Source organism: Bacteroides sp. 51 (assembly GCF_010500965.1).
Classification (GTDB): domain Bacteria; phylum Bacteroidota; class Bacteroidia; order Bacteroidales; family Bacteroidaceae; genus Bacteroides.
In genome coordinates, this window is the sequence record NZ_QVMI01000040.1 from 1 (window position 1) to 44,825 (window position 44,825).

A 44,825-nucleotide genomic window follows, 5' to 3' on the forward strand; every position below is an offset into this window, starting at 1 on the left:
AATGCACGTGTCCTCAGACTACTGCAAACGGAATTGCAGGTGTAATCAATAGTTTAAACTATAGTCACACAATCACTTACACGACTTTTCGTGTCACACATCGGGATCGAAATACGAAAGTCCGCTGACACCGCCAAAATAGAGTATATTATCATTTCCTCTGAAATAGGCTCCGTCGGCAAATTCATTGTTTTGTAAACCGTCGTTTACTGTATAGGACTTTATGGTATTGTTTTTCTGATTAATAGACGATATTCCGGCATTGGTGCTTATCCATATGGTCTGGTTTGTATCTTCCAACACCCCGTGTATGGTGTTGTTGGGCAAATACTCATTGTCGGTAAATTCTTTGATTTCGGCAGAATCTCCATTTAATATAATGTGGTTCAGGCCGTAACTTGTTCCTATCCATAAATTCTTGTGCGAATCCATTTGTATCGACAAAATATCATTGTTGGTAAGCGAAATATTATAAATATCATCCCAAGATGTAAATGAGTTTGTTTTTGTATTGAACTTATAGACGCCACCTCCACGCGTGCCTATCCAGAGATGTGTTTTATCATCATCAGGCATCATGGTGTATATAATGTTGTTATTCAATGCATTTTGTGTATTCTCTGATGTGAATTGCGTTACGTTCTTCATCGAATACGACTCCTTGTTTTTGTATAATTCAATTTTTATTAAACCGTATCCCGACGTTCCCAACCATAAAACAGAATCATTATTGGTAAAACAGATACTATAAATTGATTTGAAATATACACCACTCGTACCATTGAGCTTTTCTATTTTGTTTGTTTTACCTTTCAGAATGGTTATACCTTCGCCCTCACTGCCTATAAATATATCGCCCGCCTGGTTTTTCTTCACAACGTATATAGAATTGGATGTTAACCCGTTGGATATATTCAGGTAATCAATCATTTTAGAGGCATCTTTTTTCAGTAGTTTTATGCCATCACCTTTTGTTCCTATCAGTATATTCTTATCATCCGTTTCACAAAAGCTCCTGACCGGATGATTCGTTTTGATGCTTTTAAATGGTGAATTGTGCTCATATATCTCATATAACCCCTGTCCGTCAGTCCCAACCCACAAGATATTCTGACTGCCTATGTAGAGGGAGAATATAGACGTTTTGTTGAATAAATCGCCCGCTACGACAGACTGTGTACGCTCTCTAAGATCGTATTGCTCACAGCCTCCTTCATAATAACTTACGTACAACGAATTATCGTGGAATACGATTTGAGATACCTCTTTGTTCTTATCTACATCAATGGTGGTTGGATAACTATTCTCTTTATCTATAATCTTTATATGCCCACGATAATTCAAAATCAACTTGTTCTGCGTAAGGAAAATATTGGAAACGGGTACGGTTTGCTCAATAGCTTCCGGCTTTAAGTCAATCACAATACCATCACCCTCATGATTAATCTTCCCTTGCCAGACCTTTAGCGAGGCAGTCAGGAAAAAGATATTATTATCACTGTCAATCGCAAAGTCTTTCAGATCACTATCTAAATTCGGGATAGTCAACGGTTTGAATTCCTGCGTATCATTATTAAAATAGAAAAAACCTGCTTCGCGAACGTAGCAGACTATTTTTTGGCGAGAGGTTTTAGATAAAAGAAATGATTTCTCATGTTTGGGTATGGGATAATCATTCCCGCAAAAATAAGAGTCGAAATTCTGATTCTCTGCATTCCATCGGTTAATTCCGTAATCGGTTGCAAACCAAATGCGTTCTGCGCTTTCTTCTACAATCTGCCGGATAACGTTATTACTTATCGAGTACGGATTATTTTTATTGTAACGGTACGCTTTAAACTCTCGCCCATTATAAGCATTCAACCCATCCCAGGTGCCTATCCACAAGGTAGATCGTGAATCCTCAAAAATGCAGTTGATGGAATTGTTTGATAGCCCATCAATGTTCGAAAGCTGTTTATGAACAATTTGTGCATAAACCGGGGTTATTATTGTCGATGCCAATAATAAGAGAAGTATGCTGGTTCTATATAAAAATAAAAAAGCCGTTGAACTCATACCACAAAGATATTCCTTTTTAGTACAATTACTCTCGAAAAGAAACTCAAAAAGATGTTTTATAGCACGTGTATACCATTTTGGAAATATAGCATACTCTTTCCATACGTTTCTTATATAGGTTTGTTCCGGAAAAAGTTTCAATCAACAATTAAAAAGTCAAATATGGATATTGCAAGAAGATTTAAGCAAAACCCTTTATTAAGACCCTCAGATCTGAGACCCGGAATCGAAGGAATGGAAATAACCTGCCTTCTTAATCCCGGTGTTTTTCGTCACGATGGAAAAACATGGTTATTGTTGCGCGTAGCAGAACGCCCAACACAGAAAAAAGGTATAGTCAGTTTCCCGGTATATAACAAAGAAGGAAAAATAGAAGTTCTTTCTTTCGATGAAAATGATCCGAAACTTGATGCGTCTGACCCTCGCGTGATAGGATATAATGGTAAAAACTACCTGACCACCCTGTCGTATCTCCGTTTAGTATCGAGTCCGGACGGTATCAGTTTCAAAGAAGAGACAGCATATCCTCCCATTTTTGGAGAAGGAGAATTAGAATCGTTCGGAATAGAAGATTGTCGTGTTGCAACCACCGATGAGGGATTTTTCCTCACTTTTACAGAGGTATCACCCGTTGCTGTTGGAGTAGGTTTGATTCATACTAAAGACTGGAAAGACTACACACGTCATGGCATGATTTTCCCACCACATAATAAAGACTGTGCTTTGTTTGAAGAAAAAATCAATGGAAAATACTTTGCTTTGCATCGTCCAAGCAGTCCTGAACTGGGAGGAAATTACATCTGGATAGCGCAATCCCCTGATCGTTTGCATTGGGGTAATCATAAGTGTATTGCTACCACACGCGAAGATATGTGGGATTGTGCACGTGTAGGTGCTGGTGCTGCCCCGATCAAAACAGAAAAAGGCTGGCTTGAGATTTATCATGGAGCCGATTTCAATCATCGCTATTGCCTCGGAGCATTGCTCCTCGATTTGAACGATCCGACTAAAGTATTGGCACGCAGTGAACAACCTATCATGGAACCGGTTGCAGAATATGAACAGACAGGTTTCTTTGGAAATGTGGTCTTTACGAACGGTCATTTGATAGATGGCGATACAATTAAAATGTATTATGGCGCCAGTGATGAAGTGATATGCGGAGCAGAGTTTTCTATTACCGAAATATTGAATACCCTGAAATAAACAATCTGTAATGAACAAACTTAAAAAAGAATATTTATTCTTTAAGGGACAGGAACTCAATATGCAGACCTTGCTCAAGACTAACATGATCTATGCGCTGGTTCTGCCGGTGGTCGAGATTTTTGTTGGAGCATACATCATGCGCAACACAAGTGACCCTATATCTGTGGCTTTTTATCAATTATTTATGTATATCGGAATTGTGGTAACATCCCTGATTAACGGGTTTCTACTACGATCTATAAATGTAAAATATTTATATGCCGGAGGAATATTGGTAAGCGGTTTTTCAATGTTTGCCATGATGTCTATCCAGTCATTGGGATTTATGGAACTTGGTGTAGCCGGATTTGTAATGGGTGCTGCTGCCGGTTTCTTCTGGACAAACCGGTATTTACTTACCTTGAATAATACGACTGATGATAACCGGAATTATTTTTTCGGGCTTGAATCCTTTTTCTTTTCCATTGGCTCCATCACCGTTCCTCTGATCATCGGTGCATTTATTAGCCGGATTGATGGTAAAGAATTGTTTGGCTATGAAGTAAATATCAACCAGGCTTATCAAATAGTGACATGTATGGTTGTAGTGCTTACCGTTCTGGCCTGTGTAATACTTTGGAAGGGTAAATTTACGAACCCGGTACAGAAAGACTTTCTCTATTTTCGCTTCTGTAGCTTGTGGAGAAAGATGTTACTGCTTTCATCTTTAAAAGGGATGGTACAAGGTTTTTTGGTTACCGCTCCTGCAATACTGGTTCTGAAATTGGTAGGAGATGAAGGAGCGCTTGGACTCATTCAGGGAATTAGTGGAGCGTTGACAGCCGTTCTGGTTTACATATTAGGGCGTGTGGCAAAACCCAAAGACCGGACTAAAATTTTTGTTGTGGGATTATTAATCTTCTTCATTGGTACGCTATTCAATGGTATACTGTTCTCGGCAACAGGGGTTATCGTTTTTGTGCTTTGCAAAGTTGTTTTCCAACCTTTGTTTGATCTGGCTTATTTCCCGATTATGATGCAAACAATAGATGCCACATCTAAAATGGAAAAACGAAATGAATATGCTTATATCCTGAGTCATGAATTCGGGTTATTTTTGGGACGTGCATTCGGTCTGATATTATTTATCGCACTGGCCTATCTTATTTCGGAAGATTTCGCTCTTAAATATGCTTTGGTAATGGTTGGTGCATTACAACTACTGGCCTATCCTCTGGCTAAGAATATCATAAATGAAACCTCTAATACGAATAACACCGATGAGTAAAATTTTGCAATTATTGACTGGCTCAGCATTATTGCTGACCTTCTCCTGCTCTGAGAAGCAGGCTGATTTTGGTTCTAAGGTCGAACAAGTATCAATCAACAGAGTTGATTTGATGCCTGATATGCCTGAAACGATTAAAATTCTGGATTGGAAGGCTAAGGCTCTTTCTTTTGATAGTTTTGTTTTCGACTGGAATAATAAAAGTGAAGTAGGTCCTTTGATCTGGCTTGATGATAATCGTCGTAATATTGATCAAACTACATTCGGATTGTACACAGCCGTTAAAGATATTCGTCAGGGCAAGAATCACAACGGAGAATTTCACGAAAGTCTGAATACGCTCGCGGCATTGCTTGGAGCCGGTTTGGTTGGGGTAGATAAAACCAATCAGGATGGATACAATTATGTAAAAATGTCGCAGAACTACTTCAATAAAGACAGCGGCTGGAATATAGTTATGAACAATACCTATTCTACCGTTGCCGGTTTGGGTGGAGGCTATGGCCGCGACTGGTGGTATGATGTATTTCCAAATGCATTGTATTATGCCCTTTGTGATGTATTCCCCGGAATTGAAGGTGCCGATGAAATTCAACGAACAGTAGCCGAACAGTTTGTGAAGGCCGATTCGGTTTTGAATGGTAATTACGACTATTCTTTCTTTGACTATGGACAAATGAAAGGAATAGTCAACCATATTCCTTTGCAGCAGGATGCCGCAGGTGGACATGCTTATGTGCTACTGAATGCTTATCATAAGTTTGGAGATCCCCGTTATCTGAAACATGCCAAAAGCGCTACAGAAGCACTCCTGTCTCAGAAAGAAAGCCCTTTCTATGAAATATTATTGCCTTTGGGGGTATATGTTGCAGCGTATTTGAACGCAACAGAGAATACCAATTACGATGTACAGAAACTACTGGACTGGACTTTCGACGGATGCCAAAACCCGGAAGGTCGTAATGGTTGGGGAATTATTGTCGGAAAGTGGGGCGATTATGAAGTAAACGGATTGCAGGGGAGTATTACAGATGGAGGCGGTTATGGCTTCCTGATGAACAGCATCAAACCTGCATGGCCTTTTGTGCCGATGGTTAAATATCAGCCTCAATATGCCCGTGCCATCGGGAAATGGATGTTGAACAATGTAAATGCATGTCGCTTATATTTCCCATTAGAAATAGATGATGCCCACCAATGGGCACCGGAATTGAAAAATATTACGAACAATAATATCTCATACGAAGGTTTGCGCTATGCCGATGATTACGGTAAAGAATCATTGAAAGGAGTAACTCCTGTGGCCATAGGTGATGGTCCCAAATGGATAAAAGGCAATCCGACCGAAAGTATGTTCAGTGTATACAGCTCCTCTCCAATGGGTATTTTCGGAGCAATTGTAAGAGAAACAAATGTAAAAGGTATCCTTCAACTCAATTGCAATGCTACAGATTTCTACGCACAGAAGCCATACCCTACTTATTTGTATTATAACCCTTATAAGGAAAGCAAATCCGTAGACTTTGAGGCAGTAGGCGATGTGGATTTATTTGATGTGGTAAGCAAAACCTATACAGCCAGAAATGTTTCCGGTAATGTAGAATTTGAGATACCTGCCGATGAAGCTTCTCTGATTGTAGTACTTCCCGCAAGGACTAAATTAACTCTGGATAACGGGAAAATTATAGCTGCCGGACAGCATATAATTGCATATAAATAATTATTAATTATACAATTTCATACTATGTTAAAACGTTTATTGATTTACTGTTTTATGTTCACGATGTGCATTCATTTGTTCGCACAAGAAGTAAAAACAATCTCCGGGGTGGTCAGGGACGCATCCAGTGGAGAAACACTAATGGGAGCCATCGTCATGGAACCGGGTACCACAAACGGAGTCTCTACCGATCTTGACGGTAAGTTTACACTGAATGTCAAAGGCAATAAAGTTGTATGTTCTTACGTGGGTTACGTTGAGCAATCTCTTACTGTAGATAAATCGGCAGTATTGAATATTCAACTGCAATCCAACAATGAACTCGATGAAATAGTCGTGGTGGGTTATGGTGTGCAGAAAAAAAGCGACCTGACGGGCTCTATCTCTTCCGTCTCAAGTAAGGAGATCAAAAACTATGCGGTATCCAATGCCTCAAACCTGTTAGCAGGAAAAGCGGCAGGTGTATATGTTGCCGCAAGTTCAGGACAACCGGGTGCAAATTCCATTGTCCGTGTCAGGGGAATTGGTACTGTTAATGATAATAATCCTTTGTATGTGGTTGATGGTCAGTTTCTGGACAATATCAACACATTGAATCCTGCGGATATTGAGCGTATGGAAGTGTTGAAAGATGCTTCAGCCTGTGCCATCTATGGTTCGCGTGGTTCGAATGGGGTCATACTCATAACGACCAAACAGGGAAGCAAGGGAGAAACAACGGTCACTTTAGATGCTTATATTGGAATAAAGAATAGCTATAAAGCACTAAAGATGATGAATAGCGACCAGTACTACGATTTTATAACCACCTCTTACGGTGATGCTATTGATCCTTTATTCAAGCATCAGTACGAAAACGGATATAACACCAACTGGTGGGATGAAGTTACACAGACAGGGTTTACGCAGAACTATAATCTAAGTATACGCAAAGGTTCCGAAAAATCCCGTTCGTCGTTGAGCGCTGGTTATCTGAGCGATGAAGGAAGTATTATTACGACCAAATTCGATCGTTTATCCCTCCGGTTTACGCAAGAATATGATCTTAGCGACCGTATTACCGTAGGAGCCAATGTCAACCTGGCCAAGATGGAATCGAAGGATATCAATCATTTATCTTCATTCGATTATATTCAGAAAGCCGACCCATTTACTCCGGTTATTAACCCCTTGGTCGACCCTAATTCAGAAAACTACCAATATAACAAATATGCACCTACAGGCTGGTCGTTCAACAGCAATCCGGTAGAACTTATTCGGGCAAGAGACCGGAACGTGGAAAACTTCAATGTTTTAGGAAATGCATATGCCAGCGTAAAGTTGCTGAAAGGTTTAACTTACCGGTTCCAGTTTAGTTTTGAAAGAAACAACACTCAATCGAAAGATTTTCAGCCGACGGTATACCCAACCTTCTCAGCCGATCATATAACGAATTCTGTTGGTAAAATAAATACGGATGCCAAACTGTACAATGAGAGCAGAGTGATGCTTAATACAATAGTAGAGAATCGTTTGAATTACTATTTTACTTCCGGGAAACACAGTTTTGATGTAATGGGAGCTTTCACTTACGAAAGAAACAGGGAGAATTATTTCTCGGCAGAGAAATGGACATCCATTTCTAATGATGAGTCTTCTCAGGTACTGGATTCTTTTACAAAAGTAAACGACGCAAACGGAAAAAAGATCCATTCATCTATGGCTTCCTATCTCGGACGCATCAACTATTCGTTCGATGATCGCTATCTGGCAACTGCTAGTTTTCGTGCCGATGGTTCATCTAAGTTTGCCAAAGGAAACCGGTGGGGATATTTCCCATCATTCTCTTTAGGCTGGAAGCTATCAAACGAGGAATTTTTCAGAAACCTAGATATTGAGAATACGGTTTCCCAGATCAAGTTGCGCTTGGGTTGGGGGCAAATCGGTAACCAGCGTATCGACAGAGATGCCAGATTTACATTGGTTGGAACAGGAAATACTGATAAATGGTGGTTTGGTGACGGAGGATTTACCCAGGGATACGTTCCTACATACACAGGCAATGTTGATCTGAAATGGGAAACCAGCGAACAAATTAATGTAGGTGCGGATTTCGTATTGTTTGGAAATAAACTGGACGTGAGTGCCGATTTCTTTGTGAAGAAAACAAAAGATATGCTTTTACAACAGCCTATGCCTTCATTGGCAAGCTACTCCAATTCTCCCTGGTTCAACGCCGGAGATGTAAAGAATACAGGATTCGAGCTGGTCGTTAACCATCGCAACACCATCGGTGATTTTGGATATACCATTGGCGCAAATGTGTCGACGTATAAAACAGAAGTAGAGAAACTTAATACCGAATATCTCACAGGAAGCGCAGGCCGGACTGAGGTTGGCGGACCTATCGGACGATTTTACGGCTACAAACAAATAGGAATATTCCAGAATCAGGCAGAGATTGATAACTATAAAAGCGCTTCGGGAGACTTACTTCAACCCAATGCAAAACCGGGCGATTTCAAGTTTGCAAAACTCAAAGGTGATGGACCTATAAATGATAATGACGACCGTACATATATCGGAGATCCCAATCCCGATCTTATCTATGGGTTCAACTTAGGCTTCGACTATAAAGGCTTTGATTTGACTATGGCCTTTCAAGGAACCCTTGGCAATGATATCTGGAATGTAAGCAGAGGTAGTCTGGCTACAGCCGGACAACAAAATGCATTGGAAGAAGCGTATACCAAAGCCTGGCGGAAAGAGGGCGATAAAGCTACATACCCTCGTATGACTAAAACAGGAACGAATGATAATTTCCGGGCATCTTCGTTCTATGTGGAAGACGGATCTTTCCTTCGTATGCAGAATATTCAATTAGGATACAATCTGCCTCCGGGCTTGTGTGCTAAAACGAAATTATTCTCTACCTGCCGTGTCTATGTCAGCGGACAAAATTTGTTCACTTTAACTAAATATTCAGGTCTTGATCCTGAACTGGGAGTAGACAATCCGTTGAATATGGGAGTAGACCAAACGCGCTACCCGTCGGCTCGCACAATAACTTTTGGTGTTAATTTACAATTCTAATCTGATAAACATTATTATAATATGAAAAGAATATCAATTATAGTCTGTACTATCACTCTTTTATTCGTTTCGGGATGTTCGCTGGACGAATCTAACTATGGGAGTGTGGACAATACAAACTTTTATGAAAAGCAAAGCGACATTGATTATGCACTTACCGGAGCATACCTCCAATTGCGCCAGACCTGGAATGAATGGGCGCTGAATCATTATTTTATAGGCGATTGCAATACGGATGATGCCATAAACGGAGGAAAGGGAGAAACCGATAAAAAGGAATTATACGATCTTTCGACGTTCAATGTTTATAGTACAAATAGTTATGTAAGTAAGCGGTGGGACATTCTTTATGCCCTCATCAACCGTTGCAATGACGTTACTTATTATGCTCCCAATGCTACCGGTGATCCGGCAATTCTGGAAAGATACATCAATGAAGCAAAACTCTTGCGGGCTTTTGGGTATTACATGTTGGTTACGTCGTTTGGAGGGGTGCCCTTGTTTACAGAACCGCTCACTCCCGAACAGGCGGTGTATATAACCCGGGCAACTGAAGAAGAAGTCTATACACAAATTATTGCTGATCTTACCGATGCTTCGGATTTGCCGGCCAAAGGAGAATATCCTTCCAGTGATCAATACAGAGCTACCAGCGGATTGGCAAAGGTGTTGTTAGGCAAAACCTATATGTTCAGACGTGATTATCCAAACGCAGAGAAATACCTGAAAGAAGTGGTAGACTCTCGTAAATACGATCTGCTTCCGGATTATGGACTGAACTGGACCAAAGAGAACGAAAATAGTATCGAATCTGTTTTTGAAATCCCCAATAAGGTTGAAAATAAAGCGGTTGAGACAGGAACAAATGTGCCCCACTATTTCATTAGCCGTAATAATGTGCCTGGTTATCAGGGTTATGGTTACCATGCACCATCACAAGACCTCTATGATGCTTTTTCTCCTGACGACCCTCGTATTACGTATGTATTTACACAAACGGGCGACCGCTATGTTGGCGATACGCAAACCCAAAGTAACAGCGCTGAAAGTGGTTATCAGGATTATAAACTGACTGTCCCTGCTATAGACAAAATCGGATTCGATGTTTGGATGATCAGTTACAACATCCGTTTGATTCGTTATTCAGATATTCTTCTGCTTTATGCAGAAGCGCTGAATGAAAACGGTAAATCCGGTGAAGCTTTAACTTATTTGAATAAAGTGAGACAAAGGGCACGGAATACTAATCCCGAAGATCCACGAAGAGATATGCAAGTGTATATTCCGGCGACTAATCCTGCTACATCATTGCCTGATGTGACTACCACAGATAAAGTTGAGTTGAGAAATGCTATCTGGTATGAACGTCGTTGTGAACTGGCGATGGAAGGATGGAGACGCGAAGATTTGTTGCGGCAAAAACGATTCGGTGAAGTAATGAAAGCATATGCTGCCAAATATAATACCGAAAAAGGTGCTAATTTCAATGATGCCAGAGACTATTTATTGCCAATTCCTCTGGCGGAAATTGATAAGACGAATGGGCGTTTGGTTCAGAATCCACATTATTAGTCTTAATGAGTGTGTGTCATAAGTCGGTTAAATCCCTTCGTCATTGGTAACGGAGTGAAGCAATCCAGGTTCTACCCTTTGTGGCCTGGATTGCTTCGGGTAAACCCTCGCAATGACGTGACGAAATAGGCTTATGACACACACGTTTTGTCTTTGAACAGAGTATCAACTTAGATTATATAATCTATATTTCCTGACAATAATGAAGAAATTTAATTTTACTTTCTTGCTCCTGCTCATATTTGTTTCTTCCGTTTGCGGACAGCAACAATACCGCAGGTCTGTACAACCAACAAAGAATCTAATAGTAATGATCCCGGATGGTACCTCAATCGGTGTGGTATCTGCCGCCCGTTGGTATAAAACCTACAATAATCAGGGAAATACGTTAGCCATAGACCCCTATCTTTGCGGAACAGTAAAAACACATTCTTCAAATGCTCCTATAGGTGATTCTGCTCCTACAACGGCGTGTTATATGACCGGACAGCCCCAACAAACAGGAAATGTATCCATTTATCCTGTAGCAGACCCCGGAAATGACCTTGTTCCGATAGATGCATCAAAAGCATATCAACCGTTGGCCACATTATTAGAGGCAGCGAAAATAGAGCAGGGAAAAGCTACCGGTTTGGTTGTAACTGTCGAATTTCCTCATGCTACTTCTGCCGATTGTTCTGCTCATTATTACAACAGGGGTAAGTACGAGTATATCGCCTCTCAAATGGCTTACCAGAATTTAGATGTTATGTTCGGAGGAGGTAATTCTATCCTTACCGAAGACATAAAGCAATATTTCAATAATACAGGGGCAAGATTGATACAGAATAATGTTTTGGAATTTAGGAATTTCAATGGAAAAGAGAAAATATGGGCTTTATTTGAAGATATGGCCCTGCCTTACGACTTAGATAGGGATGCTGAACAAATACCCTCTCTAGCCGAGATGACGGATAAAGCCATTAAAAGATTATCTCAAAACGAAAAAGGTTTTTTTCTTATGGTCGAAGGTAGTAAGATTGACTGGGCTGCACATGGCAACGATGCTATCGGTTGTATTACAGAGTTTCTGGCTTTTGACGATGCTGTGAAGGTTGCAATGGATTTTGCTGCAAAAAACGAAGAAACGACTGTCATCGTACTACCAGATCATGGAAACAGTGGATTTAGCATTGGCCGGTATGGCCTGCCCAGTTACGACCGGGCTACTATTCACGATTTATTTGGCAATATATCCAGATACAAAATAACAACTGAAGGGCTTGAGAAAATGTTACTGGTAGCCAAATCTGAGGACATGAAAGGAATATTCAAAAAGCATTTGGATATAGACTTGACGGATGAAGAATATGAACTTTTGCTTCGTTCTAAAAACAACCAGGAAAGTAATTACATGGAAAAAAGTAACAGTATAAATCTCTGGTCGGCTATAACCAGTATAAAGAACTCACGAACTTATTTTGGTTTTACATCAGGGGGGCATACAGGTGAGGAGGTTTTTCTTGCAGCCTATCATCCTGAAGGAAATATTCCTATCGGTATGAATACCAATATTGAGATTAACCAATATCTTCAGGCTGCTATGGGACTGGAAAAACCTTTAAGTAAACTTACAGAGGAAATTTTTGCAAAACATACTCATGTTTTTGATGGGTGGGAATGCATGATCAATAAATCAAGCGGTATGCCTGTTTTAACAGCAAAGAAAGGAATGGTCGAAATCGTAATTCCTGCATTTAAATCTGTGGTTTATGTAAGTGGTAAGCCAGTTCATTTAAAATCGGTAATAGTTTATATTGATAAAAATGAAACCTTCTATCTTCCCGCAAATTTACTTTCGATTGAAAAACATTCTCCGGTTGAAAATTAATAAGAAGTTGCAGGAAAGTATGATTGTATATTCATATCAATAATCATTTTGCGTGAGATAAAGATTGTGTAATATTATCAACTCCAATTTACATCTGTTAAAATAGAATTTTGTTAATTAACTTTGTGGTATAAAACCGAATAAAAATCTTATTTGTTATATAATTGATTCTCTATATGTGTTTTGTAGAGTGTTAATATTCAATGTTTTAAAAGTGTGTATTATGGATTTATATTCAGGGCTACCATATTGGGTCGCTAAAAACTCTTTATATAATTATTTTAATCCGTTGGAGCGGGATCATTCAACTGATGTTTTGATAATTGGCTCTGGTATTACTGGTGCCCTTGTTGCTCATGAACTTTGTCGGTCGGGAATAAAATGTACTGTAATTGATAAACGTACTCCATCAACTGGAAGTTCCTCAGCCAGTACAGCCTTGCTGCAATATGAGATAGATGTTCCTTTATATAAAATGGCCGGAATGATAGGTGGAGAAAAAGCTCTTTTAGCTTACCAATGTTGTTTACAGGCAATTTCTGATGTTCGAGATGTCTTTGAAAGTATAGGAGTGAATCCTGACTACGAGCGTGTTCCCAGTCTTTTTTATGCAAGCAATAAGAAGGGGGCTGGAATCATAGAAAAAGAGTATGAGATACGGAGAAAAAACGGTTTACCTACAACCTTGCTTTCGGCAAAGGATATAAAAGAAATGTATGGCTTTGATGCTCCTGCTGGTTTATTGAATGATGCATCTGCACAGATAGATGCTTACCTGGCTGCCACTGTACTTCTTGATTTCCATATGACCAAATCTGGTTTGACGCTTTTCACTCATTCTCAGATTGTGGAGTGGAATAAAAAGAAGTCGGAATATGAACTACTCTCTGATAATGGACATAAAATAAAATGTAAATACGTGGTTGTAGCTGCCGGATTTGAGGCAGGTACATTCCTGCCGGAGAAGGTGATGCAGTTGACATCAACATATGCTTTAGTTTCAGAACCTGTCTTTCCGGAATTAATATGGCAGGGGAGGAGCTTATTGTGGGAAACTAAAGAGCCTTATATTTATATCAGAACAACGAAAGATAACCGGATAATTGTTGGCGGTGAAGATGAAGAGTTTCGTGATCCTGTAAAGAGAGATAAGTTGTTGAGAAAGAAAACTGAAAAGTTGGAAAAGAAAATTCAGGCATTGTTTCCACATATACCTTTTAAAACAAGTATGGCGTGGTGTGGTACGTTTAGTTCTACAAAAGATGGCTTGCCTTATATTGGAGAATGGCCTGGTAGGGAGGGAATGTTTTTTGCTTTGGGATATGGTGGTAATGGTATTACATTTAGTATGAATGCTGCGCAAATGATCCGTAACCGGATTTTAGAAAAAGCAGATAAAAGGTATCAGGTTTTTGGTTTTGAGAGGTATCAGAAATAGATATGGCTGCAAAAGAAAAGAATTATGATGGATTGAGAAATATTTTTCAGTCAGACATTTGTTAGTTTAAAAAATATACCTATCTTTGCATCGCTTTAAGAGAAAAGCATACGGGCGTTTAGCTCAGCTGGTTCAGAGCATCTGCCTTACAAGCAGAGGGTCGGCGGTTCGAATCCGTCAACGCCCACTTAAAAAAAGCAGTTACATAATGTAACTGCTTTTTTTGTATGACGGGTATATCAAACTTGCCTCTATCGGCAACATATTGTACTCAAGCACCCATCAAAATGGAATGAGCAACAACAGGTCCGAGCTCAAGTCCTATTTGAAGCCTATCCTAAGCTCAAACAAGCCTATGAACTCTCCCTAAAACTGACCGAAATATTCAACAAGAAAACTTCGCCTGACGCCGCAAGGCTGCTATTAGCTAAATGGTATATGATACGGGGGCAAGCAAAAGCGACACCCTGCCGGAAAAGAAAAAAAGAGAATCAAAACTTTGATTCTCTTTTTCTTGAGAGCGGAAGACGGGGCTCAAACCCGCGACCCTCAGCTTGGAAGGCTAATGCTCTATCAACTGAGCTACTTCCGCAACATTAAAGTGGGCAAAGATGGATTCGAACCACCGAAGTCGAAAGACAGCAGATTTACAGTCTGCCCCATTTGGCCACTCTGGTATTTGCCCTTTTTTCTAATGCGGTACAAAGATAGTGCTATTTATTTAAACTCCAAGCAAAATCTATCATTTTTATTGCAGTAATTGCACATTCATCCCCCTTGTTACCGAGCTTTCCACCGCTTCTGTCCTCAGCTTGCTCCATAGTCAGGGTGGTAATTAAACCGTAAATCACTGGTACATCGCTAGTTGTATTCAGTTGGGCTATTCCCTGGGTAACTCCCATGCATACATAATCAAAATGTGGGGTGTCTCCTTTAATTACACAACCTAAAATAATAACAGCGTCCAGGTCGCAGTTTTCCAACATCTGGTTTGCACCATAAGTCAGTTCAAAACTTCCGGGTACCGTTTTAACCAGAATATTTTCGGGTTTGGCACCGTGCTTTTTCAGTGTTTCTACTGCTCCTTCAAGAAGCTTACCGGTAATGTTAATGTTCCATTCGGAAACAACGATACCGAATTTCATTTGCTCTGCGCTGGGCACGGAGTTCAAGTCGTAGTCCGACAAGTTATGATAAGCTGTTGCCATAGAGGTGGGTTTTTGAAGTAAAAAAAGCTATCCCATATGCTACAGGATAGCTTTTTTAATATTAAATGAAGTACTAAATTACTTTTGAAGGTTGGCTTTCTCGATATATTTATCAATATCCATAGCCTGATAAGAGTTGAAGTATTTGTCTTTAACCTTAGTATATACTTTCACTGCGTCGGCATATTTGCCTTGCTTTTCGTAAATGTTACCTGCCTGCATAAGGAAGATAGGACTTAACGAACCATTATCGGCCTGGTCGGCAGCTTTTACAAGGTAAGATGTAGCTTTATCCAGTTGCTCAAGTTTAGCATAGCTATTACCGATAGCACCTAGAATGGATGGAGCAACCATCATATCAGCACCGCTGAATTTATCCAGTTCTTTAATGGCTTTTTCGTACTCACCAAGATTTGCGTAGCAGATACCTGCATAAGCTCTGGCCAGATTAGCGGCTTTAGTACCACTGAACTCATCTGCAACTTTCAGGAATCCTTTGTAACCAATGCTATCGCCATTCAAAGCCATTTCAAAAGCGTCCTGTTCAAACAGTTGCTGACCTTTGAATAAAGCGGCCTGTGCTTTCTCTTCACGTGGCTCGGCATATAAGTTCTTATACATCAGAACACCAGCTACAATAAGGATGATAGCAGCCACGACACCAATAATAATATTCTTATACTTAATAATAAATGCTTCCGACTGTGTGAGTGCATCTTCTACATTCAATTCTTCTTTGTGGTTTTTCTGATTTGCCATTTTATATCGTTTCTTTTTGTTATTCTTTAAGACTTGGATATTTCGGTCAGCAAAATTAGCTTATTTATATATACAAAAGAAATTTAGCACCATCTTTTTTTCTTTTCCGGCCCCTAAACCCCGAAATTCTTTCTACTTTTGTAGACTAACGCTTAGGATGTTATATGATATTAAAACGTATATCCATACTCAACTATAAGAACCTGGAGGAAGTTGAACTGAACTTCTCCGGCAAACTGAATTGTTTTTTCGGGCAGAATGGTATGGGCAAGACCAATCTGCTGGATGCTATTTACTTTTTATCCTTCTGCAAGAGTGCCGGAAATCCGATTGATTCGCAGAATATTCGCCACGATCAGGAGTTTTTCGTGATACAGGGTTTCTACGAAACAGCCGACGGAACGCCCGAGGAGATTTACTGCGGAATGAAGCGCCGGCAGAAGAAGCAATTCAAAAGAAACAAGAAAGAATATACCCGTTTGTCGGATCATATCGGATTCATCCCGCTGGTTATGGTTTCGCCTGCCGATTCGGAGTTGATACTGGGTGGGAGTGAGGAACGCCGCAAGTTTATGGATGTTGTTATCTCCCAATATGATAAGGAGTATCTTGATGCGTTGATTCGTTACAACAAGGCTTTGCAACAGCGAAATACACTTCTGAAGAGTGAACTACCGGTCGAAGAAGAACTGTTTCTGGTTTGGGAGGAGATGATGGCGCAGGCCGGCGAAGTGGTGTACCGTAAACGAGAGGAGTTTATCCGCGAATTTATTCCGATATTCCAGAACTTCTATTCCTTTATTTCCCAGGATAAAGAGCATGTAGGGTTATCGTACGAGTCACATGCCCGCGACGCTTCATTGCTGGAAGTGATAAAGGAGAGCCGTGTGCGCGACAAGATTATGGGCTACTCTCTTCGGGGAATTCATAAAGATGAACTGAACATGCTTTTAGGAGACTTCCCCATAAAGAAAGAAGGTTCGCAAGGGCAGAATAAAACATACCTGGTTGCACTGAAACTGGCACAGTTCGACTTTTTAAAACGTACAGGACTGGCAGTGCCGTTGCTTTTATTAGACGATATCTTCGATAAACTGGATGCTTCGCGGGTGGAACAGATCGTTAAACTTGTTGCGGGCGATGGCTTTGGGCAGATCTTTATCACAGATACCAACCGTGAGCATCTGGACCGGATATTGTTTAAAATAGGAAGTGACCATAAGATATTTGAAGTGGTGCAGGGGCAGATTGGTGAGATGAAGGAGGAAAGCAATGAAACGGCGTGAAGCGGAATCTATAGGGCAACTTATTCATAAGTATCTTCGTCAGGAGAGTCTGGAAGGCCCACTGAACGAACGACGGTTGTTGGATTCCTGGCCGCAGCTTATGGGGCCACATATTGCTTCATATACCAAAGAATTATATATCCGTAACCAAACGCTGTATGTGCACCTTTCTTCTGCTGTGCTCCGGCAGGAGTTATTGATGGGCAAGGACTTGATTATCCGTAAGTTGAATGAGAATGTCAGGGCAATGGTGATTACGAACATCATATTTAGTTGAAAGTTGAAAGTTGAAAATTGAAAGTTACCATGCGGCATCGCAACTTTCAATTTTCAACTTTCAACTAAATAAAACCTCATCCATCCGTATATCAAGCTCTTCTGCGGGAACTTCATCTACAAATTGAAAAGGAAAGCAAACACCGATTTTGTGGGCGGTAAGTTTAGGCAACAGCCGGTCATAATATCCTTTTCCGCGTCCAAGGCGACAACCGGCAGTATCGAATGCAACTCCCGGGATAATAGCTAAATCAATACTGTCATAATCATGGAAAGGAGTCCCGGTTGGTTCCAGAATTCCATATGCTCCAATAGCCAGATCATTGGGTGAGGAGTAAGATCGCAACTCCAGTTCATCTTCTATAACTACCGGAAGAACAATCCGTTTAGATTTGCTCCATTTTTCAATGAAGTCGTGAGTATGGACCTCATCTTGCAGAGAATGGTATAGTAATATGGTATGGGCAGATTGAAACACCGGATGTTGCTCCAGTGTTTCAAGTATGCCGGTTGATAGTGCCTTAAGCGTAGAGCCAGATTGTTCGGTCTTCTGCCTTTTTATCTGACTGCGCAGTTCTTTTTTCCTTTCCTTCATCTTTCTTGTCCGTAGCAGACTCTTCAACAACTTCATTTACGGGAGCTTTAGGGAAAGCTTCACCTTTCTCCAATAGTTCCAATGCTGTGTTGACAGTGGCATCGCTCTTATTGAAGAATTTGATGTATTTTTCTTTGCCTAGCATATTATAAATAATATGTCCGTAAATGTTCTTTTCGAGTAACTTGTACGACTTCTGGATAAGGATATTTCGTCTCTTAACGTCTTTGGTTTCTGCGTATTTAACGAATTGCTCTATTATTCCCTGGCGACGTAAGTACTTCAAAAGCGACTCTTCATCTTCATAATCACTCAATTTACTGCGGTTTTTGTCGGTGTAATCGAAAGTAAACTGGTACATCAGACCTTTACTTAATACGGTACTCAGATAAGAAGAAACTCCGGTTGTATCTTGTGGAACGAAAATGTCGGGCATTATGCCCCCTCCACCGTAAACCGGACGGCCAAGACTGGTGTAGTAACGAAGGTTTTCGTCCATTTTAATGCTGTCTTTGGAGAAGAATTCACCGTGCTCGTAGCGGGTATAGACATCCATTTCGTAGTTGCTGTCTTTCCCGTTCTGGTATGGCTTCTGGATGGAACGTCCGGAGGGAGTATAGTATCTGGCCACAGTGAGGCGGATGGCCGAGCCATCGCTGAAATCTATCGGCTGCTGAACTAATCCTTTACCGTATGAACGACGACCGACAATCATTCCGCGGTCATTGTCCTGAATGGCTCCCGCAAAAATCTCACTCGATGAGGCGGAGGCTTCATCTACCAATACGACGATAGGAAGTTTCTGACAGCTTCCCGTACCGTTTGCGTAGTCATCTGTACGCGGATAGTTGCGTCCCTGGGCATACACAATCAGCTTGCCTTCGGGCAGAAATTCATTGACCATGCGCACTGCTGCTTCCATATATCCACCTGTGTTTCCACGTAAGTCGATAATGATTCCTTTGCAGTTTTTATGATGCAATACTGCCAGCGCGTTTAGTAACTCTATATGCGTACTACGTCCGAATTTGGATATCTGAATGTAGCCAAACTCATCTGTAATCATATATGCAGCATCTACTGTATTCTGTGGAATATCACCACGGACAATGGTAAAGAAGATAATTTCCTTTTCTGTTGCTCTTTTAACCCCGAGTTTTACTTGTGTACCTTTTGGTCCTTTCAGGGTTTTCATGGCGTATTGGTTGTTCAGCTTCTTGCCGACAAATGTACTGTCGTCAACAGTTACGATACGGTCGCCCGCCATGAGCCCGACTTTTTCGGATGGTCCTCCTTCGATTACGCTATTGATATAGACTGTATCTTCCTGGATAGTAAATTGTACGCCAATGCCACTGAAACTACTTTCCAACTCTGAGTTGATCGCTTCCAGATCTTTGGCCGGGATATATGTGGAATGTGGGTCAAGCTCTCCCAATATCTGCGGCATGGCTTCTTCAACAAGGTCGATCATGTTGACTGTATCTACGTACTGATCGTCTATAATGCGTAATAACGCATTGAGCTTGTTGGTAGAACCGTTAATGATTCCGAGCCGGTTGCCGGCAAAATGTTTGGCATAAAAGGTTCCGATAAGAATCCCAATCACTACACTCACTGCAATGACGATCGGGGTAAAACGGAATGTTTTTTTGGTACTCATATTTACATTTACAATTAGACAATTTACAATTTACGATTTACCGTGCGGCATCGTGATTTTCAACTTTCAGGTGAAATATATAATACTTCAATTCCGGCACGTTCCAATAGCCTTATTCCATCTTCGAGGCGATACTTCTCCGAATAAACTACCCGTTTGATGCCGGCCTGAATGATAAGCTTGGCACATTCTATACAAGGTGCGGCGGTAACATACATGGTTGCACCGTCGCTGCTGTTATTGGACCGAGCTATTTTAGTAATGGCATTAGCCTCTGCATGAAGCACATAAGGCTTGGTTATATTGTTCTCATCTTCACAAACATTCTCAAAACCGGAAGGTGTGCCGTTATATCCGTCGGATATAATCATTTTGTCCTTAACAATCAGTGCGCCCACCTTACGGCGTTCGCAGTAGGAGTTGTCGGCCCAGATCATAGCCATGCGGATGTATCGTTTGTCCAGTTCGGTTTGTTTTTGAAGTGTATTCATTACTGTTATTATTTAGGGGAGTAAAGAAGGAGGTATTTATCCGTACTACCTTCTTTAAAATAGATCGTCAGATTGCCGGCTGTGTCTCCCTCATATTTATATGCAGTCTTTATTGCCCGGATAAAAACCTGGCCTAAAAGATCTTCGTTTCCGGCCGGATCGCCTTGATTGGTTGAGAAAGCATTGTTACTTCCATTGGCATTCCATTTACCTGAGATGGTAGTATGAGCACCTCGTCCGGCATATTCGCCAGTGACACCATCATCTACTTCGGCGCCGGTGAAACTAATGGTGAAGTTATCTTTCATAGCCCATAACCTCATGGATTCTTTTTTAACTTCCGGACTTACGCCTGTAAAGTAGTCGTCAATGCAGACTTTTCCTTTAGAGGTGTATATATTGGTAAGCTTCCAGGTCTTCCCTGTGAAGATATCTAATACATCATCCGTTTGGTCGCATGCACTAAGTGCCGGCAATAACAAAAGCAGAAGTAAAGCGTATTTCAGTCTCATATTTTTTTTGTTTAGGTTTATTTTATTCCGTTACGAATAAGTAAAGCATCTGCTGTAGGCTCCTGTCCACGGAAGCGTTTGTAGAGTGTCATTGGATGAACGGTTCCACCTTTCGAAAGAATGTTATCCCTGAATGATTGAGCTACCTCCTGATTGAAGATTCCTTTTTCCTGGAACAAAGCAAAGGCATCTGCATCCAGTACTTCCGACCATTTGTAACTATAATATCCTGCACTATAGCCTCCGGCAAAGATATGCGAGAATTGGGTGCTCATACATGTACCATCAATCGGGAGCAGGTATTGTGCTTTTTTCCATGCTTCTCTTTCATATGCTTTCACGTCTTCTGTGAATGGGGTGTTGCGTGTGTACCAGGCCATGTCAAGCAAGCCGAAGCTAAGTTGCCTCAGGCAAAGGGTAGCTACATTGAAATTGGATGTATCTTTGATCCGCTGGATCAGGTCTGCTGGTATAAGTTCACCGGTTTCGTAGTGTCTGGCAAACGTATTGAGGAATTCAGCTTCGATTGCAAAGTTCTCCATGAGTTGTGATGGAAGCTCTACGAAATCGCGGTATACGCTTGTTCCGCTGAGACTTTCGTATACTGTATTGGCAAACATACCATGAAGCCCATGTCCGAATTCGTGTAGAAATGTCTCTACTTCATAGAAGGTAAGCAGTGCCGGTTTATCGGCTGTGGGTTTCGTGAAATTCATCACCAGAGTAACATGCGGACGGCTGTTCTCGCCTGTGTTTTCGTCTATCCACTGACTTTTGAATGTGCTCATCCATGCACCGGCGCGTTTTCCTGCGCGTGGGTGGAAGTCGGTGTAAAGCACGGCAAGGAATGAGCCGTCTTTGTCGAATACTTCGTATGCATCTACATCTTCGTGGTAAACAGAGATCTCGGGGTTCTTCTTGAATGTGATTCCGTATAACCTGGTGGCTAATCCGAACACGCCTTTCTTTACGTTTTCCAACTCAAAGTATGGACGCAGGATTTCTTCATTCAGGTTAAATTCCTTTTCCATCAGTTTGTTGGAGTAGTACGACCAGTCCCAAGGCATGATTTCGAAGTTTGGGCGTTCGATAAGTCGGGCCAGAGCTTTAACTTCCTCAACTTCTTGTTTTGCCTTAGGCGTGTATGCTTCCAGCAATTCGTTGAGTAATCCGTAGACCGCTTCATTGCTTTCTGCCATACTTCTTTTCAATGAATATTCTGCGTAGTTGTTGTAACCCAGTAACTGCGCAATTTCCATGCGGGTATTGGCTATCTGGCGTACAATGTCTTCGGTATTATATTCATTGTCGTGGGTACATTTGGTGTTGTATGCCATATACAGTTCCCTACGCAACTCTCTGTCGTTGGCATATTTAATGAAAGGGCCATAGCTGGGGGCATCCATTGTAAATACCCAGCCTTCAACTCCTTTTTCTTTAGCTGTATGTGCTGCTGCCTCGATTGCACTTTCCGGTAATCCGGCAAGTTGTTTCTTGTCTGTGATAACCAGCTTGTATTCATTGTTCTCCTTCAGGTTCTTTTCGCTGAACTGAAGAGATAGTGTGCTGAGTTTAGTGCTCAGTGCTTTATATTTTTCTTTCGCTTCTCCTTCAAGATTTGCTCCGCGACGAATGAAACTTTCATACGTGTTGTTTAATAGCATTTCCTGTTCTGGAGTAAGCGTTAGTTTGTCTTTTTGATCGTATACGGTTTTTATACGGGCAAAGAGTTGCTCGTTGAGATTGATGCTGTTTTCATGCTGGGTAAGTAACGGCATGATTTTTTGTGCCAAAGCCTGCATTTCATCATTTGTCTCGGCGCCGTTCAGGTTATAGAATACACTTGCAACGCGTTCCAGAAAACTTCCGGATGTTTCCAGTGCAACAATTGTATTCTTGAATGTCGGCGCTTCCGTATTATTTATGATATCATCTATTTCGGCTTGCTGGCGTTTCATTCCTTCAGTGAAAGCCGGTTCGTAGTGCTCCAACTTGATTTTCTCGAAAGGAGCAGTTTCGTGGAGGGTATTATATTTACCAAAGAATGGGTTTTGAGCTGATAGAGTACTCATCATGTAAATTGAAATCAGTGTTAAGTTTAATCTTCTCATATATAAAAGGATGTGATGTGATTATCCGTTTATTTGGGTGAATGGCAAAATTAGCAATTTTGTTTATTACTTTGATAAATAGGGGGTGGTTTTTAGTGATTATTCACCTCATATGATATAAAAAAAGACTGCGCCGGAAAGTACCGGGCAGTCTTTTGATATATTATGGTTAATCGAATTATCCGTTAACTTTTGCCATGTAAGCGATAAGCTCAAGACATTTGTTAGAATAACCCCATTCGTTGTCATACCAAGATACAACTTTAACGAATGATGGAGACAATTGGATACCAGCTTTTGCGTCGAAGATTGAAGTACGAGCATCACCGATGAAGTCAGAAGAAACAACTTCGTCTTCAGTGTAGCCAAGGATACCTTTCAATTCGTTTTCTGAAGCAGCTTTCATAGCAGCACAGATTTCAGCATAAGTAGTTTCTTTAGCCAGGTTAACTGTCAGGTCAACTACAGATACGTCCAAAGTAGGAACGCGGAAAGCCATACCAGTTAATTTACCGTTAAGCTCAGGAATTACTTTACCTACAGCTTTAGCAGCACCGGTTGAAGATGGGATGATGTTACCGGCAGCAGCACGTCCACCTCTCCAGTCTTTAGCAGAAGGACCGTCAACTGTTTTTTGAGTTGCAGTAGTAGCGTGAACTGTAGTCATCAAACCTTCAGCGATACCGAACTTGTCGTTCAATACTTTAGCGATAGGAGCCAAACAGTTAGTAGTACAAGAAGCGTTAGAAACGAACTGAGTACCTTTAACGTAAGAATCCAGGTTAACGCCACATACGAACATTGGAGTGTCGTCTTTTGAAGGAGCTGACATTACAACATATTTTGCACCGGCTTCGATGTGAGCCTGAGCTTTATCTTTAGAAAGGAAAAGACCAGTTGATTCAACTACATATTCTGCACCAACTTCGTTCCATTTCAAATCAGCAGGGTTTCTTTCAGCAGTAACACGGATTGCTTTACCGTTTACGATTAATTTTCCGTCTTTTGCTTCAGCAGTACCGTTGAAACGTCCGTGAACTGTATCATACTTCAACATGTATACCATGTATTCCACGTCGATAAGGTCATTGATACCTACGATTTCGATGTCATTTCTTGTTTGAGCAGCACGGAAAACCAAACGTCCGATACGGCCAAATCCATTAATACCTACTTTAATCATTTTGTTTAAACTTTTAAGGGTTTTATAATGTTTAGTTATTAAAATATGTAGAAGTACTGCATATTCTTTTTTCAAATTGCGCTGCAAAATTACAAAATAGTTTTTATATTCACACTTCAAATCATATTAAAATAAAAAAAAGATGGGAAAAAGTAACTTATTACAAGAATTTAAAACTTTTGCCATGAAAGGCAACGTAGTAGATATGGCCGTCGGGGTGATCATTGGCGGTGCCTTTGGTAAAATTGTATCGTCTGTTGTTGCCGATATTATCATGCCACCGCTGGGTTTGCTTATTGGCGGTGTTAATTTTACTGATCTTAAATGGGTCATGAAACCTGCCGAAATAGCGGCGGATGGAAAAGAGGTAGCAGCGGCAGTTGCACTGAATTATGGAAATTTCCTACAGGCTACTTTTGATTTTCTGATTATCGCCTTTTCTATTTTCCTTTTTATCAAGTTAATTAATAGATTAACGCATAAGAAGGAAGAAGAACCTGCTGCTCCGGCTGCACCTCCTGCACCAACGAAAGAGGAAGTGCTGTTGACGGAAATTCGGGATATACTTAAAAAGAGTTGAAAATTGAAAGTTGAAAGTTGAAAGTTATACGATGCCGCATGGCAACTTTCAACTTTCAACTTTCAATTTTCAACTCTACAGGTATTTACTTATCATTCCCAATAGCTCCTTTGGCTTGATCGGCTTGGCTATATAATCTGTACAGCCTGCTTCCAATGCTTTTTGGCGATCTCCATCGAATGCGTATGCTGTTGCGGCAATGATGGGGAGTTTGCTGTCTTTCTTTCTGATTTCCTTTGTGGCCGTTATGCCATCCATTTTGGGCATATTGATATCCATAAGGATTAAGTCTACGTGGTTATTCTTCCATGTTTCAAGAGCTTCCACTCCATTTACGGCATGTATCAGTGTATATCTGTCTCTTATGATATTCTTTATCAGCAGATAATTGCTATCGGTATCTTCGGCTACCAATATAATAGCTTTTCCTTCTTCCGTATTTATGTCTTCTTCTATATTCGCTATGCTTTCAGTCTCAATTTCTACGGCTTGAATAATCTCTTCTTCATTTCCTGCCGCGGTATATGGATGAGTGAACCAGAAACAGGCACCGCTTCCTTCGGTAGATGTAACTCCGATTTCTCCTCCCATTTGTTCAACGATGCTGCTACAGATAGACAAGCCGAGTCCGGTTCCCTGTACAAAGTTGTTCAACTTCACGAAACGTTGGAAAATACTATCTTGTTTGTCTTCGGCTATGCCGCATCCGGTATCTTCTACAAAGAATTTAATTTTATCCTTTCCTACCATTTCATACCCTACGGTTATGCTTCCTTCGGGGGTAAACTTCATGGCGTTGTTCATGAAATTACCGATCACTTGCATCAGGCGGTTCTTGTCGCTGTTTATATAACATGACGCCATGTGCTTGCCATACAGGATTTTAACCGGGGTATTTTCGGCCTTCATTTTATATGTGTTGATGATTTCGGTGCATAACGCATTGACATCAACTTCGCCATAAGTAAAGTCGAGCGTTCCGGCTTCGATTTTCGAGAGGTCGAGAATGTCCGATATGAGTTGTAGAAGCATATCATTATTTTCTTGTATGATATTCACATATGCTTTCTTTTCTTCCTCTTCCTCTGTGTCGGCCAATAGTCCGGAGAATCCGACAATTGCATTCAGAGGGGTGCGTATCTCATGGCTCATATTGGCAACGAAGGCAGATTTTAGTCTGTCGCTGACTTCTGCTTTTTCTTTAGCTTCGATGAGTTTTTTCTCTGTTTCTTTCAGGTTCGTGATATCATAGTTTACACAGAGCATTTCTAGCTTTGACGGATCGGTGTTGTCAGGGTTTTTGAGTACGTTTACCTGTGTCCAACTTTGTGTGCCGTCTTTATGGTATACACGAAGGTCTTCGGTAAATCCATTGATTTCATCTGCTTTTACTCTGCGTATATGGGCAAATAGTTTCTCCCGGTCTTCGTCGTGGAGATGATTGTAGACGCCAATGATCTGGTTGAGTGGCGTATTGGGCTCTTCTCCTAAATTATAGTACCATTGCGGTACTCCTCCTCCGTTTCGGGTAAGCAGATCGAATTTGCAATAACCTATCTTTCCGTATTTGCTTATGATGGAGAATGAACTTTCGAATTCCGCAATCCGGCTATACGCCTGGTTAATCTCGGTGTTATCAATGTTTATAAACAGATAATTGATAAGATTTCCTTTATTGTCATATAATGGATTTGCTTTGGTGTAAATCTCTATGATTCCACTTTTGCCGGAAGTGTAATAACTGCCAAGAATATCGAATGAATAGCTTATTCGGAATGATGTCGGTTGTTGATTTTGTAACAGGTCGATGGTTTGTTTCGGAATGTTGGGGTTGTCGAAGAGGTTTAGCCCTAAAGCTTCTTCCTTTTGAGTTAGCCCAAACATCTTAACATCACTATTATTCATATCGACCAGGACGCCATTTTTGTCATATAGTTCTATACCTACGGGTAGATTGTCATATATGTTGCGAAGGATTTTCTCGCTGCGGTCCAGTTCCTCATGCATCTTTTGCGATAGTTCTTTGTCTTGAAGTGCATTCTTTTCCGAGCGGTGCAGTTCAACAAAAATGCTGATAATATTGGCGATTGAATGAAACCAGAGTTTATCGTCTTCGCTCCAATCATAGTATCCATCTACAACGTCTATTCCTACATATCCCCAAACTCCGTTCTTGGATACTAAAGGGATGACAAACAGTGACTTGATGTCCTGCACACGAAGTAATTCCTTGGCTTCGAGCGCTACATCGGGCAGGTCTTCTATATCCGATAGAATGATTGAATTGCCGGAAAGTAGCTGGTCGGTCCACCAGTTGTTGTGTGCAATCGGAAGATCAGTCAGAATATCAATTTCCGGATTAATGTTTTCATCTACAATCTCGTATGTGCAGGATTGGGTGTCGTTTTCCCAGTTATACTCAAAAATGTATGCGCGTCCGGCTTTAAACTGCTTTAAGATATCGGTCAGGATCTGGTTGATTACAGCTTCTGTGCTATCGGTTTTCAGGAATGATAGCAGTATCTGAGATACACTGTTGAGTTGGTAAAGCAGATTGTTCAGTCGCAGGGAGGCACCTTTCTCGGGAGATGCGGTTTCCGGGTTGGGAATTACCTGAAAATATCCTGTGGCGATTTCTTCTTGTTGATTATTATACTTCTGGCCAATATATTTCGAACTGACCCAAATTTCTTCATTGCCGGGCGACGACAAAGGAAAAGTCCTTGTTGTACCTACGTTATCTTCGGTTCTTTTTTTCTGCAGAAGGCTTTGGCGATAGTCATTTCTAACCATCTTAATAAAGTCATCCAGGAAAAGATCATTGGATTGTAATTTTAGCAGGTCTTTGGTGAGGTCGGAAACATACATTTGTTGAGTTGTATAGTTTATTTTCCACCATCCTACGTTGAGATCGACCAGTATCTGGCTTAAGATCTCGTTATTTTCTGAATTCATGCTATTAAGCATTAAGTATGTTTTGTTGCAACTAAAGTGATTGGGTGGTATTGTTTTCCCAATAAGGCACAAAGATAATTCATTTGCTTCGTCAAAATGACACAATTTATTCTTTTAATGGCATAATTTAGCGTTATTCAACACATTTTTATTGAAAATAACCGGTTGTAGGGGTGTGATTTTGTCGGGAGTGTATTTTTCCTCGCTTTAATTTCGCAATAAAGCATTCCGAATTAGAATAAATTCCTGATAAAAGTTGTATTTTTGTGAGCAAATTAAAACTCACCTTTATTTTATGCAAGAAAAAATAATAATACTTGATTTTGGCTCGCAAACAACGCAGCTTATTGGACGCAGGGTTCGTGAATTGGATACCTATTGTGAGATTGTGCCTTACAATAAGTTTCCATTTGGTGATCAGTCGGTTAAAGGAGTAATTCTTTCCGGTAGCCCATTCTCTGTATATGACGATAAAGCGTTTAAGGTTGACTTGAGCGAGATCCGCGGAAAATACCCGATCCTGGGAATTTGTTATGGTGCGCAATACATTGCCTATACCAACGGAGGAAAAGTAGAATCTGCCGGAACCCGCGAATATGGCCGTGCTCATTTGGCGTCTTTCGAGGCCGATAATGTATTGTTTAAAGGTGTGAGAGGAAATTCGCAGGTATGGATGAGCCACGGTGATACGATCACAGCTATTCCGGAGAACTTTAAAACGATTGCTTCGACGGATAAGGTGGCTATTGCTGCTTATCAGATTGAAAACGAAAACGTTTGGGGCGTACAGTTCCATCCGGAGGTATTCCATAGTGAAGATGGTACTCAGATTCTGAGAAACTTTATAGCAGATATTTGTAAGTGCAGGCAAGACTGGTCGCCAGCCTCATTTATTGAAAGTACTGTGGCTGAATTGAAAGCGCAGTTGGGCGATGATAAAGTGGTGCTGGCATTGAGCGGTGGGGTAGACTCATCGGTGGTGGCTGTACTGTTGAACAAAGCAATTGGCAAGAATCTGACTTGTGTTTTTGTAGATCATGGTTTGTTGCGTAAGAATGAGTTCAATAACGTATTGAATGATTACGAATGTCTTGGACTTAACGTGATCGGGGTAGACGCTAAAGAAAAGTTCTATAAAGAACTGGAAGGCGTTTCCGAACCTGAAAAGAAACGTAAAGTTATTGGTAAGGGCTTTATTGATGTATTCGATGTAGAGGCTCATAAGCTGAAAGATGTAAAATGGTTGGCGCAAGGTACCATTTATCCGGATATCATTGAATCGCTTTCTATTACAGGAACAGTGATTAAGAGCCACCACAATGTGGGAGGTTTGCCCGAGAAGATGAACCTGAAACTTTGTGAGCCATTGCGCTTGTTGTTTAAAGATGAGGTTCGCCGCGTAGGGCGCGAGTTGGGTATGCCGGAACATCTGATTACCCGTCACCCATTCCCAGGTCCGGGACTTGGTGTGCGTATTCTGGGTGATATCACGCCCGAGAAAGTTCGTGTATTGCAAGATGCCGATGATATCTTTATTCAGGGTTTGCGCGAATGGGGGCTGTATGATAAGGTATGGCAGGCGGGTGTAATTCTGCTTCCTGTACAATCTGTAGGTGTTATGGGTGATGAACGTACGTACGAAAATGCTGTTGCTCTTCGTGCGGTTACTTCTACCGATGCCATGACGGCCGACTGGGCGCATTTACCTTATGACTTCTTGGGTAAGGTTTCCAATGATATCATTAATAAAGTAAAAGGTGTAAACCGCGTAACTTATGATATAAGTTCCAAACCCCCAGCGACCATAGAATGGGAGTGAGAAAAAACCTTTTCTAAGTAATATAGAAGTAGCCTCAACCGTAAAAAGTTGGGGCTATTTCATTTCTATAATTTTGCCGTCTTCTAAAATGGTGTATCTTCTTGTTCCACCGCTTCCTGTGGTGTCTTTTTTATCCCAGGTTGTTGTTACTATAATATTATAATCTGCATCTATGTCAAAAGAGGTGGACTCACGGTTGTTGAAATCCTCATACCATTCTCCTGCTACATATAAGTTTGATACTATTTTGTTGTTCTTTATACTTAAAAGATAGTATCTCTCCGGGAAATCTCCACAGCCCATGTTTACCAACATAAGTTGTACGTCTTTTGAGGTGGATAGTGGGGTGTATTGTATAAAGTAATCGTTGCAACCCCAGTTTTCAAGCCCTTCTATAAATGGGTTATTGTCTAATTCTATTTCTGCACATCCCCTGTATGTTTTATCATCTTTGCATAGGTAAACGTTGTACAAGCTGAGCGACTCCACTAGTCCATAGTTTTGTTCCAGGTTGTTCAGGCCCAGGTAGCTTATTGTTCCAAAAACGCGGCTGTCGGGACTTTTAAACATCATGTAGAATGTAGGGTTTATGTCGGATTCGCTGATGTAAATATCTATACTAAACATCTCTTTTGTGTCGCTTCCCATGTCGTTGAAAATCAACTTCTTGTCGTTTATGAATGCTTGCCAGAAGGGTTCGTAGCCTTCCATGTTAAAGTATAGATTATTTTTGAATAAAGACGAAAGAAAGTCTTTTCCCAGTAGTAGGTCTACTTGTTCTATATCTTTTATTGATTTCCACTTCAGATGATTGTCTTCGAGAACCTTCAAACTACTCTTGCTGTCGTTTAAAGCTCCTACGGAAATGCTTATTTTCTGGCTGTTGGTGTCAATGAATATTTCTTGCGCATTTATCACTACCAATGGTGATGTCATTGCGAGCAGGAGTAAAATGGTTACCGCAGTTTTCATGTTCTAATGTGTGTTGTTTGGGCATGGCTGTCAATGCAATAATAGGAATCTCTGCGCAAAAATACTAAATATCAGGAAAATGAGCACCATGGTTTGCTGAAATTGTCTTTTCTAAAAACATCATGAGTTATGTGGGATGATACTGACGAGAGAATGAAACCCTATAAAAGTGAAGCGCTCCAAACACTTGAGCCGTGTACTGTTTACAGTCAAACGTTCGGGTGTTTACACTTGAGTCGTGTGCTGTTTCCAACGAGCGGCTCAAGTGTAGATATCCGAACGCTAAAGCGCTTTCAACATCAGTGATATACTACAAAAATATGCCTAAAACCGATTTTTAACATCTTATTGAAGACTTTTATAAAATACGCGTGTAAGTAAAATCGGCGAAATGCAATCTTTTTGTACGGTTCCTGAGTTATTTTCTTAATTGGCGCTAAACCAGTCTATCTTCTTAGAGAAATACATAAGTATGGCCAGGATAACGAACAATCCCAGACTGCCGGCCAGCAATGCCAGTGTTTCCAGTTGGATGAGCACGTATATATAAGTATAGAGTGCCAGCAGCAATCCACTCATAATGAGTGCCGGTTTGGTCTTTTTCATGATGCCGCGCATGTATAAACCAATCAATCCTACGGTCAATGCCGCTGCTATAATATATGCCAGTGTAAAACTCATCTGCTCCGACATGGAAAGCAGCAAGCTGTAGAACAGGCAGAGTCCTAGTCCTATAAGCAGATATTGAAGGACGTGGATACGTTTTTTGTCTATCGTTTCTACAAAGAAAATAACCACGAAAGTCAATAAAATAATTAATACCGCATACTTGGCAGTCCGCATGGATTGTTGGTACTGTTCCACCGGCATCCGGAGGTTAACCCCGAACCGGGACTCCTTGATGTCACTGGCGTTACTGAAATTCATAGCTGTTTGCGGATAACTGCGATTCAGGTTCAATACCTGCCATTTGGCCGTGAAACCTTCTTCTGTAACATCGTGCGATTCGGGGAGATAACTGCCATCGAAACTCGGTGTTCCCCAATCTGCCTGCAAATTGATCTTGGTCGTTTTTCCTACCGGGATGAAGAACATAGATTGTGACCCTTTTAACTTGAGGTTGATTTCGTAAGGTATCGTTTGTTCTTTCAGTTCGGGAACGTCAATGATTTTGCTGACACCCGAATAGCCTATTTCTTTGCCGTTCATGCCCGACTCAAAGTCGTAAATCGAGTCGCCTAGCTTAATCTGTATCTGTTCGCTTATTCCTCTCATATCGGCCACTCCCAGGCAGAGCGTTACGTTTTCAAAGCAAATCTTTTCCATGTCGATGCCCCTCTTATTCAGTTCCTCGGGACTGAATGTTCCCTTAAGCGTCAGCGCCGATTGGTAAACATTTACCTCATAGATGCCTCTTCTTCGAATTTCGGTGAAGAGGTTTCCGTCAATCGTTAGCTCATCGGGTAGGAGCGTTAGGTTCTTGGTTTCGGTAGAAATGTTTTTCTTGCCATCAACCATTGATTCATGGGTTATTATGTAGTCAAAGTTAAGGTAAGGTCCGATAATTGTTTGCCGGCCACTCCATTTCTGGCTCACTTCGCCCACTGCTTCATTTTCCGTGTAATCTCTTTCACGGATCAGGTCTTCTATCATATTCATGGGGATGAGTAACAATAGAACTAAAAAACCGATAGTAACCGCTTTAAGCGTTTTTGCGTTGCGCTGAAAGAAACCGGGTTTCTTCTCATTAGGGTAATTGTTTGAGTAATCGCTTAGATTTTCCATACGTTTGAATTATAAGAGTTGATGAATAATTGTGTCGCATTAAAAATCGGATTTCAGAAAGCTTTCCAGGGCAAGTATATGCTCTTTGAATGCTTCTTTCCCTTTTTTAGTAGCTTTATAGATTGTTTTAGGCTTGCGCCCCACGAAGGTTTTCTTACATGAAATGTATCTCAATTCTTCCAATGCACGCGAGTGGCTGGCCAGATTCCCGTCTGTCAATGATAGTTGCTCTTTCAGTGTGTTGAAGTCGACTTCGTCATTAACCACAAGAATAGCCATGATGCCCAGGCGTACTTTGTTTTCGAATGCCCTGTTGATATGGTGAAAGTCTTCCAGCATCTATTTATTCCTTTCATACAAAAAATAAAATAAAATACCGTAAATGATGTGCAATACGCCAAATCCTAAGGTCCAGAACAGCAAGCCGTGCCCTTCAAAGAAGCAATCTAAAAGACCTAAAACAACGAAGGCATAGCCTAGCCATCCGATATTGGAGAATGTGTATTTGGAAACATTTACTAAAGTCATACCATAAAATAACAGCATGACACTTGATGTTAATCCGTAATGACCATGATACAGTAAAGCTATACAGAATAATCCGCCGGTTAACAATGGAATAGAAAAGTTCCAAATTAATCTGTAAGTAAGTTTATTGAATAGTTTCTGCTTTGATTTTCTGGCTTTGTAATATGAAATAGTAAAGGCGGTAATGATCGATGCTATTAATACCCCTGTTGCCAGAATTACGATAACTCTTAATCTTATAGGAGTTGTTACGTTTAAAACCTGAGAGTAATTGTTTGTGGTAATGTCTTGCAGGCCAAGTATATGTACTGCCAGCCAAGAGCCGATTAATGAATATGCCCCGACAAGAACTCCTGTCAAACCACTGAGAGATACGAATTTGGAAGAACGTTCCATTAATTCTTTGATCTCATTTACTGATTGTATTGCTTTTGTTTTATCCATATTAAAAGTACTTTGTATTGCAAAGTTAATTAAGGAAATCTAATAACAAATAGTAGGTGCTGATATTTAAGTATTTTTGGGAATTTCAGTTTGCTGTTTCATTCTTATACTAAAGTATGGTAGGAGGTCCGGAATAGTGTTTTCTTCTCTGTTTAATAGAGTTATGTTATCGTTATCACTAAGAGATCTATTGATTATCTCTTAATGATAATAACAACTAGATGTACAACTAGTAGTTGACTAGATGTACATGTGGTTACTAACTAGATGTACATCTGGTTATTTGCAGGATTAAGACTTATGCTTATAATGTATCAGGATGTAATGTAAAAGGTCTAATCTAACAACGTGTTAGACTAGACCTTCAATTGTGTTTCTTTCTAATGAAAGAGTGTTATTCTGGAATGAGCTTGCTAATTTCGGGTATATAAATGATTTTGCGTCTTAATTCAATTAATCCTTGCTCCTGAAGATCATTGAGTACCCTTGAAACATTCAGGCGCGTATCATCAAGAATCTCGGCCAGATCCTCCATTTTGATGACAATCGTTTTTTCCCCTTCCAGTCTTTCGGCATACATAAGTATGAAATGTATCACTTTGTTTTGGGTACCGCTTGACGGAGTTTTCCATAAACGGCTATAGATAGATTGTGCACGGTTGCTTACGCTGTTTACATAGTTCAGACGGAAAACATCATATTTGAGTAGTTCCTTTAGTACGAGCATTTTGTCTACCGTCATAACGCTAACCTCTGTTTTAGCTACGTAGGTTGATTTAAAATGGGGATTCATGCCAAATAAAGCCTCCGGCTCTATCAGGTAGGGAGTCTTAATCGTTTCGATATATGTAAAGAGCTGGCTGGCTGGAGTTGTCTGTGCGTCAACTTCACCCTTCAAAAGAAAGATGAGTTCTTTGCATGCTGTATCACTTTTTGCGATGATGTCTTCTGCTTTATACTTGATAAAATGTAGCTTTACTCTTCCCAATATATTGGTGAAATCTTCCTGCGAAAGTCCTTGAAATAGCGGAAGTTTGAGTAAAGTGTTGAACATGGTGCTCATAAATGTATCCCTTGTTGGTTTAATAACAAATTTACGAACAATAACACAGGAGTGTTGTAATAATCTCTTTCTTTTTGTTTTTTTTATTATTTCTTAAATTAGTGATGGAGTTTTAGGGGACTATTTAAATAAAATGCATAAAAATGAACTATATTTGCAGAAGTAATTTTAGAACAGAAAGGAGGAACCATGTTTTCGAGCTTTAATTTTCAGGAAATGATCAGTGCGTTTATCGTACTTTTTGCTGTGATAGATATTATTGGTTCTATTCCAATTATCATAAACCTGAAAGAACGGGGACAAAGCGTAAATGCACTGAAAGCAACGCTTATCTCTTTTGCCTTAATGCTGGGCTTCTTCTATGCAGGAGATATGATGTTGAAGCTGTTTCATGTAGATATCGAGTCTTTTGCTGTAGCCGGTGCTATTGTCATTTTCCTGATGGCATTGGAAATGCTGCTCGACGTTGAGATATTTAAGAACCAGGGACCCATAAAATCTGCAACTTTGGTTCCTCTCGTATTCCCTTTGCTGGCTGGTGCCGGCTCTTTTACTACGCTATTATCGCTGCGTGCGGAATATGCCAGCATAAACATACTCATTGCCCTTACGCTCAATATGATCTGGGTGTATTTCGTGGTAAGCATGACCGATAAAGTAGAACGTTTCCTCGGTCGGGGAGGAATCTATCTGATCCGTAAGTTCTTTGGGATCATCCTTATCGCGATTGCAGTTAAACTCTTTATGTCGAATATAACGCTGATGATTGATGCTTTGCAGAAGCAATGACTTGTCTATTATAAGGATGTGAGTTGAAGGTTTTTTAAACCGCAGAGTTACGCGGAGTTACGCAAAGGAACAAATTGTAGTTTAAAACTCTGCGTTAATCTGCGTAACTCTGCGGTTTATCATCATTGTTATCTTTGCTTTCCTCATCCTCCATCTCTTCTTCTGTCTCTTCTTCCTCTTCATCCACAAAAGCTTCAGGTTTCTGCGGACCATATTCCCGGAAAGCAAAAGCACACAGCACACCTGTTATTGCTCCGCTGAGATGCCCTTCCCATGAAGTTGTTTCTTTTGCAAAGAAAGGTAGCATATTCCAGATTAAGCCCCCGTATACAAAGGTGACGAGCAGAGATATGGCAATAAGAGGGATATGCTTTCTTAATAATCCACTGAAAAAGAGGAAAAAGGCCAGGCCATAGATCACTCCGCTTGCTCCGATATGCCATCCGGGTTTTCCGATGGCAAAAGTCAACGCGCCACATCCTATCCAGATGATGAAGAAGATATATGGAGCAATGCTCCTGTAGAAGTAAAACAGGCACCAGGAGAGGAAGAATAACGGTATGGTGTTGGCGAATAAATGGCGGAACCCACTATGTACCAAAGGATGGGCAAATATGCCGAATACTCCTTTCTGTTGGAGTGGGTATACTCCCAGGTGAGTAAAGTCCCAATCCATTCCGATTTCCAGTATTTTTATCATGTATAGAACGAAAATCAGGAACAAAGGAATAACCATTGCAACCAGAATTCGTCGGATATCATGCTTCATATTTCTCTATTATTTCGTTTATTTTGGCGTATTCTACGCATTTTTCTGATTTGTTTTGCAATGCTACAAAGAAAAGGAATAAAAAAGAAAAATAAAGTATCTTTTTATTTTGCTTTCCTGTCATATTTCGTATTTTTGGGAATCCCATAAACAGTTATGGGGACATTTAGATATAAATTAACCTTTAATGAAAGCACAACTATGAGTTATTTACGATTTGACAGGACTCTTATGATTAATTTGGAAGAATCCCTTACCCGGGAAATTCTTCGTACAAATAAATCGGGAGCTTATCATTGTACAACGGTTGTAGATTGTAACACTAGAAAATATCATGGGTTGCTGGTTATTCCGGTACCCAACATTGACGATGAAAATCATGTGTTGCTATCTTCGTTGGATGAAACGGTAATTCAACACGGTGCGGAGTTTAACCTGGGTTTACATAAATATCAAGGAAATAATTTTAGTCCGAAAGGACATAAATATATCCGTGAGTTTGATTGTGAAAAAATCCCGGTGACAACCTATCGTGTGGGAGGCGTTATTCTGACGAAAGAAAAGATCTTTGTACACCACGAAAACCGAATCCTTATTCGCTATACATTAGTCGAAGCACATTCGGCAACTACATTGCGGTTCCGGCCTTTTCTGGCTTTTCGCAGTGTGAGGCAATATACAAACGAGAACCCGACAGCAAGCAGAGAATATCAGGGAGTGGAGAATGGAATTAAAACCTGCATGTATGCCGGTTATCCTGAGTTGTTTATGCAATTCAACAAAAAGAACGAATTCCATTTTATGCCCGACTGGTATCGTGGCATAGAATACCCGAAGGAGCAGGAGCGCGGATACGATTTCCGTGAAGATCTCTACGTTCCGGGTTATTTTGAAGTAGATATAAAGAAAGGCGAGAGCATTGTTTTCTCTGCTGGGATATCCGAAACTTCCCCCCGCCAACTGAAGCGTATGTTCGACGAAGCAGTGGCCGACCGTACCCCACGCGACAGTTTTTTCCATTGTTTGAAAAACTCAGCTCATCAGTTCCATAATAAACAAGAAGGTGAGCATTATATTCTGGCCGGCTATCCCTGGTTTAAATGCCGTGCACGCGATTTATTCGTTTCACTTCCCGGTTTAACTCTGGCTATAGATGAAACGGAAGAGTTTGAGAGTATCATGGCAACTGCTCAAAAAGCCATTTATGACTATATTGCAGAGCAACCATCCGAGTATAAAATATACGAAATGGATGATCCGGATGTGCTGCTCTGGGCTGTCTGGGCGTTACAACAATATGCTAAAGAAACAAACCGGGAAAACTGCCGTACGAAGTATGGTCAGCTTCTTGAAGATATCATGGACTTCTTCCGTAAGCGTAAACATAACAATCTCTTCTTGCACGAAAACGGATTGTTGTATACAAACGGAACAGATAAACCGGTCACCTGGATGAACTCTACAGCAAACGGTCGTCCAGTGATTCCCCGTACGGGCTATATCGTAGAGATCAATGCACTTTGGTATAATGCCATGCGTTTTATAGCCGATTTATTCCGTGAACATAATGAACCGCTGGCTCGTTCTTTAGATGCTCAGGCTGAGGTTACCGGAGTCTCTTTTGTAGAAGTGTTCCGCAATGAGTTTGGTTATCTGCTGGATTATGTAGATGGAAATATGATGGATTGGAGTGTACGTCCTAATATGATCTTCGCAGTGGCGCTCGATTATTCTCCTCTTGACCGTGCACAAAAGAAACAGGTATTGGATATCATAACCAAAGAATTGCTCACTCCTAAAGGAATACGCTCGTTGAGTCCTAAGAGTGGGGGGTATAATCCAAATTATGTAGGCCCTCAGATTCAGCGGGATTATGCTTACCATCAAGGTACTGCGTGGCCCTGGCTGATGGGATTCTATCTGGAAGCTTACCTACGTATCTATAAAATGAGTGGTATCTCCTTTGTAGAACGTCAGTTAATTGGTTTTGAAGAAGAAATTACGGCTCACTGCATTGGCACCATATCCGAGTTATTCGATGGAAATCCGCCTTTCAAAGGACGGGGGGCAATTTCATTTGCAATGAATGTGGCCGAGATCCTGCGTATTCTGAAGCTATTGTCTAAGTTTAATTAATAGGAGGAACGAAAATGAAAGTTTTAATGTTTGGATGGGAGTTTCCTCCGCATATTTTAGGTGGTTTAGGTACTGCCAGCTACGGCCTAACAAAAGGAATGTCTCTCCAAGACGATATGGAAATTACATTCTGTATTCCTAAACCCTGGGGCGATGAAGACCAGAGCTTTTTAAGGATATTGGGAATGAATAGTACGCCAATTGTTTGGCGTAATGTAAGTTGGGACTATGTTAACTCCCGGGTAGGATCGTATATGGACCCACAGTGGTATTATGATTTGAGAGATCATATCTATGCCGATTTTAATTACCTGCATACCAACGACCTGGGCTGTATGGAGTTCTCCGGTCGTTATCCGGATAACTTGCATGAAGAGATAAACAATTATTCTATTGTTGCCGGTGTAGTTGCCCGTCAGCAAGAGTTTGAAATCATTCATTCCCATGACTGGCTGACTTATCCGGCGGGTATTCATGCTAAACAGGTTTCGGGTAAGCCATTGGTTATCCATGTGCACGCAACGGATTTTGACCGTAGCCGGGGTAGCGTAAACCCAACCGTTTATGCGATCGAGAAGAATGGAATGGATCACGCCGATCACATCATGTGTGTTAGCGAACTGACGCGTCAGACGGTGATCCATAAATATTTCCAGGACCCTCGTAAAGTATCTACCGTACATAATGCCGTATCTCCGCTTTCGCAAGAGATTATGGATATAGTTCCACGAAAGAATCCAAAAGAGAAAATCGTGACTTTCCTCGGACGTATTACCATGCAAAAAGGGCCGGAATACTTCGTTGAAGCTGCTGCTATGGTACTGAAACGGACCAAGAACGTTCGCTTTGTCATGGCTGGTAGCGGTGATATGATGGATCAGATGATCCGCCTGGTGGCCGAACGTGGCATAGCCGACCGTTTCCACTTCCCCGGATTCATGAAAGGAAAACAGGTGTATGAGGTGCTCAAAGCCAGTGATGTATATATTATGCCTTCCGTATCGGAACCGTTTGGTATTTCTCCGTTAGAGGCTATGCAGGTGAGTGTTCCGACGATCATCTCCAAGCAATCGGGCTGTGCCGAGATTTTAGAGAAATGTATTAAAACCGATTATTGGGATATTCATGCCATGGCAGATGCCATATACTCCATTTGTACTTACCCTGCTTTATACGAATACCTGCGCGACGAAGGTAAGATCGAAGTCGATCAGATTAAGTGGGAAAACGTGGGCTATAAAGTACGCGGCATTTACGAAGAGGTTTTGAAAAATTATAGATAACAATAAAAAACTTAGATATGAGAACAATCTGTCTTTATTTTGAGATACATCAAATTATTCATTTGAAGCGGTACCGCTTCTTTGAAATCGGCACAGATCACTATTACTATGATGATTATGCTAACGAAACAACGATAACGGAAGTTGCCGAACGTTCTTACATTCCTGCGCTTACTACATTGGTTGGGATGGCAAAGAATCCGGAATTTCCCTTTAAGGTGGCTTTCTCTATTTCAGGCGTAGCCCTGGAACAATTGGAAATCTATGCCCCCGATGTCATTGATTTACTACATCAACTAAACGATACCGGATGCTGTGAGTTCCTGGCCGAGCCTTACTCGCATGGGCTGTCTTCGCTGGGCAATGAAGATTGCTTCAAAGAAGAAGTTATGCGCCAGAGTGAAAAGATGAGGCAGCTATTTGGTAAAACGCCTAAAGTATTCCGTAACTCAAGCCTTGTTTACTCCGATGAAATCGGTGCATTGGTGGCCAGTCTTGGTTTTAAAGGTATGTTGACCGAAGGAGCTAAACATGTTTTGGGATGGAAGAGTCCGCATTACCTGTATCATTGTGCTATGGCGCCAAATCTTAAACTTCTGCTGAGAGATTTTAAACTATCGGATGATATCAGCTTGCGTTTCTCTAACTCGGACTGGAGTGATTATCCTTTATTTGCCGATAAATATATTAGCTGGATTGATGCTTTGCCTCCTGAAGAACAAGTAATCAATATCTTTATGGAGCTTTCGGCTATTGGTATGGCTCAAAGTTTGTCCTCAAATATACTGGAATTCCTTAAGGCGCTGCCGGCGTGTGCTAAAGCAAAGGGTATTACTTTCTCCACTCCGACAGAACTTGTTACGAAATTGAAGTCTGTATCGTCAATTGAGGTTTCTTATCCGATCTCATGGGTGGATGAAGAAAGAGATCTTAGTACCTGGTTGGGTAATGTGATGCAGCGTGAAGCATTTAATAAACTATACAGTATAGCCGAAAGAGTTTATTTGAGCAATGACCGTCGTATTAAGCAAGACTGGGATTATTTGCAGGCAAGTAATAACTTCCGCTTTATGACAACAAAAAACTCGGCTATTGCCCTTTACAGAGGAATATACGATTCGCCTTATGATGCTTTTACCAACTACATGAATATTTTGGGCGACTTTATTAAACGTGTAAATGCCCTTTATCCGGAAGATGTTGACAACGAAGAATTAAACTCTTTATTGACCACGATTAAGAATCAGGATGAGGAATTAACCGAGTTGCATAAAGAATTGGATAAACTAAAAGCTAAAATGGCTAAAGCTGATGCTTCTCCCAAAGAGGCAAAGCCCAAAGCCGCTGCTAAAGCAAAGGCTGATAAGCCCAAGACAGCACCTAAGAAAAAAGCAACGAAGTAATAGTAGATATACTTAAGCAAAAAAAAGAGTGATTCATTTGAATCACTCTTTTTATATCTCAATTTCAGAGAGTTATTTGTATTTCGTATAAATCACCTGTAAATCAAGTGCAGGGCCATCGGGGCCACCTTTGAGCTTTACATAAGTCGGTTTCATGTCATGCTGCACATTGTTAATAGATGAATCTGTCGTATCTAAATATACAGGAATGATTGCTACCGGATTATCCTCCAGCCATTGGTTTACGTTCCAACCCGTACCATTCTTTTCAGCCTCGGCTTTAGCGTCTTCCATCTCTTTAATATAGGTGGTTATAAGCCTCATAATATTAGTGAATGTATATTGATTGTTGCTGATGCTTGTCACATACGATGTGGTGCTATTGGGCAGTTTGTTCTCTTCGAAGAATTTTTCTGCTTCTTTTTCCCTGATTAGCAATACCGATTGGGGTGCACTCATGCTATATTCGTTTGTTTTATCATGATGATATGCATCGAAAACCAATTTTACGGCATTTATGGTATCTTTCTCTAAATCCAGTTTGTCGACAATTTTGTCTATGGGTAAAACTGCTTTAGTATATATACCGGCAGGCGATTTAAGATATGTATGTTCAGTTTCGTCTACTTTAATGTTTATTTCCTCTTCTGCTATTTGTATCTGATTGGATTGGAAAACCTCCATTGTAGAAGCAAATGAACGACTACCTACATACATTGAGTCAACATCACTGTTATGTTTCTTTAGTACATTGCCAAGGCTGTCAAGGTTAAAGCCATTATATGTAATTTCCAGATCGGTAAACTTTACATAGAGTACGGTACCGCTACCCATTTCACTGGTAACATATAGGCCCTTGAAGAAATTTCTGAATGTTTCAGAGTTCTCAAAGTCTTCCGGATGATTCCAGTTACGCTCAATAATTTCTTTACCAATTTCTTTAGGCACCGGAATTCTTACTGTAGGAACATAACTTGAAGTGTATCGGGTTGAATCAGAAAGATCGGCAGCCGAGAATGTTTTTTTGCCTAACAGATCATTTTTTGAGTAGTACTCTTCGGGCTTTATATCTGTATAAAAGTATTTTTCCAGATTCTCATTAAGCCGGTATACACTAACCTGCATAGGTGTAATGGAGTCGCCAAAGAAATCATAATATGTTAAAATTACATCTACACTGATTATAGATTTATCTAAATCCGAACTAATCATGTTTATTGGATTTCTATTGTCGGTTTCGTCATATGGTTTAGGGAATGTCAAACCATCAACGCAGTTAAGTTCGGTAAGATAACTGCCTTCATAATAGCCAAATCCATATTCATTGTCGGTGAAGCGGCCTACATAACCTATGTCTGTTTTGGCATAAACTTTACCATCTTCAAACTTGGCTGACTGTGTTTTAACGTCAAATTTATCGGAATGAACGGTAATTTCGTCCTCACCTGGTAGCATACCTATTCCAAGGTCGCCGGTATTGTCATCGCATCCAAAGAAAATCAACGTTATGAGTACTAACCATAGATTTTTTGCATTCATAGGTTATTGAATGTTAGGTTTATATTTTTATTTGTTTTCAGTTTCCCAAACCTTATCGTAAAGCTCATTGCAAGCATCAACGTATGTATCAGGGTTTTGATAGTCAAGTACTATTTTGCCGCTTTGACGGGCGTAGTCCATCACTTCCTGGTTTACATTTTCGCTGTTTTGTATTACTCCGTCCGAATAGTCGATGGCGAGTTTTAATAGCGTGGCATAATCCACTTCTTTATCGCCAAGTACGGAAACATCTTTCTTGGTGATGCCTTTTAATAGGAGCTTATCCGCAAAATCCGGATTAAATTTGTTCTTGAAGTCTTTATCGTAAACGGAGAATACAATCTTAACATCGCGGAAAGATGGTTCGTCGCAATATGCTTTTTTGATATAAAGCGGTGCCAGTGCGCTGATCCAGCCATGGCAGTGGATTACATCCGGGCACCAACGTAGTTTTTTTACGGTTTCGAGTACACCTCTTGCATAGAAAATGGCTCTGGCGTCATTATCTTCATATTCTACTCCGTTTTCATCTGCTGTCTGAAGTCGGTTCTGGAAGTAATCATCGTTATCAATGAAGTACACCTGCATGCGTGCCGCCTGTATAGAGGCAACCTTAATGATTAGTGGGTGGTCGGTGTCATCTATGATCAGATTCATACCGGAAAGACGTATCACTTCGTGTAGCTGGTTTCTTCTTTCATTGATATCTCCCCATTTCGGCATGAAAGTTCTGATTTCTCTTCCCTTTTCTTGTATGGATTGTGGTAGATATCTTCCGATGTTTGCCATTTCTGACTCAGGAAGGTAAGGAGTGATTTCTTGAGTGATAAATAAAACTTTGTTCGCTTGCGCCATAATTCTTTCGTAAATATTCTGCAAAGATATAAAAAAAAACGCGCATTAAAGCAAATCACGACTTTCTATAATTCCTTATGAATTGTTAAGAGGCTGATAATCAATGCGTGTTTTGTCCTTTACTTTCCTTTGCGAGTAAGTTTCTTTTGATAAATTTCTTCTATTTCTTCTTTATATGGCAAATAATACTTTATTTTGCAGCGTTTTAGTCGAATGCTAAAGCTTAGATACTTGATCAAGAATGAAAATAGTACATACTATCAAGGAGTTACAGGGTGAGCTTTTGAACTATACGTCGGGAGGTAAAACCGTAGGTTTCGTCCCAACGATGGGTGCATTGCATGCCGGACATATTTCGTTGGTGAAATATAGCGTGAATGAGAACGATGTTACTGTGGTGAGCATCTTTGTTAACCCGACTCAGTTTAATGATAAGGAAGACTTGAAGAAGTATCCGCGTACATCGGAGGCTGATTGCCGGTTACTGGAGCCGGTCGGGGTGGATTACGTTTTTGCTCCTTCGGTGGAGGAGATGTATCCTGTTCCCGATATCCGTGAGTTTAGTTATCCTCCGTTGGATACGGTGATGGAGGGTGCGCATCGTCCCGGGCATTTTAATGGGGTTTGCCAGATTGTGAGTAAGCTTTTTGATGCGGTAAAGCCCAATAGGGCCTATTTCGGAGAGAAAGATTTCCAGCAGTTGGCCATCATCAGGGAGATGGTGCGCCGGATGAGGTATGATATTGATATCGTGGGTTGCCCTATTGTTCGCGAGGAGGATGGCTTGGCTATGAGCAGTAGAAATACGCGCCTTTCGGTAAAAGAACGTGAAAATGCTTTAAAAATATCACAGACATTGCTTAAAAGTCGTAACTTTGCAGGCTCATATTCTGTTTATGAGTTACAGAGGTTTGTGGAAGAGGCGATTGCCGATGCCCCGGGCTTGCAATTGGAGTACTTTGCTATAGTAGATGGTAACACGTTGCAAACGGTGGAACGGTGGGATGCTTCGGATTATGTAGTCGGTTGTATAACCGTGTTTTGTGGTGATGTGCGTCTGATAGACAACGTTAAATATAAGGAGCTATAAATATTCAATAAAAACGAACTGTCCTATGATGATAGAAGTGTTGAAGTCAAAGTTGCACTGTGTGCGTATAACGGAAGCCAACCTTAACTATATAGGTAGTATTACGATTGATGAGGACTTAATGGATGCCGCCAATATGATTGCGGGAGAGAAGGTTCAGATTGTCGATAATAATAATGGGGAACGTTTGGAAACCTATATAATTAAAGGGGAGCGCGGTTCGGGACAGATTTGTCTGAATGGTGCTGCTGCCCGGAAGGTTCAGCCGGGTGATATTGTGATTATTATGTCTTATGCTTTAATGGATTTTGAGGAGGCTAAGAGGTTTAAGCCTACGGTGGTCTTTCCTGATCCGGCAACGAATAAGGTGGTTTGATATAACAGATAAAGAAATCCCGTTTCAACTTGATTGGAACGGGATTTCTCCTGAGTTTGGCGCTTTTCTCTCATTCAAATTCGTTTCCACTGACATTCAGTGAGTTATAATTTATTTGTATTCAAATAGGGTGTCCCATCTGTGTG

At 40.7% G+C, this 44,825-nt stretch carries 36 protein-coding genes, 3 tRNA genes and 1 pseudogene; 19 read left to right on the forward strand and 21 right to left on the reverse strand.

All coding sequences use genetic code 11. The annotated features are described in order from the left end of the window. Window positions 1–93 precede the first annotated feature (93 nt). Complete coding sequence (locus tag D0T87_RS21260; protein WP_163177884.1) at window positions 94–2,004, reverse strand: two-component regulator propeller domain-containing protein; 1,911 nt, start codon at window positions 2,002–2,004, stop codon at window positions 94–96. Window positions 2,005–2,223: 219 nt separating this feature from the next. Between D0T87_RS21260 and D0T87_RS21265 the strand changes: the two genes are divergently transcribed. The 9 genes and pseudogenes from D0T87_RS21265 to D0T87_RS25195 form a co-directional block, all read left to right on the forward strand. After that, window positions 2,224–3,267 carry a glycoside hydrolase family 130 protein gene (locus D0T87_RS21265; protein WP_163177886.1) on the forward strand — a complete coding sequence of 348 codons (1,044 nt, stop codon included), beginning with the start codon at window positions 2,224–2,226 and terminating at the stop codon, window positions 3,265–3,267. Window positions 3,268–3,277: 10 nt separating this feature from the next. Next, complete coding sequence (locus tag D0T87_RS21270; RefSeq protein ID WP_163177888.1) at window positions 3,278–4,537, forward strand: MFS transporter; 1,260 nt, start codon at window positions 3,278–3,280, stop codon at window positions 4,535–4,537. After that, complete coding sequence (locus tag D0T87_RS21275; protein ID WP_163177890.1) at window positions 4,530–6,257, forward strand: hypothetical protein; 1,728 nt, start codon at window positions 4,530–4,532, stop codon at window positions 6,255–6,257. The genes D0T87_RS21270 and D0T87_RS21275 overlap by 8 nt, the downstream gene beginning before the upstream one ends. A 24-nt stretch (window positions 6,258–6,281) precedes the next feature. Further along, complete coding sequence (locus D0T87_RS21280) at window positions 6,282–9,329, forward strand: TonB-dependent receptor (protein ID WP_163177892.1); 3,048 nt, start codon at window positions 6,282–6,284, stop codon at window positions 9,327–9,329. 21 nt (window positions 9,330–9,350) lie between these two features. Beyond that, window positions 9,351–10,901, forward strand: coding sequence for a RagB/SusD family nutrient uptake outer membrane protein (locus D0T87_RS21285; protein ID WP_163177894.1), 1,551 nt, complete (start codon window positions 9,351–9,353; stop codon window positions 10,899–10,901). A gap of 202 nt (window positions 10,902–11,103) precedes the next feature. Further along, window positions 11,104–12,771 (forward strand): alkaline phosphatase, encoded by a 1,668-nt coding sequence (locus D0T87_RS21290; protein WP_163177896.1) that lies wholly within the window; start codon window positions 11,104–11,106, stop codon window positions 12,769–12,771. A 223-nt stretch (window positions 12,772–12,994) separates the two neighbouring features. Next, on the forward strand, window positions 12,995–14,209 hold the full coding sequence (locus D0T87_RS21295) for an FAD-binding oxidoreductase (protein WP_163177898.1): 1,215 nt from the start codon (window positions 12,995–12,997) through the stop codon (window positions 14,207–14,209). Window positions 14,210–14,321: 112 nt separating this feature from the next. Then, window positions 14,322–14,396, forward strand: a tRNA-Val gene (locus D0T87_RS21300). Window positions 14,397–14,473: 77 nt separating this feature from the next. After that, window positions 14,474–14,674 (forward strand): annotated as a pseudogene (locus tag D0T87_RS25195) (transposase); the annotation flags it as partial. Window positions 14,675–14,728: 54 nt separating this feature from the next. Here D0T87_RS25195 and D0T87_RS21310 read toward each other — a convergent pair. The 4 genes from D0T87_RS21310 to D0T87_RS21325 all read right to left on the reverse strand — a co-directional run bounded on the left by D0T87_RS21310 (window position 14,729) and on the right by D0T87_RS21325 (window position 16,176). After that, a tRNA-Gly gene (locus D0T87_RS21310) sits at window positions 14,729–14,801 on the reverse strand. Window positions 14,802–14,811: 10 nt separating this feature from the next. Next, window positions 14,812–14,894, reverse strand: a tRNA-Tyr gene (locus tag D0T87_RS21315). Between the two features lie 28 nt (window positions 14,895–14,922). Further along, window positions 14,923–15,417 (reverse strand): 6,7-dimethyl-8-ribityllumazine synthase, encoded by a 495-nt coding sequence (ribH, locus tag D0T87_RS21320; RefSeq protein WP_163177900.1) that lies wholly within the window; start codon window positions 15,415–15,417, stop codon window positions 14,923–14,925. A 78-nt stretch (window positions 15,418–15,495) separates the two neighbouring features. Next, window positions 15,496–16,176 (reverse strand): tol-pal system YbgF family protein, encoded by a 681-nt coding sequence (locus D0T87_RS21325; RefSeq protein ID WP_163177902.1) that lies wholly within the window; start codon window positions 16,174–16,176, stop codon window positions 15,496–15,498. Between the two features lie 164 nt (window positions 16,177–16,340). Between D0T87_RS21325 and D0T87_RS21330 the strand changes: the two genes are divergently transcribed. Beyond that, a complete protein-coding gene (locus D0T87_RS21330; RefSeq protein WP_163177904.1) occupies window positions 16,341–17,462 on the forward strand; it encodes a DNA replication/repair protein RecF in 1,122 nt (373 codons plus the stop codon). Further along, the gene (locus D0T87_RS21335; protein ID WP_163177906.1) at window positions 17,449–17,739 is read left to right on the forward strand and encodes a DUF721 domain-containing protein; all 291 of its coding nucleotides are present in this window, start codon (window positions 17,449–17,451) and stop codon (window positions 17,737–17,739) included. Before D0T87_RS21330 ends, D0T87_RS21335 begins: the two co-directional genes overlap by 14 nt. A 60-nt stretch (window positions 17,740–17,799) precedes the next feature. On the opposite strand, the gene D0T87_RS21340 is transcribed toward D0T87_RS21335, so the two are convergent. From D0T87_RS21340 to gap, 6 genes are all read right to left on the reverse strand, one after another. Next, window positions 17,800–18,333, reverse strand: a complete 534-nt coding sequence (locus D0T87_RS21340; protein ID WP_163177908.1) for a 5-formyltetrahydrofolate cyclo-ligase — start codon at window positions 18,331–18,333, stop codon at window positions 17,800–17,802. Beyond that, on the reverse strand, window positions 18,260–19,996 hold the full coding sequence (locus D0T87_RS21345; RefSeq protein WP_163177910.1) for a S41 family peptidase: 1,737 nt from the start codon (window positions 19,994–19,996) through the stop codon (window positions 18,260–18,262). Before D0T87_RS21345 ends, D0T87_RS21340 begins: the two co-directional genes overlap by 74 nt. Before the next feature lie 59 nt (window positions 19,997–20,055). Beyond that, a complete protein-coding gene (locus D0T87_RS21350) occupies window positions 20,056–20,487 on the reverse strand; it encodes a dCMP deaminase family protein (RefSeq protein ID WP_163177912.1) in 432 nt (143 codons plus the stop codon). 8 nt (window positions 20,488–20,495) lie between these two features. Beyond that, entirely contained in the window at window positions 20,496–20,999 is a 504-nt protein-coding gene (locus tag D0T87_RS21355) for a DUF4847 family protein (protein ID WP_163177915.1), read from the reverse strand. Window positions 21,000–21,016: 17 nt separating this feature from the next. Next, entirely contained in the window at window positions 21,017–23,110 is a 2,094-nt protein-coding gene (locus D0T87_RS21360; protein WP_239063816.1) for a M3 family metallopeptidase, read from the reverse strand. A gap of 178 nt (window positions 23,111–23,288) precedes the next feature. Continuing rightward, window positions 23,289–24,293 carry a type I glyceraldehyde-3-phosphate dehydrogenase gene (gene gap / locus D0T87_RS21365; protein ID WP_163177917.1) on the reverse strand — a complete coding sequence of 335 codons (1,005 nt, stop codon included), beginning with the start codon at window positions 24,291–24,293 and terminating at the stop codon, window positions 23,289–23,291. 142 nt (window positions 24,294–24,435) lie between these two features. Between gap and mscL the strand changes: the two genes are divergently transcribed. After that, window positions 24,436–24,873, forward strand: coding sequence for a large-conductance mechanosensitive channel protein MscL (gene mscL, locus D0T87_RS21370; RefSeq protein WP_163177919.1), 438 nt, complete (start codon window positions 24,436–24,438; stop codon window positions 24,871–24,873). 75 nt (window positions 24,874–24,948) lie between these two features. Here mscL and D0T87_RS21375 read toward each other — a convergent pair whose 3' ends face one another. Beyond that, on the reverse strand, window positions 24,949–27,828 hold the full coding sequence (locus D0T87_RS21375; protein WP_163177921.1) for a response regulator: 2,880 nt from the start codon (window positions 27,826–27,828) through the stop codon (window positions 24,949–24,951). 295 nt (window positions 27,829–28,123) lie between these two features. Here D0T87_RS21375 and guaA point away from each other — a divergent pair, with 295 nt between their 5' ends. Continuing rightward, complete coding sequence (guaA, locus tag D0T87_RS21380) at window positions 28,124–29,647, forward strand: glutamine-hydrolyzing GMP synthase (RefSeq protein ID WP_163177923.1); 1,524 nt, start codon at window positions 28,124–28,126, stop codon at window positions 29,645–29,647. A 54-nt stretch (window positions 29,648–29,701) separates the two neighbouring features. On the opposite strand, the gene D0T87_RS21385 is transcribed toward guaA, so the two are convergent. The 5 genes from D0T87_RS21385 to D0T87_RS21405 all read right to left on the reverse strand — a co-directional run bounded on the left by D0T87_RS21385 (window position 29,702) and on the right by D0T87_RS21405 (window position 34,439). Continuing rightward, entirely contained in the window at window positions 29,702–30,619 is a 918-nt protein-coding gene (locus D0T87_RS21385; protein ID WP_163177925.1) for a hypothetical protein, read from the reverse strand. Window positions 30,620–31,045: 426 nt separating this feature from the next. Beyond that, the gene (creD, locus tag D0T87_RS21390; protein WP_163177927.1) at window positions 31,046–32,404 is read right to left on the reverse strand and encodes a cell envelope integrity protein CreD; all 1,359 of its coding nucleotides are present in this window, start codon (window positions 32,402–32,404) and stop codon (window positions 31,046–31,048) included. Window positions 32,405–32,443: 39 nt separating this feature from the next. Next, entirely contained in the window at window positions 32,444–32,743 is a 300-nt protein-coding gene (locus D0T87_RS21395) for a transcriptional regulator (RefSeq protein WP_163177929.1), read from the reverse strand. Beyond that, window positions 32,744–33,376 (reverse strand): hypothetical protein, encoded by a 633-nt coding sequence (locus D0T87_RS21400; RefSeq protein WP_163177931.1) that lies wholly within the window; start codon window positions 33,374–33,376, stop codon window positions 32,744–32,746. Between the two features lie 394 nt (window positions 33,377–33,770). Further along, window positions 33,771–34,439, reverse strand: coding sequence for a Crp/Fnr family transcriptional regulator (locus D0T87_RS21405; protein ID WP_163177933.1), 669 nt, complete (start codon window positions 34,437–34,439; stop codon window positions 33,771–33,773). Between the two features lie 189 nt (window positions 34,440–34,628). Here D0T87_RS21405 and D0T87_RS21410 point away from each other — a divergent pair, with 189 nt between their 5' ends. Next, window positions 34,629–35,228 (forward strand): MarC family protein, encoded by a 600-nt coding sequence (locus D0T87_RS21410; protein WP_163177935.1) that lies wholly within the window; start codon window positions 34,629–34,631, stop codon window positions 35,226–35,228. A 94-nt stretch (window positions 35,229–35,322) separates the two neighbouring features. On the opposite strand, the gene D0T87_RS21415 is transcribed toward D0T87_RS21410, so the two are convergent. Together D0T87_RS21415 and D0T87_RS24930 are read right to left on the reverse strand one after the other, a co-directional pair. Further along, on the reverse strand, window positions 35,323–35,997 hold the full coding sequence (locus D0T87_RS21415) for a rhomboid family intramembrane serine protease (protein ID WP_163177937.1): 675 nt from the start codon (window positions 35,995–35,997) through the stop codon (window positions 35,323–35,325). Then, window positions 35,987–36,121, reverse strand: coding sequence for a hypothetical protein (locus D0T87_RS24930; RefSeq protein WP_255495877.1), 135 nt, complete (start codon window positions 36,119–36,121; stop codon window positions 35,987–35,989). The genes D0T87_RS21415 and D0T87_RS24930 overlap by 11 nt, the downstream gene beginning before the upstream one ends. A gap of 77 nt (window positions 36,122–36,198) precedes the next feature. Between D0T87_RS24930 and D0T87_RS21420 the strand changes: the two genes are divergently transcribed. Genes D0T87_RS21420 through D0T87_RS21430 form a run of 3 tightly spaced genes read left to right on the forward strand, consistent with a single transcriptional unit; the run spans window position 36,199 to window position 40,819 of the window. Further along, entirely contained in the window at window positions 36,199–38,133 is a 1,935-nt protein-coding gene (locus D0T87_RS21420; RefSeq protein WP_163177939.1) for a glycogen debranching enzyme N-terminal domain-containing protein, read from the forward strand. Between the two features lie 14 nt (window positions 38,134–38,147). Further along, a complete protein-coding gene (locus tag D0T87_RS21425) occupies window positions 38,148–39,416 on the forward strand; it encodes a glycosyltransferase (RefSeq protein ID WP_163177941.1) in 1,269 nt (422 codons plus the stop codon). Between the two features lie 17 nt (window positions 39,417–39,433). Then, window positions 39,434–40,819, forward strand: coding sequence for a glycoside hydrolase family 57 protein (locus D0T87_RS21430; RefSeq protein ID WP_163177943.1), 1,386 nt, complete (start codon window positions 39,434–39,436; stop codon window positions 40,817–40,819). Window positions 40,820–40,891: 72 nt separating this feature from the next. Here the strand turns inward: D0T87_RS21430 and D0T87_RS21435 are convergent, their stop codons facing one another. Further along, on the reverse strand, window positions 40,892–42,358 hold the full coding sequence (locus D0T87_RS21435) for a DUF4270 domain-containing protein (protein WP_163177945.1): 1,467 nt from the start codon (window positions 42,356–42,358) through the stop codon (window positions 40,892–40,894). Between the two features lie 27 nt (window positions 42,359–42,385). Next, window positions 42,386–43,213, reverse strand: coding sequence for a glycogen/starch synthase (locus D0T87_RS21440; RefSeq protein ID WP_163177947.1), 828 nt, complete (start codon window positions 43,211–43,213; stop codon window positions 42,386–42,388). A 241-nt stretch (window positions 43,214–43,454) separates the two neighbouring features. Here D0T87_RS21440 and panC point away from each other — a divergent pair, with 241 nt between their 5' ends. Continuing rightward, window positions 43,455–44,303, forward strand: a complete 849-nt coding sequence (panC, locus tag D0T87_RS21445; RefSeq protein WP_163177950.1) for a pantoate--beta-alanine ligase — start codon at window positions 43,455–43,457, stop codon at window positions 44,301–44,303. A 25-nt stretch (window positions 44,304–44,328) separates the two neighbouring features. Further along, window positions 44,329–44,679, forward strand: coding sequence for an aspartate 1-decarboxylase (panD, locus tag D0T87_RS21450; RefSeq protein WP_163177952.1), 351 nt, complete (start codon window positions 44,329–44,331; stop codon window positions 44,677–44,679). The last annotated feature ends 146 nt before the right edge of the window (window positions 44,680–44,825 follow it).

Excerpts from the sequence above, each read along its gene's own strand:
- D0T87_RS21265 (WP_163177886.1), top strand. The coding sequence starts at position 2,224 with ATGGATATTGCAAGAAGATTTAAGCAAAACCCTTTATTAAGACCCTCA.
- D0T87_RS21270 (WP_163177888.1), top strand. The coding sequence starts at position 3,278 with ATGAACAAACTTAAAAAAGAATATTTATTCTTTAAGGGACAGGAACTC.
- D0T87_RS21275 (WP_163177890.1), top strand. The coding sequence starts at position 4,530 with ATGAGTAAAATTTTGCAATTATTGACTGGCTCAGCATTATTGCTGACC.
- D0T87_RS21280 (WP_163177892.1), top strand. The coding sequence starts at position 6,282 with ATGTTAAAACGTTTATTGATTTACTGTTTTATGTTCACGATGTGCATT.
- D0T87_RS21285 (WP_163177894.1), top strand. The coding sequence starts at position 9,351 with ATGAAAAGAATATCAATTATAGTCTGTACTATCACTCTTTTATTCGTT.
- D0T87_RS21290 (WP_163177896.1), top strand. The coding sequence starts at position 11,104 with ATGAAGAAATTTAATTTTACTTTCTTGCTCCTGCTCATATTTGTTTCT.
- D0T87_RS21295 (WP_163177898.1), top strand. The coding sequence starts at position 12,995 with ATGGATTTATATTCAGGGCTACCATATTGGGTCGCTAAAAACTCTTTA.
- ribH (WP_163177900.1), bottom strand. The coding sequence starts at position 15,417 with ATGGCAACAGCTTATCATAACTTGTCGGACTACGACTTGAACTCCGTG.
- D0T87_RS21325 (WP_163177902.1), bottom strand. The coding sequence starts at position 16,176 with ATGGCAAATCAGAAAAACCACAAAGAAGAATTGAATGTAGAAGATGCA.
- D0T87_RS21330 (WP_163177904.1), top strand. The coding sequence starts at position 16,341 with ATGATATTAAAACGTATATCCATACTCAACTATAAGAACCTGGAGGAA.
- D0T87_RS21335 (WP_163177906.1), top strand. The coding sequence starts at position 17,449 with ATGAAACGGCGTGAAGCGGAATCTATAGGGCAACTTATTCATAAGTAT.
- D0T87_RS21340 (WP_163177908.1), bottom strand. The coding sequence starts at position 18,333 with ATGAAGGAAAGGAAAAAAGAACTGCGCAGTCAGATAAAAAGGCAGAAG.
- D0T87_RS21345 (WP_163177910.1), bottom strand. The coding sequence starts at position 19,996 with ATGAGTACCAAAAAAACATTCCGTTTTACCCCGATCGTCATTGCAGTG.
- D0T87_RS21350 (WP_163177912.1), bottom strand. The coding sequence starts at position 20,487 with ATGAATACACTTCAAAAACAAACCGAACTGGACAAACGATACATCCGC.
- D0T87_RS21355 (WP_163177915.1), bottom strand. The coding sequence starts at position 20,999 with ATGAGACTGAAATACGCTTTACTTCTGCTTTTGTTATTGCCGGCACTT.
- D0T87_RS21360 (WP_239063816.1), bottom strand. The coding sequence starts at position 23,110 with ATGAGAAGATTAAACTTAACACTGATTTCAATTTACATGATGAGTACT.
- gap (WP_163177917.1), bottom strand. The coding sequence starts at position 24,293 with ATGATTAAAGTAGGTATTAATGGATTTGGCCGTATCGGACGTTTGGTT.
- mscL (WP_163177919.1), top strand. The coding sequence starts at position 24,436 with ATGGGAAAAAGTAACTTATTACAAGAATTTAAAACTTTTGCCATGAAA.
- D0T87_RS21375 (WP_163177921.1), bottom strand. The coding sequence starts at position 27,828 with ATGAATTCAGAAAATAACGAGATCTTAAGCCAGATACTGGTCGATCTC.
- guaA (WP_163177923.1), top strand. The coding sequence starts at position 28,124 with ATGCAAGAAAAAATAATAATACTTGATTTTGGCTCGCAAACAACGCAG.
- D0T87_RS21385 (WP_163177925.1), bottom strand. The coding sequence starts at position 30,619 with ATGAAAACTGCGGTAACCATTTTACTCCTGCTCGCAATGACATCACCA.
- creD (WP_163177927.1), bottom strand. The coding sequence starts at position 32,404 with ATGGAAAATCTAAGCGATTACTCAAACAATTACCCTAATGAGAAGAAA.
- D0T87_RS21395 (WP_163177929.1), bottom strand. The coding sequence starts at position 32,743 with ATGCTGGAAGACTTTCACCATATCAACAGGGCATTCGAAAACAAAGTA.
- D0T87_RS21400 (WP_163177931.1), bottom strand. The coding sequence starts at position 33,376 with ATGGATAAAACAAAAGCAATACAATCAGTAAATGAGATCAAAGAATTA.
- D0T87_RS21405 (WP_163177933.1), bottom strand. The coding sequence starts at position 34,439 with ATGAGCACCATGTTCAACACTTTACTCAAACTTCCGCTATTTCAAGGA.
- D0T87_RS21410 (WP_163177935.1), top strand. The coding sequence starts at position 34,629 with ATGTTTTCGAGCTTTAATTTTCAGGAAATGATCAGTGCGTTTATCGTA.
- D0T87_RS21415 (WP_163177937.1), bottom strand. The coding sequence starts at position 35,997 with ATGAAGCATGATATCCGACGAATTCTGGTTGCAATGGTTATTCCTTTG.
- D0T87_RS24930 (WP_255495877.1), bottom strand. The coding sequence starts at position 36,121 with ATGACAGGAAAGCAAAATAAAAAGATACTTTATTTTTCTTTTTTATTC.
- D0T87_RS21420 (WP_163177939.1), top strand. The coding sequence starts at position 36,199 with ATGAGTTATTTACGATTTGACAGGACTCTTATGATTAATTTGGAAGAA.
- D0T87_RS21425 (WP_163177941.1), top strand. The coding sequence starts at position 38,148 with ATGAAAGTTTTAATGTTTGGATGGGAGTTTCCTCCGCATATTTTAGGT.
- D0T87_RS21430 (WP_163177943.1), top strand. The coding sequence starts at position 39,434 with ATGAGAACAATCTGTCTTTATTTTGAGATACATCAAATTATTCATTTG.
- D0T87_RS21435 (WP_163177945.1), bottom strand. The coding sequence starts at position 42,358 with ATGAATGCAAAAAATCTATGGTTAGTACTCATAACGTTGATTTTCTTT.
- D0T87_RS21440 (WP_163177947.1), bottom strand. The coding sequence starts at position 43,213 with ATGGCGCAAGCGAACAAAGTTTTATTTATCACTCAAGAAATCACTCCT.
- panC (WP_163177950.1), top strand. The coding sequence starts at position 43,455 with ATGAAAATAGTACATACTATCAAGGAGTTACAGGGTGAGCTTTTGAAC.
- panD (WP_163177952.1), top strand. The coding sequence starts at position 44,329 with ATGATGATAGAAGTGTTGAAGTCAAAGTTGCACTGTGTGCGTATAACG.